This window comes from Conexibacter sp. CPCC 206217 (assembly GCF_030646165.1).
GTDB lineage: Bacteria > Actinomycetota > Thermoleophilia > Solirubrobacterales > Solirubrobacteraceae > Conexibacter.
Window position 1 is genome coordinate 1 of the sequence record NZ_JAUTDO010000013.1, and the last position, 56821, is coordinate 56821.

General features: G+C 72.5%; 48 protein-coding genes and 1 pseudogene (1 of these 49 cut by a window edge). 15 read left to right on the plus strand and 34 right to left on the minus strand.

Features of this window, described 5'->3' with window-relative positions; translation table 11 throughout:
- A pseudogene (locus Q7L65_RS24940) lies at positions 1-1030 on the plus strand (metallophosphoesterase); the annotation flags it as partial.
- A gap of 57 nt (positions 1031-1087) precedes the next feature.
- Here Q7L65_RS24940 and Q7L65_RS24945 read toward each other — a convergent pair.
- The 4 genes from Q7L65_RS24945 to Q7L65_RS24960 all read right to left on the minus strand — a co-directional run bounded on the left by Q7L65_RS24945 (position 1088) and on the right by Q7L65_RS24960 (position 4135).
- Positions 1088-2113, minus strand: coding sequence for a glycosyltransferase (locus Q7L65_RS24945; RefSeq protein ID WP_304725646.1), 1026 nt, complete (start codon positions 2111-2113; stop codon positions 1088-1090).
- Positions 2110-2643 carry a hypothetical protein gene (locus Q7L65_RS24950; RefSeq protein WP_304725649.1) on the minus strand — a complete coding sequence of 178 codons (534 nt, stop codon included), beginning with the start codon at positions 2641-2643 and terminating at the stop codon, positions 2110-2112. Before Q7L65_RS24950 ends, Q7L65_RS24945 begins: the two co-directional genes overlap by 4 nt.
- A 19-nt stretch (positions 2644-2662) precedes the next feature.
- Entirely contained in the window at positions 2663-3505 is an 843-nt protein-coding gene (gene otsB, locus Q7L65_RS24955) for a trehalose-phosphatase (RefSeq protein WP_304725651.1), read from the minus strand.
- A gap of 147 nt (positions 3506-3652) precedes the next feature.
- The gene (locus Q7L65_RS24960; protein WP_304725653.1) at positions 3653-4135 is read right to left on the minus strand and encodes a helix-turn-helix domain-containing protein; all 483 of its coding nucleotides are present in this window, start codon (positions 4133-4135) and stop codon (positions 3653-3655) included.
- Between the two features lie 100 nt (positions 4136-4235).
- Here Q7L65_RS24960 and Q7L65_RS24965 point away from each other — a divergent pair, with 100 nt between their 5' ends.
- Positions 4236-5669, plus strand: a complete 1434-nt coding sequence (locus Q7L65_RS24965) for a DHA2 family efflux MFS transporter permease subunit (protein WP_304725656.1) — start codon at positions 4236-4238, stop codon at positions 5667-5669.
- A 76-nt stretch (positions 5670-5745) separates the two neighbouring features.
- Here Q7L65_RS24965 and Q7L65_RS24970 read toward each other — a convergent pair whose 3' ends face one another.
- The gene (locus tag Q7L65_RS24970; protein ID WP_304725658.1) at positions 5746-7530 is read right to left on the minus strand and encodes a potassium/proton antiporter; all 1785 of its coding nucleotides are present in this window, start codon (positions 7528-7530) and stop codon (positions 5746-5748) included.
- A gap of 51 nt (positions 7531-7581) precedes the next feature.
- Between Q7L65_RS24970 and Q7L65_RS24975 the strand changes: the two genes are divergently transcribed.
- The gene (locus tag Q7L65_RS24975; RefSeq protein ID WP_304725660.1) at positions 7582-8136 is read left to right on the plus strand and encodes a pentapeptide repeat-containing protein; all 555 of its coding nucleotides are present in this window, start codon (positions 7582-7584) and stop codon (positions 8134-8136) included.
- On the opposite strand, the gene Q7L65_RS24980 is transcribed toward Q7L65_RS24975, so the two are convergent.
- Positions 8124-9020, minus strand: a complete 897-nt coding sequence (locus Q7L65_RS24980; protein WP_304725663.1) for a 3'-5' exoribonuclease YhaM family protein — start codon at positions 9018-9020, stop codon at positions 8124-8126. The two genes, Q7L65_RS24975 and Q7L65_RS24980, sit on opposite strands and share 13 nt — an antisense overlap.
- A 27-nt stretch (positions 9021-9047) precedes the next feature.
- On the opposite strand from Q7L65_RS24980, the gene Q7L65_RS24985 reads away from it, so the two are divergent.
- Both Q7L65_RS24985 and Q7L65_RS24990 read left to right on the plus strand, forming a co-directional pair.
- Complete coding sequence (locus Q7L65_RS24985) at positions 9048-9935, plus strand: PAC2 family protein (RefSeq protein WP_304725664.1); 888 nt, start codon at positions 9048-9050, stop codon at positions 9933-9935.
- Positions 9936-10064: 129 nt separating this feature from the next.
- Positions 10065-13325, plus strand: coding sequence for a hypothetical protein (locus tag Q7L65_RS24990; protein WP_304725667.1), 3261 nt, complete (start codon positions 10065-10067; stop codon positions 13323-13325).
- An 89-nt stretch (positions 13326-13414) separates the two neighbouring features.
- Here the strand turns inward: Q7L65_RS24990 and Q7L65_RS24995 are convergent, their stop codons facing one another.
- Entirely contained in the window at positions 13415-14437 is a 1023-nt protein-coding gene (locus Q7L65_RS24995; protein WP_304725669.1) for a hypothetical protein, read from the minus strand.
- A 90-nt stretch (positions 14438-14527) separates the two neighbouring features.
- Positions 14528-17758, minus strand: coding sequence for an ATP-dependent DNA helicase (locus Q7L65_RS25000; protein WP_304725671.1), 3231 nt, complete (start codon positions 17756-17758; stop codon positions 14528-14530).
- Positions 17759-17776: 18 nt separating this feature from the next.
- Here Q7L65_RS25000 and Q7L65_RS25005 point away from each other — a divergent pair, with 18 nt between their 5' ends.
- Both Q7L65_RS25005 and Q7L65_RS25010 read left to right on the plus strand, forming a co-directional pair.
- A complete protein-coding gene (locus Q7L65_RS25005; RefSeq protein WP_304725674.1) occupies positions 17777-18625 on the plus strand; it encodes an inositol monophosphatase family protein in 849 nt (282 codons plus the stop codon).
- Positions 18626-18735: 110 nt separating this feature from the next.
- Positions 18736-19791: a zinc-dependent metalloprotease gene (locus Q7L65_RS25010; protein ID WP_304725676.1), complete on the plus strand. Its 1056-nt coding sequence runs from the start codon at positions 18736-18738 to the stop codon at positions 19789-19791.
- A 79-nt stretch (positions 19792-19870) separates the two neighbouring features.
- On the opposite strand, the gene Q7L65_RS25015 is transcribed toward Q7L65_RS25010, so the two are convergent.
- Positions 19871-20158, minus strand: coding sequence for a hypothetical protein (locus Q7L65_RS25015; RefSeq protein ID WP_304725677.1), 288 nt, complete (start codon positions 20156-20158; stop codon positions 19871-19873).
- Here Q7L65_RS25015 and Q7L65_RS25020 point away from each other — a divergent pair.
- Both Q7L65_RS25020 and Q7L65_RS25025 read left to right on the plus strand, forming a co-directional pair.
- Positions 20151-20690, plus strand: coding sequence for a hypothetical protein (locus Q7L65_RS25020; RefSeq protein ID WP_304725678.1), 540 nt, complete (start codon positions 20151-20153; stop codon positions 20688-20690). The two genes, Q7L65_RS25015 and Q7L65_RS25020, sit on opposite strands and share 8 nt — an antisense overlap.
- A 208-nt stretch (positions 20691-20898) precedes the next feature.
- On the plus strand, positions 20899-22059 hold the full coding sequence (locus tag Q7L65_RS25025) for an Mrp/NBP35 family ATP-binding protein (protein WP_304725680.1): 1161 nt from the start codon (positions 20899-20901) through the stop codon (positions 22057-22059).
- 54 nt (positions 22060-22113) lie between these two features.
- Here Q7L65_RS25025 and Q7L65_RS25030 read toward each other — a convergent pair whose 3' ends face one another.
- From Q7L65_RS25030 to Q7L65_RS25045, 4 genes are all read right to left on the minus strand, one after another.
- Complete coding sequence (locus tag Q7L65_RS25030) at positions 22114-22377, minus strand: ferredoxin family protein (RefSeq protein WP_304725682.1); 264 nt, start codon at positions 22375-22377, stop codon at positions 22114-22116.
- Positions 22378-22506: 129 nt separating this feature from the next.
- Positions 22507-23304: an SHOCT domain-containing protein gene (locus tag Q7L65_RS25035; RefSeq protein ID WP_304725684.1), complete on the minus strand. Its 798-nt coding sequence runs from the start codon at positions 23302-23304 to the stop codon at positions 22507-22509.
- On the minus strand, positions 23301-24314 hold the full coding sequence (locus tag Q7L65_RS25040; protein WP_304725687.1) for a hypothetical protein: 1014 nt from the start codon (positions 24312-24314) through the stop codon (positions 23301-23303). The genes Q7L65_RS25035 and Q7L65_RS25040 overlap by 4 nt, the downstream gene beginning before the upstream one ends.
- 52 nt (positions 24315-24366) lie before the next feature.
- Complete coding sequence (locus tag Q7L65_RS25045) at positions 24367-25797, minus strand: amidase (RefSeq protein ID WP_304725689.1); 1431 nt, start codon at positions 25795-25797, stop codon at positions 24367-24369.
- Positions 25798-25923: 126 nt separating this feature from the next.
- Between Q7L65_RS25045 and Q7L65_RS25050 the strand changes: the two genes are divergently transcribed.
- The gene (locus Q7L65_RS25050) at positions 25924-27012 is read left to right on the plus strand and encodes a citrate synthase 2 (protein ID WP_304725691.1); all 1089 of its coding nucleotides are present in this window, start codon (positions 25924-25926) and stop codon (positions 27010-27012) included.
- A gap of 7 nt (positions 27013-27019) precedes the next feature.
- Here the strand turns inward: Q7L65_RS25050 and Q7L65_RS25055 are convergent, their stop codons facing one another.
- The 20 genes from Q7L65_RS25055 to Q7L65_RS25150 all read right to left on the minus strand — a co-directional run bounded on the left by Q7L65_RS25055 (position 27020) and on the right by Q7L65_RS25150 (position 51831).
- On the minus strand, positions 27020-28714 hold the full coding sequence (locus tag Q7L65_RS25055; RefSeq protein ID WP_304725693.1) for an RNA-binding domain-containing protein: 1695 nt from the start codon (positions 28712-28714) through the stop codon (positions 27020-27022).
- A 194-nt stretch (positions 28715-28908) separates the two neighbouring features.
- The gene (gene groL / locus Q7L65_RS25060; RefSeq protein ID WP_304725696.1) at positions 28909-30549 is read right to left on the minus strand and encodes a chaperonin GroEL; all 1641 of its coding nucleotides are present in this window, start codon (positions 30547-30549) and stop codon (positions 28909-28911) included.
- A 37-nt stretch (positions 30550-30586) separates the two neighbouring features.
- Positions 30587-30883: a co-chaperone GroES gene (groES, locus tag Q7L65_RS25065; RefSeq protein WP_304725699.1), complete on the minus strand. Its 297-nt coding sequence runs from the start codon at positions 30881-30883 to the stop codon at positions 30587-30589.
- Between the two features lie 179 nt (positions 30884-31062).
- Positions 31063-31461 carry an ASCH domain-containing protein gene (locus tag Q7L65_RS25070; RefSeq protein WP_304725701.1) on the minus strand — a complete coding sequence of 133 codons (399 nt, stop codon included), beginning with the start codon at positions 31459-31461 and terminating at the stop codon, positions 31063-31065.
- 12 nt (positions 31462-31473) lie between these two features.
- Complete coding sequence (locus Q7L65_RS25075; protein ID WP_304725703.1) at positions 31474-31905, minus strand: NUDIX hydrolase; 432 nt, start codon at positions 31903-31905, stop codon at positions 31474-31476.
- Positions 31895-32590, minus strand: a complete 696-nt coding sequence (locus tag Q7L65_RS25080; RefSeq protein ID WP_304725705.1) for a Crp/Fnr family transcriptional regulator — start codon at positions 32588-32590, stop codon at positions 31895-31897. Before Q7L65_RS25080 ends, Q7L65_RS25075 begins: the two co-directional genes overlap by 11 nt.
- Before the next feature lie 139 nt (positions 32591-32729).
- Positions 32730-33941 carry a DUF4349 domain-containing protein gene (locus Q7L65_RS25085; protein WP_304725707.1) on the minus strand — a complete coding sequence of 404 codons (1212 nt, stop codon included), beginning with the start codon at positions 33939-33941 and terminating at the stop codon, positions 32730-32732.
- Positions 33928-34461 (minus strand): RNA polymerase sigma factor, encoded by a 534-nt coding sequence (locus Q7L65_RS25090; protein ID WP_304725712.1) that lies wholly within the window; start codon positions 34459-34461, stop codon positions 33928-33930. Before Q7L65_RS25090 ends, Q7L65_RS25085 begins: the two co-directional genes overlap by 14 nt.
- Positions 34462-34491: 30 nt before the next feature.
- Positions 34492-35217: a glycerophosphodiester phosphodiesterase gene (locus Q7L65_RS25095; protein ID WP_304725716.1), complete on the minus strand. Its 726-nt coding sequence runs from the start codon at positions 35215-35217 to the stop codon at positions 34492-34494.
- Positions 35214-35993 (minus strand): Fpg/Nei family DNA glycosylase, encoded by a 780-nt coding sequence (locus tag Q7L65_RS25100; RefSeq protein ID WP_304725718.1) that lies wholly within the window; start codon positions 35991-35993, stop codon positions 35214-35216. The genes Q7L65_RS25095 and Q7L65_RS25100 overlap by 4 nt, the downstream gene beginning before the upstream one ends.
- 57 nt (positions 35994-36050) lie before the next feature.
- A complete protein-coding gene (locus Q7L65_RS25105; RefSeq protein ID WP_304725720.1) occupies positions 36051-40616 on the minus strand; it encodes a DEAD/DEAH box helicase in 4566 nt (1521 codons plus the stop codon).
- A gap of 94 nt (positions 40617-40710) precedes the next feature.
- The gene (locus Q7L65_RS25110; RefSeq protein ID WP_304725723.1) at positions 40711-41412 is read right to left on the minus strand and encodes a uracil-DNA glycosylase; all 702 of its coding nucleotides are present in this window, start codon (positions 41410-41412) and stop codon (positions 40711-40713) included.
- 73 nt (positions 41413-41485) lie between these two features.
- A complete protein-coding gene (locus Q7L65_RS25115; protein ID WP_304725725.1) occupies positions 41486-42136 on the minus strand; it encodes a TetR/AcrR family transcriptional regulator in 651 nt (216 codons plus the stop codon).
- A 154-nt stretch (positions 42137-42290) separates the two neighbouring features.
- Positions 42291-43283, minus strand: a complete 993-nt coding sequence (gene rfbB, locus Q7L65_RS25120) for a dTDP-glucose 4,6-dehydratase (protein ID WP_304725727.1) — start codon at positions 43281-43283, stop codon at positions 42291-42293.
- Complete coding sequence (gene rfbD, locus Q7L65_RS25125; RefSeq protein WP_304725729.1) at positions 43280-44197, minus strand: dTDP-4-dehydrorhamnose reductase; 918 nt, start codon at positions 44195-44197, stop codon at positions 43280-43282. The genes rfbB and rfbD overlap by 4 nt, the downstream gene beginning before the upstream one ends.
- Before the next feature lie 76 nt (positions 44198-44273).
- Positions 44274-45350 carry a glucose-1-phosphate thymidylyltransferase gene (locus tag Q7L65_RS25130; RefSeq protein WP_304725732.1) on the minus strand — a complete coding sequence of 359 codons (1077 nt, stop codon included), beginning with the start codon at positions 45348-45350 and terminating at the stop codon, positions 44274-44276.
- A gap of 76 nt (positions 45351-45426) precedes the next feature.
- Positions 45427-45894: a pyridoxamine 5'-phosphate oxidase family protein gene (locus Q7L65_RS25135; protein WP_304725734.1), complete on the minus strand. Its 468-nt coding sequence runs from the start codon at positions 45892-45894 to the stop codon at positions 45427-45429.
- A 127-nt stretch (positions 45895-46021) separates the two neighbouring features.
- Positions 46022-48085 carry a YafY family protein gene (locus Q7L65_RS25140; RefSeq protein ID WP_304725738.1) on the minus strand — a complete coding sequence of 688 codons (2064 nt, stop codon included), beginning with the start codon at positions 48083-48085 and terminating at the stop codon, positions 46022-46024.
- A 95-nt stretch (positions 48086-48180) separates the two neighbouring features.
- Positions 48181-48879: an HD domain-containing protein gene (locus Q7L65_RS25145; RefSeq protein WP_304725740.1), complete on the minus strand. Its 699-nt coding sequence runs from the start codon at positions 48877-48879 to the stop codon at positions 48181-48183.
- A 42-nt stretch (positions 48880-48921) separates the two neighbouring features.
- Positions 48922-51831 carry an AAA family ATPase gene (locus tag Q7L65_RS25150; RefSeq protein WP_304725741.1) on the minus strand — a complete coding sequence of 970 codons (2910 nt, stop codon included), beginning with the start codon at positions 51829-51831 and terminating at the stop codon, positions 48922-48924.
- Between the two features lie 369 nt (positions 51832-52200).
- On the opposite strand from Q7L65_RS25150, the gene Q7L65_RS25155 reads away from it, so the two are divergent.
- Positions 52201-53187 (plus strand): alpha/beta fold hydrolase, encoded by a 987-nt coding sequence (locus Q7L65_RS25155; protein ID WP_304725744.1) that lies wholly within the window; start codon positions 52201-52203, stop codon positions 53185-53187.
- Positions 53188-53217: 30 nt separating this feature from the next.
- A complete protein-coding gene (locus tag Q7L65_RS25160) occupies positions 53218-54339 on the plus strand; it encodes an alpha/beta fold hydrolase (RefSeq protein ID WP_370552632.1) in 1122 nt (373 codons plus the stop codon).
- Between the two features lie 58 nt (positions 54340-54397).
- Here the strand turns inward: Q7L65_RS25160 and Q7L65_RS25165 are convergent, their stop codons facing one another.
- Positions 54398-55141 (minus strand): hypothetical protein, encoded by a 744-nt coding sequence (locus tag Q7L65_RS25165; RefSeq protein WP_304725750.1) that lies wholly within the window; start codon positions 55139-55141, stop codon positions 54398-54400.
- Between the two features lie 122 nt (positions 55142-55263).
- Between Q7L65_RS25165 and Q7L65_RS25170 the strand changes: the two genes are divergently transcribed.
- From Q7L65_RS25170 to Q7L65_RS25180, 3 genes are all read left to right on the plus strand, one after another.
- On the plus strand, positions 55264-55881 hold the full coding sequence (locus Q7L65_RS25170) for a hypothetical protein (RefSeq protein WP_304725751.1): 618 nt from the start codon (positions 55264-55266) through the stop codon (positions 55879-55881).
- A gap of 73 nt (positions 55882-55954) precedes the next feature.
- Positions 55955-56704, plus strand: a complete 750-nt coding sequence (locus Q7L65_RS25175; protein WP_304725753.1) for a hypothetical protein — start codon at positions 55955-55957, stop codon at positions 56702-56704.
- Positions 56701-56821, plus strand: the 5' portion of a protein-coding gene (locus Q7L65_RS25180; protein WP_304725756.1) for a copper resistance protein CopC. 1631 nt of this gene lie beyond the right edge of the window; the window shows 121 of its 1752 coding nt (coding positions 1-121); it begins with the start codon at positions 56701-56703; its stop codon lies beyond the right edge, outside the window. Before Q7L65_RS25175 ends, Q7L65_RS25180 begins: the two co-directional genes overlap by 4 nt.

The following is a 56821-nucleotide window of genomic DNA, read 5'->3' on the forward strand; positions in this document are numbered from 1 at the left end:
TCAGCTGACCGCGCTGAAGACGGGCTCGGTCGACGTCACCGTCGCGGCCGACTCGATGAGAGAGGGCGACGACATGTCGCCGATCACTACGACGAAGACGATCGAGGTCGTGGCCCCGACGGGTCCCGGCGCGAAGGCGTCGCTGTCGGCTCCGGTCTTCCCGGATCAGGCGGCGACGACGATCGGCGAGGGTCAGCCGGTCCTCGTCTCCAACATCGGTGACGAGCCGCTCGAGCTGAGGCTCGACAAGATTGTCGCGGTCGACGGTCCGGCCGGCGACTTCGTCGTCGCGGACGACGCCTGCTCGAACGTCACGGTCGCTCCGGGCGATTCGTGCGCGGTGCCGGTGCGTTTCGCGCCGTCGCGTCCGAACGCGACGTCGAGCGCGAAGCTCGTGTTCAGCGCGAACACGGCGGAGCGTCGTCACACGGTGACGATCACGGCGAACTCGACGGGCCTGCCGAAGGGCGACAAGGGCGATGACGGCATCCCCGGCATTCCCGGTGAGGACGGCCCGGCCGGCATCCCCGGCCAGGACGGCAGAGACGGCGCCAACGGCGCGGACGGCGTCGATGGCAGAGACGGCGCCGCTGGGGCCGACGGCGCGCAGGGCCCGCGGGGCGACGCCGGTCCGCAGGGTCCGGTCGGCGCGACCGGACCGACCGGCGCCGCCGGCGCAGGCGGTGCGCAGGGCCCGGCCGGTGCGGCCGGCGTCAAGGGCGACAAGGGCGACGCCGGTGCCAGAGGCGACAAGGGCGACAAGGGCGCGCCCGGTCGCGACGCGATCGTCACCTGCACGATCAGAAGCAGCAGAGTCACGTGCAAGGTCACGTACTCCAGCAGAAGCGCCAGCAGCCGCTCAGCCGTCAAGCCGTCGAGCAAGGCGACGCTGGTGCGCAACGGCCGCACGTACGCGCACGGCAGCGTGCGCAGCCTGCGCGCGACGCGCGCCGTCAAGCGCGGCAAGTACACGCTGCGCGTCGGCAGCGGCCGCAGCGCAGCGCAGTTCGCGGTGACGATCCGCCGTTAGGACGCACCGCACCGTCGCGCGTGGCTCCCGCCGCGCGCGACGAGCGAGGCCGGCGACTCAGCCGAGCAGCAGCGGCAGGACCTGCTCACGTACCGCCGCGTCGAAGCTGGCGCGGCGGTACGGGGTCAGCAGGACGGCGGCGCGGGCGGTGTAGTCGTCGTCGTCGGCATCGAGCGCGCTGCGCAGCGCCGTCGCGAGGTCGTCGCTGACGAGGCGCGAATCGAGCTGCCGCGCGATCTCGCGCGCTGGATATGCCCCCGGCGACGGCGTCGTCACCAAGCGGCAGCCGTCGGCGAGCGCCTCCAGTTGGGCGATCCCGTGGTCTTCGCGCAGCGGCGCGGCGACGAACACGCGAGCGCGCCGCAACAGCGCCCGATACTCGTCCGCAGCGAGCAGCCCAGCTCCCTCGGCGCCTTCGCCGAGCGGCCCGTTCCGGCCGGCGACGAGCAGCCGCTCGCCCGGTCGGCGCACCTCGCGCCAAGCGGCGAGGATCCGGTCGAGGCCCTTCTTGACGGGATCGGCTGCGTAGGCGACGGCGGCGATGTCGCGCTCGGCGGCGGCCGCGTCCGCTGCGGGCGGCTCGCCGGGCGCGGCGGAGCCCGCTCCCGCGCCCGACGGCTCGACCGGCACCGGCAGCACGACCGCCGGCGTCGCGTCGCGGACGCTCGCGGGCAGCGGGGCGAGGCTGCCGTCGCTCATCGGCAGCAGCAGTTGGGCGGCCGCCATCCGACGCCGCTCGACGGGACGCTGCCAGAAGCCGTCGTGGCCGCGGCGGTTGTCGGCCGCGGGCGAGTCGAACCAGATCGCGCCTGGGCGCGGCGCCAGCAGGGATGCCGTCGAGGAGCTGTAGATCACGCCGCGCGGGGCGTGCTCGCGGATCCCGCGCAGGGCGGCGGCGCGGCAGGCGCGGGCTTGCACGAGGTCGGTCAGCGCGAACGTGCGCACGCGCGGGACCGGTCCCGCGGACGCCACCTCCACGCGCGCGCCCGCGCGCGCGATCGCGGCGGCGAGCTGCTCGTCGGCGCCGCGCCAGCCGGCGGTCGTCCCGAGCGCGACGATCAGGACGTCGGCGCCACCGCTCAACGCGCCGTCGTCTCCTCCATGTCCCACACCTCGTTGGAGCGGAAGCCGGGGGTGCGGATCAGCTTGATCGCCTTCAACGGCGAGGTCCGCTCGACGTAGTAGCGCACGCCGTCACGTCCCTCGATCGCGGTCACGGCCGCGTCCTGGCGGCGCCACGAGAGCGCCCAGATGATCCCGAAGCCGGTCGCGATCGCCGCCACCTGCGGGAAGAGGAACGCCAGCCCACCCGCGACGACGGTGCACGCCAGCAGCGGCCAGAGACGGTTCACGAGCACGCGCGCCGGGCTCACCTCCGGCAGCGACTGCGACGATCTCGCGTCCGCCAGCAGCCGCGCGATCGGCGGCGAGGTCTCCGCGCGTCTGCCGAGCACGACGCCGATGCCGGCGGCGATGATCCACCAGCCGGCGGCGAACGGGACCAGCAGCGGGTCGTCGGCGCGACTGGCGGCGAAGGCGGTCAGCGCGGCGAGCACCGTCGCCGCCGCGGCGCTCGTCAACACGGTCGCCTTGAGGAAGTCCGTGAAGCGCATCGCAGCCCGCCCGGCCGGCTCAGGTGCCGGAGTCGTCCGCGAGCAGCAGGTCGAGCAGGTGGCGCACGCCGTCGGTCCCGTCGACGACGAGGTCGGCCTCCTCGGCCAGCTCGCTCGGACCCTCCTCGGACGCGACGCAGACGCGCAGCGCGTGCCGCAGTCGCCCCTCGGCGAGCAGTTCGCCGAGCGCGCGGAAGGCGTCGAGGTCGGTCACGTCGTCGCCGACGTAGATCGCGGCGTCCAACTCGGCGCCGTCGAGGAAGCTGAGGATCCCGGCGCCCTTGTCCATCCGCACCGGCGGGCGGACCTCGAGCACCTTGCGGCCCCAGTGCGTGCGCAGTCCGCTCTGCTCGGCGCGACCGGCGATCGTGTCGATCGCCGCGCGCGCGGCCTCCTCGTCTGGCGCGCCGCGCCAGTGGAACGCGACGATCGAGCCCTTGTCCTCGATCCGCACCCGCAGCCGTCGCAGCTCGGCGTTGTCCGCCTCGCGCCCGAACGCCTGGATCCGCCTGCTCCAGTCGCGCACGGCGGGATCCTGCACGGTCTCGGTCGAGCCCGCGCGCAGCAACTCGGTGCCGTGGCTGCCGATGTAGGAGATCGTCCCGATCGAGACGATCCGGCGCGCGTCGGAGGCGCGCCGTCCGCTGACGCAGGCGACGACCCCGAAACGGCGCGCGATCTCGATCAGCAGCGAGCGCGTCGCCTCCGGGATGTGGGCGTCGTCGGCGTAGCGCACGATCGGCGCGAGCGTGCCGTCGATGTCGAGCAGGACGGCCGTGCCTCTGGGGTCAGCCCGCAGGGGACCGAGCGCCGCGGCGAGCTGCGCGTCGGATGCTTCCGCCGTCGGTCTGGCGGGGGTCACCCGACCTAGTATGGCGACCGCGCCTCGCGGCCGTCCCTGGCCGGTCCGGCTGCAACGGCGCTGTCAGGCGCGAAGGTCGGCCGCAACGGCGGTGAGCGGCTCCGCGCCGCAGTGCCGGGGGCGCCGGGCGCTGGCCTGCTCGCGCCGCTACCGTCGCGCCGCGAGCCGGCGCTCGTACTGCTCGCGCTGCTGCTCGTTCGCGCCCGGTCCCGGCTGCATGCGCAGCTCGCGCGGGCCGATCGGCTCGCCGCAGTGGCTGCAGTGCAGGCGCGGCGCGGCGACGTGGCCGCAGACGGTGTGGACGTGCTCGACCGGCGGCCCGGCCTCGCCCGCGGTGTACTTGTCGCCCCACTGCACGAGTGCGAGCAGGACCGGCCGCAGGTCGCGGCCCTTGTCGGTCAGGCGGTACTCGGGCGGGTCGCCGTCGCGCTCCAGCACGCCGTGCTCGACGAGCGTCGCGAGGCGGTCGCTGAGGATGTTGCTGGCGACGCCGAGGCTGCGTCTGATCTCCTCGAAGCGGCGGTTGCCGAGCGACACGTCGCGCAGCACCAGCAGCGTCCAGCGCTCGCCGACGATCGCGAGCGTGCGGGCGATCGAGCAGTTCTGGTCGTCGAAGGCGCGGTAGGGCATCTCGACCACCCATTCTACCGGTTCGCCCTTGCAAATTGCAACGAGTGCGCCTACGGTGCTTCGAGTCCGTAGTTGCAAAATGCAAGCTGGAGGCAGGCCCATGCCCGTCGCGCAGCGCCCCGGGCGCGTGCTCGCAATCGTCTCGATCGCCGTCTTCATGGCGAGTCTCGACCTCTTCATCGTCAACATCGCGATGCCCGAGCTGGCGCGCGACTTTCCCGGCAGCGGGCTCAACAGCCTCTCCTGGATCCTCAACGCCTACGCGATCGTGTTCGCCGCGCTGCTGGTCCCGGCCGGTCGTATCGCCGACCGCATCGGCCGCCGCAGAGCGTTCGTCGGCGGGCTCGCGCTCTTCACGCTCGCCTCCGCGCTGTGCGGGATCGCGCCGTCGGTCGAGCTGCTCGTCGCCGCGCGCGTCGTGCAGGCGGTCGGCGCCGCGTTCCTGATGCCGACCTCGCTGGCGCTGCTGCTGCCGGCCTTCGCGCCCGAGAAGCGGCCCGTCGCGATCGGCGTGTGGGCGGCCGTCGGCGGAGTCGCCGCCGCCGCGGGCCCGCCGCTCGGCGGACTGCTGGTGGAGATCGACTGGCGGCTCGTCTTCCTCGTCAACGTGCCGGTCGGGATCGCCGCCGTCGTGCTCGCCGCGCGCAACCTGCAGGAGGCGCGCGACCCCGAAGCGAGACATCCCGACCTGCTCGGCACGGTCCTGCTGATCGCCGGGATCGGGCTGCTGTCGCTCGGCCTCGTGCAGGCGCCTGAGTGGGGCTGGGGCGACCCGCGCACGCTCGCCGTGCTGGCCGCGGCGGTCGTCGGGATCGTCAGCTTCGTCGTCCACTGCGCCGTCGGCGCCGCGCCCGTCGTCGAGCTGTCGATGATCCGCGTACGGTCGTACGCACTCGCGAATCTGGCGATCCTGCTGTTCATGACCGCGTTCGCCGCGACGCTGCTCGCGAACGTGCTGTTCCTGACCGAGGTGTGGCAGTGGTCGGTGCTGCGCGCCGGTGTCGCGCTCACGCCCGGGCCGATCTTCGCCGCGCTGTTCGCGGTGCCGGGCGGCAGACTCGCCGTCAGATACGGCCAGCGCAACGTCGCCGCGATCGGCGCGCTGCTGTTCGCCGCCAGCGCCGCCTCGACGGCGCTGCGGATGCAGGCCGAGCCGGTCTACGCGTCGGTCCTGCTGCCGGCCTGGTGCATCGGCGGCATCGGCGTCGGGCTGACGCTCTCGACGCTGTCGAGCGCCGCCGCCTCCTCGCTGCCGCCGGCCCGCTTCGCGACCGGCTCCGCGGTCTTCACGATGTCGCGCCAGGTCGGCGCGGTGCTGGGCGTCGCGATCCTCGTCGCGCTGCTCGGCAACGACTCCCGCACCGCCTCTGCGGCCGCCGCGCTGCACACGTTCAGAGAGGGCTGGTGGTTCATCGCCGCCGTCGCGGCGCTCGCCTCGGTCGCCGCCCACTCGATCGGACGGATCACGTTGCCCAAGCCGGTCGCCGCGGCGGTGCCGACGCCGGAGTCGCGTGCGTCCGCGGCCGTCGTGTAGCCGACACGCGGGAGTTCCCACGGCGGCGCCGCCCTGCCGCGCGCTGTCGTGGAACTCCCAATGGATGCGTCAGCATTCACAGGGCCAGCGCGCCGAGCACTTCCTCCCACCAGGAGCGCTCGGCGTCGGTCGGCGCCGCGCGCGCCTTGCGGCGGACCCACTCGCTCAGCAGCTGCTCGCGGCCGAGCGCGAGCACCGGACCGGTGACGGCGTAGTAGCCGTCGTCGAGCACGACGAGCGAGCCCGGCATGTCGCGGCGGGTGCGCAGTCTGTCGACGACGTCGCGACCCGCGACGTGCGTGACCGTGACCGGATCGCCGTCGCGCTCCTGCACCCACGGCCGCACGTGGAAGACCGGTGCGTGGCCCTCGGGGATCCGCTTCGGCCGCGGTCTCGGGCCGATCGGGCCGGTGCGCCAGCGGTCGGTCAGCTCGCGCATCCCCGGCAGCGCCTCGCGCCGGATCAGCACGTGCAGCGTGTCGCCGACGTGGACTCTGGTGGAGCCGCGCGGGGGAACGGCCTGCTCCTCGCGGACGATCAGGTTGACGACCGCCTGGCGCGGCAGCTCCAGGTCGCGGATCCGCATGTCGACGATCGCGTCGCCGGGCAGCACCGCGTACTCGACCGAGTCGGCGCCGAGCTGGCGGATCGTGCCGGTCTCCGACAGCGCGCTCGTCGTCAGCGTCGGTGCGTCGGCGGTCGCGCCGAGGCGCTTGGCGAGCGCCTCGAACGTCGAGCCCTGCAGCACCGTCGACAGCAGCACGGCGAAGAAGACGATGTCGAAGAAGTCGGAGCTGTTGTGCACGCCCGCGAGCACCGGGAAGGTCGCCAGCACGACGGGCACGGCGCCGCGCAGGCCGGCCCAGCCGAGCACGGTGCGGTCCTTGGCGTCGAAGCCGCGCCCGGCCGCGACGAACGCGGCGATCGGGCGCGCGACGAACGCCAGCACCAGCGCGAGCACGGTCCCCTCGATCCAGATGTCGCCGAACTGGCTCGGGAAGACGAGCAGGCCGAGCACGAGGAACATCGTCAGCTGCGCGACCCACGCGAGCCCCTGGTGAAACGACGTGATCGTGTGCTTGGCGGGGATGTGCGCGCTGCCGAGCGCGAGCCCGGCGAGGTAGACGGCGAGGAAGCCGGAGCCGTGCAGCGCGTCGGCGGCGCCGAACGCGAGCGCCGCGGAGGCGATCGAGGCGACGGGGTAGAGGCCGGGCGTCGCGAGCTGGAAGCGCTGGAACAGCTGAACCGCCCCGAGCCCGACGATCGCGCCGATCGCGACGCCGATCCCGACCTCGGTCACGAACAGCCACAGCATGTCGACGATCCCGTAGTCCGGCTTCTGGATCCAGTCGATGAAGCCGACCACGAGCAGCACCGCGATCGGGTCGTTCATGCCGGCCTCGCCCTCCAGCGTGCGGCCGAGCTTTCTCTTCAGCGCCGAGCCGCGCAGCAGCGCGAAGATCGCCGCGCCGTCGGTCGAGGAGACGATCGCGCCCAGCAGCAGCCCCTCCAGCAGCGTGAAGTCGAACAGCCACGTCGCCGCCAGGCCGCAGATCGCGGCCGTGATCAGCGTGCCGAACAGCGCGAGGCTGACGACGTTGCGCAGGACCGGACGGATCTCGCCGAAGCCGGCGGTCAGGCCGCCCTCGAAGAGGATCAGCGCGAGCGCGGCGATCCCGATCTCGCGCGCCAGCTCGTAGTCGTTGAAGGCGACCCAGCCGAGTCCGTCGGAGCCGACGGCCATGCCGACGCCGAGAAACAGCACCAGGGAGGGCAGCCGCAGCCGGCCCGCGAGCAGCGAGGCTGCGATGCCGGCGAACAGCAGCGCACCGAAGATCAGGATGAGGTGGCCGTCCGCCATGCGACGAACCCTTTCAAGCTCGGCCGCGTTTTGCCTTTAGCCTTCGGGCGAATGGCCTCCTCCCCGCGTCCTCCCAGAGCACCGCGCAAGCCGCACGCCGAGATCGACCTCGACGCGCTCGACGACAAGGAGCTCGAGGCGGAGGGCCTGCGCGACGTCGTGCTCGACAACGCGAATCTCGCCAATCGCCGCGGTGTGCGGGTGCTGGTCGAGCGCGCGCGGCTGCACGGCTGTCGCATGACCGGGATCCAGCTGGCCGAGTCGACGTTGCGCGACGTCGTGATCGAGGACAGCCGCGTCGACCTCGCCGCCTTCCGCGTGTCGAGATTCGAACGCGTCGTCTTCCGCCGCTGCCAGCTGCAGGAGCTGGATCTCGTCGAGGCCGAGCTGAGCTCGGTCGTGTTCGACGACTGCGACCTCAGCGGCGCGGACTTCTCGCACGCGAGGTTCCGCCTCAGCGAGATGCGCGGCTGCACGCTCGACGCGATCGTCGGCGCCGAGCGCCTGCGCGGCGTCGCGATGCCGTGGACCGATGTCGTCGGCCTCGCCGGCACGCTGGCCGCGGCGATCGGGATCGGCGTGCTCGAGAACGATCAGGAGGACTGAGAGAACGGGTTCAGCCCGTGCTCCAGCGCGCCCTTGACGCTCGCGTCGAGCGCGTTGACGCGAGCGAGCGCGAGCGCCTCCGCTGACGCGAAGCGGCGGCCCGGCGCCGTGTCCGGGCCGTGGTGCGACAGCACGCAGTGCAGCAGCGCCAGCAGCCGCTCGTCGCTCAGCTGCGGGGTCTGCGCCGCGCGCTGCTCCAGCATCCGCGCGCCGATCTGCACGTGGCCCAGCAGCCGGCCCTCGTCGCTGACGCCGAACTCGGCGCCGTAGGTGAACTCGCGCGTCTTGCCGATGTCGTGCACGAGCGCCGCCGTCACGAGCAGGTCGGAGTCCAGCCGCACGTGCAGCAGGCAGGTCTCCTGCGCGAGCGTCGCGACCGCGACGGTGTGCTCCAGCAGCCCGCCGAGGTAGGCGTGGTGGCCGTTGCGCGTGCACGGCGCGCGCCGCCACGCGGCACGCAGCTCGCCGTCGCCGAGCAACTGCGCCAGCAGCGCCTTGTAGCCGGGGTCGTAGACCTCGCGTGCAAGGTGTTCGAGGAAGCCGTCCAGCTCTTCCATGTCGCGGTAGGCGCTCGGCAGGAACGCGGCCGGGTCGGCCTCGCTCGCGTCCGCTCTGGCGATCGCGCGCAGCTCGATCTGCAGCTCGTCGCGGAAGCGCTCGACGAGCCCGGAGACGCGCACGAGGTCGCCGCGCTCGAAGCGGCCGGCGAGCAGGTCGGCGTCTCTGAAGGCGCGTGCCTGGACGGTGCCGGTGCGGTCGCGCAGCTCGACTGCGAGGTACGGCGTGCCGGCGCGGCTGAGCAGGCGATCCTTGCGCGTGCAGGCGAAGACGCCGTCGATCTGCTGACCGGGACGCAGTGCACTGACGCTGACGGAGGCTGCCACCCGCCCATCATGTACTACTTTGGGTCGATGCAGCCATTGCAATGGGAACGCCGACCGGACGGGCTCCGCGCCCCCGCCCTCGTCTGCGCGTTCAAGGGCTGGAACGACGCGGGCGACGCAGCCACGACCGCGCTCCAGTTCGTCGGGACCGCACTCGGCGCCACGCGCTTCGCGACGATCGACCCCGAGGAGTTCTTCGACTTCCAGGCCACGCGCCCGCAGGTCAAGCTCGTCGACGGCATCACGCGCGAGATCGAGTGGCCCGAGGTCGAGATCTACGAGGCGCGCGTGCCGCGCGCCCCGCGCGACCTGATCCTGCTGACCGGCAGCGAGCCGTCGATGCGCTGGCGCGGCTTCACCCAGCTGATCCTCGACCTCGCCGAGGTGCTCGGCGTGCAGATGGTCGTCTCGCTCGGCGCGCTGCTGGCCGACGTCGCCCACTCGCGCCCGATCGGCATCAGCGGCCTGTCGTCGGATCCGATCCTCGTCGAGCGGCTGCAGCTGACGCCGACGACCTACGAGGGCCCGACCGGGATCGTCGGCGTGCTGCAGGCCGCCTGCAGCAGAGCGGCGATCCCGTCCGCGAGCCTGTGGGCGTCGGTTCCGCACTACATCGCCTCGGCGCCGAACCCGAAGGCGGCGCTCGCGCTCGTGCGCAAGCTCGAGGGCCTCGTCGGCGTCTCCGTCGACGCGACCGAGCTGGAGTCGGCCTCCTCCGACTACGAGCGCCAGGTCAACCTCGCGGTCCAGAGCGATCCCGACGTGCAGGCCTTCGTCGAGCGGCTGGAGAGAGCCGCCGACGAGGAAGACGCGCCGATCGACCCGACCGAGCTGCCGTCCGGCGACCGCCTCGCCAGCGACTTCATGAAGTTCCTCAAGCAGCGCGGGTCCGAGGGCGGGCCAGGCCGCCAGTAGCCGCGCGCAGGATCTTCTCGGGTCGTTTCCAGCTCGGTAACGACTTCTCTCCAAGCGTTCACAACCTACCCGGCGGTGGGTGGGAAGGTGGCGCGGTTTGCCCATTGTGAGGCTAGGAGAGCAGCACCCGTGACTCATCCACTTTCCGCGCGCCGGCCCGCGCGTGGGCTGATCGCCGCCGGCGCCGCTGCGCTGGCGCTCGGCCTCGCCGGCGCGAGTGCCGCCGACGCCTCGACGCTGTACGCGGTCGGCGGCTTCGACACCACCGCCCAGGTGATGCCGGTCGACCTCGGCACCAACACGCTCGGCGACCCGATCCCGATTCCGGGCGTCAGATGGGCGACCCCCAACGCGGAGGCGCTCTCGCCGGACGGCAGAACGCTGCTCGTCGTCGGCGAGGCCGACACCCCCAACGGCTTCATGATCGCGATCGACACCGCGACGAGAACTGGCAGCGCGCCGATCGTCTCGACCGTGCTGAACAAGGCCCAGGCCGTCGCGTTCACGCCGGACGGCAGAACGGCGTACATCGCCGGCACGACCGGCGTCACGCCGTACGACGTCGCGACCGGAGCGCTCGGCACGACGATCGTGCCGGCCGGCATGGACGCCGGCGGCGCGTGGTCGGTCGCCGTCTCGCCCGACGGGTCACGCGTCTTCGCGGGCACGTACGGCAGAATGAACGTCATCGACGTCGCGACCAACACGGTCGTCGGCGGCCCGATCGTGAGCAGCGCCCTCGGCACCGACAGAAGATCGATCGCTGTCGGCAGCGGCCCGACCGTCTTCGTCGGCACCTCGGGCACGAACGTCGTCCGCTTCGACAACGCGACGAGCGCGTTTCTGACGCCGCTCACGCTCCCGACGCCGTTCGAGGACTTCGACCTGGCGCAGGACGGCAGCACGCTGTGGGCGCTCAGCGGCAACAGCCAGGCGACATGGCTCTCGCCGCTCGATCCCGCCACCGGCGCCGAGGGCACCCGCAGAGACCTGCTGCCGATCAAGAACGCGGGCAGGATCGCGATGTCGCCCGACGAGCGCACGGCGTACGTCACGTCGGTCTTCAGACTGGTCCCGGTCGACGTCGAGTCGGGGGCGCAGGCGGCCGCGATCACGCTGCCGCAGGCCCCGAAGGACCTGGTCGTCTCGGCCACGACCGAGGATCCAGACGCGTCGGCAGTGCCGACGATCTCGACCGACCTGCCGTCGCAGTCGAGCGTCGTCGGCGACCCGACCAACCCGACGCTGAAGCTGACCGTCGCGCAGCTGGACGAGAACGGCGACCCGGTGCCGTCCGACGAGCTGAGCGTCCGTGCCAGCGCCACGAGAGCGTTCATCCCGGCCAGCGGCATCGTCGTCACGGGCAGCGGCGCGACGCGCACGGTCTCCTTCAGCCCGCTGACGGCCGGCTACGCGCAGGTCTCGTTCACGGTCACCGGTCGCGGCGGCAAGAGCGCGACGACGCAGGTCAACTACGGCGCGTCGATCGCGACGACGCCGACGAGCCGTGTGCTGCAGGGCTACGGCGACGCGTCGACCGGCGTCAACGTCGGCGACGACTGGACGATCGTGGCCGACGACGAGAGAACGATCGGGCTCTTCGATCTCTCCGTCTCCGGCCCCGCGGTGAAGACGTGGGACAACTTCGGCATCGTGCGCGAGCCGGACTGGGAGTCCTCCGCGCGCGCCGGCGACATGTACTACGTGCTCGGCTCGCACGGCAACACGCAGGTCGGCCTCGCCGACCCGGACCGTCAGATCGTCGCCTCGGCGAGAATCAGCGGCAGCGGCGACGACACCGAGCTGACGCCGGCCGGCACCTTCACCGGCCTGTTGAGAGACATGATCGCCTGGGACCGCGCGAACGCGAACCGCCTCGGTCTCTGGAACGGCCCGATCGGGCCGACGGTCACGAGCGAGTCAGCCGTCAACATCGAGGGCGCCGAGTTCGCGCCGAACTCGTCCTCGACGCTCTATCTGGGTCTGCGCACTCCGGTGACGCCGCAGACGGGCAGCGGCAAGGCGATCATCGTGCCGTGGACGAACGTCGACCGCGCGCTCCGCGGCAAGGACGACAGAGCGGCCTTCGGCGACCCGATCCTGGTCGACCTCGACGGCCTCTCGATCCGTGAGATCCGCAAGAACGCCAGCGGTCAGTACGTGATCCTCGCCAACACCAACGCCAACACCGGCGGCGCGCTGTTCAGCTGGAGCGGCGACCGGGCCGACGCGCCGGTGCGGCTGACGACGGTCGTGCCGCAGAGCAACGAGCAGCACGCCGACGACCCCGGCGCGTGGGAGGGCATCGCGAAGCTGCCCGACGTGCTGACCCCCGGCGCCCCGATCAGACTGATCATGGACCAGGGCGAGGAGAAACTCTACCTGCCCGACATCGAGACGAAGAACAAGCAGAACTCCGACGTGCAGCTGAAGAAGTCGCGCACCGACGTCTTCACGCTCGCCGGCAACGTCGGCGCGGTTGCGCAGGCGACGGCGCCGACGTTCGCGACCCAGGCGGCCGGCACCGTCGGCGGCGGCCAGTGGGTCACGGTCACCAACACCGGCGCGCAGAAGCTGACCGTCGAGCGCGCGTTCGTGTTCGCCGACGAGGAGGCCTCCGCGGGCGACTTCATCGCCGGTCAGGACACCTGCGCCGGCACGACGGTCGGGCTCGGCGAGAGCTGCAGAGTGCTGGTCCGCTTCGCCCCCGCGCGTGAGGACGCGACCTCGACGGCGAGCCTGGTGCTGAAGGCGAACGTCGCCGGCGGCGAGGTGCGCGTGCCGCTGACCGGGACGAGCACGGAGCTGCCCGCGGGCAGAGACGGCGCGGACGGCAGAGACGGTGCGGATGGCGACACCGGCGCGCAGGGTCCGAAGGGCGACGCCGGGACGCAGGGTCCCAGGGGCGACGCCGGGACGCAGGGTCCCAGGGGCGACAACGGGACGCAGGGTCCGAAGGGTGACGCCGGCGCGCAGGGCTCGAAGGGCGACGACGGCGCGACGGGTCCGAGCGGCGCGACGGGCGCCAAGGGCGATAACGGCGCGCAGGGTCCCGGCGGCGCGGCCGGTCCGGCGGGTCCGGAGGGTGGCAGAGGCGCTCAGGGTGCGCAGGGTCCGAAGGGCGCCAAGGGCGATCCGGGCAGAGTGACGTGCTCGGTCAGAAGAGCCGGGGTCAGAGTGTCGATCTCGTGCAAGCAGAGAACGTCGGCCAGCAGAGCGGCGGGCAAGAAGGCGCGGCTGGTGCGCGCCGGCCGCACGTTCGCAAGCGGTCGCCTCGGCGCGCTGAAGCTGACGCGTTCGCTGAAGGCCGGTCGCTACACGCTGGTGATCGGCAGCGGCACGACGCAGCGCACGACGGTCGTCACCGTCGCGCGCGCGATCAAGCGCTGAGCGACGACACGCGTGGGGCGCCGCCGGCGTCCCACGCGCCGCTCACGCACGGCCGCGACGCAGCACCGCGTCGCGGCCGTCGCGGCGTCTCACCCGCTGACGATCGCCGTTCCGACCGTGAATCTCGACACGATCACGCCGGGCGTCACGAGGCCGTTGCCGCCACGGTAGGTGAAGCGCAGGCGGTAGTTGCCGGCCCTTCTGGCGGTGAACTTCGCCCCGAACGCGCCGTCGCCGTTGATCCGCGCGCGGCCGAGGCCGCGGAACGGGCCACCGGGCCCGGCGAGCGCGACGCTGACGATCCCCGTCGCTGCCCCGCCCTCGCGGATCTGGCAGAAGACCTGGAAGTCCGGCCCGCTTCTGTCGGTGTAGCGCACGACGCTGAGGTCGAACGGCGCGACGACGCGCACGTGCAGCGGCGCGCTCCACGGCGTCTGCACGCCGTCGGCGGCGTCGCGCGCGACGACGGTGTATCTGCCGGGGCCGGGGAACAGCAGGGAGGCGGTGCCGTTGGTCGCGTTGAATCGCGCGGTCGACGATCTGCCGCGCAGCGAGCCGTCGCGTCTGAGTCTCCCGTTCAGCGCGAAGCGGATCTCGCGCGCCTGCGAGCCCGGGTCGACCTGGACCGGCAGCGCCAGCGGCTTGCGCGCCGCGGAGCCGGGGTCGCGCAGTTCGAAGCGCCCGACTCTGCCGAGCACGACTCTGCCCGCGACGTTGAACGGGAACGTGACCGCGGGGCCGATCGGCGCCGCGCAGGCGGTGTCGGTCGCGGCGAATGTCGTCACAGCGACGCCGTAGGCGCCGTTGCCGCGGAAGAACGTCTGCAGCGTCGAGGGCTGGGCGGCGTCGGCGCACACGACCGGGTTCGCCGCCTGTCTGCCGCCGGGCCCGGTGATCGCGACCGCGTAGCGCGTGCCCGGGTCGGCCGTCACGCCGACCTGCGGGCGCAGGTTGCGCAGCGCCGGCGGCGAGGCCGGCGCGATCGCGACAGGTCTGCCGTCGTCGCCGCTGACGGTGACCGCGACGGCGCCGGCGGAGGCGGCCGTGGCGGCCAATCCGCCCCCGGCGACTGCGAGCGCGGCGAGCAGCTGGATCGGACGTGTCTGGCGCATCTCTGCTCCTCCGGAGGCGTGGTGTCAGGAGGTCTCCTGCCCGGCTCCGCCCCGGAGGATGCGCGGATCTGGCCGAATCGGCGAGTTCGGCTACCGCTCCGCCGCGGGGCAGACGAGGCGGTAGTCGCAGATCGCGCAGGCGCTGAACGACGGGGTCGGCTCGAAACCCTGCGAGAGGATCCCCTCGGCGACCTCGCGCGCGATCTCCTCGATCCAGTCGCGGTCGCCGGAGTCGCGCTCGACCGGCACCTTCGCGTCGTCGAGCACGTAGTAGTAGGCGCCGCGCGCGGCCTCGAACTGCCATGCCTCGCGCGCGGCGACCGCGTACAGCGACAGCTGCACGTCGCGGTCCAGCTGGTCGCGCGTCTTCGGCGGCCCGGTCTTGTAGTCGATCAGCTCGAAGCCGCCCTCGGGCAGCTTGTCGACGCGGTCGACGCGGCCGCGCAGCAGGTGCGGGCCGACTCTGAAGGAGAATGATCTCTCGAACGCGACCGGCTGCGACGGCTCCTCCTGGAAGCGCTCGAAGTAGCGCGTCAGCGCCGAGGTCGCCTTGCCGCGCAGCTGGATCTCCTGCTCGGAGCCGCCGAAGCCGCCGCGGCGCCAGCCGGCCTCCAGCAGGCCCATCATCGCCCCCAGCGTCGGCGGCTCGTCGTGGCCGGAGCCGTGGAAGCGCTCCAGCACCTGGTGCACGAGGATCCCGAAGCGCTGGTTCAGCGTCGGCTCCTGCGGGATCCGGAAGACGCGCGCGAACTTGTACTTCAGCGGGCAGGTGCGGTAGGTGTCGATGTCGGAGGCGCTCAGCATCACGCCGTCGCCGCGGCGCGGCAGGAACGGCTCCAGCGTCGGCTCCTCGCGCGCCGCGATCGCAGCCGCGCGCGTTCTGTCGTCGCGGTCGGCGTCGAGCAGCCACTCGTCCAGCGGCGAGGTGGCGAGGATGTCGCGCTGCTCGCTGGTGATCGCCGACGCCAGCCGCGCGTTGACCTCCGCCAGCGCGTCCGCGACGGTGTGGTCGTCGGAGCGCTCGATCAGCGCCGCCAGCTTGACGACCTCGAGGTAGCGCACGATCGCGTGCGAGACGTCGAGGTCGGTGTCGAAGCGCAGCTCGCCGATCCGGGTGCCGGTGCGCTTGATCGTCTCCAGCAGCTCGTCGCGCAGGATCCGGTAGGTCGAGTGCAGCGACTCGGCCGGGCCGAACAGCTCCTCCGCGCGCTCCTCCCAGCGCCCGGCGACGGCCGCGCGCGCCTCCTCCGCGAACGGCGACGGCGGCTGCGCGGCGCCGCGGTCGCTCGCCTGCGGGTGGACCAGCACGAGGCGGTCGCGCGTGCGCGTCATCGCGACGTGCAGCAGGCGCCGCATCTCCGCAACGTGCGCGTCGTGGTCGCCCTCCGGCAGCGTCTCCTTCATCAGCGCCGGCGCGATCGGCTCCAGCGTGCGCGTGTGCGCGCCCGGCATTCCGGCCGCGTGCAGCCCGAGCACGTAGACGTGGTCGAACTCGAGTCCCTGCGCCGACTGCATCGACATCACCTGCACGCCGCGCACGGTCGCGGGCGGCGGCTCCTCCTCCTCGCGCAGGCCGGCCTCCGCGGCGGCGGCGATCGAGCGTGCGAACTCGCGCGGCGTCGCCTGCGGCTGGCGCTGCGTGAAGGCGGTCGCCAGCTCGCCGAAGCGGGCCAGCCCGCGCAGCCGCTCGACGACCTCCGCCTGCGCGCTGAAGAGCTGCTGGCGGCGCAGCCCGAGCCGCTCGATCAGGCGGTGCACGAAGAGGTCCGGCCGCATCGTGTCGAGCGCGCCGACGGCCGAGCGGTAGAGCGTCAGGAACATCCGGATGCGGTCGCGCGCCTCGGGCGGGATCTGCGGCGACTCGAGCGCCGCGGCCAGCGCGCCGACCATGTCGAGCTTGCGCCGGCGGGCGATCTGCGTGCAGCGCGCGAGGTCGACGGAGCGCAGCTCGATCGGCGGCCGAGCAAGCGCTCGGACGACCGCGGGCGCGTCGGCCGGGTCGACCAGCAGGCGCAGCCACGCGAGCAGGTCGCGCACCTCCGAACGCTGGAAGAAGGCCGCCTCGCCGACGAGCCGGTGGCCGACCGCGCGCTCCTCGAGCGCAACCCCGACCGCTTGCCCCTCGCGCGCGATCGAGCGCACCAGCACCGCGATCCGCTCCGGCGGCACGCCCTCGCGGCCGATCAGCCGCTCGACGTCGGCCGCGACCGCCTGCGCCTGCGCGCGCTCGTTCGCCGCGCGCCAGAACGCGACCTCGCCGCCGAGCGGTCCGTCGAGGCGCTTCTCGATCCGGTCCTCCAGCGGCGCGACGACCGCGCAGGCGGCGTCCAGCACGCGCTGCGGGCAGCGGAACGAGTGCTCCAGCCGCACGACCGTCGCGTCGGGCAGTTCGGCCTGGAAGTCGCGCAGGTTCTTCGTCGCGGCGGCGCGCAGGCGCGTGATCGCCTGGTCGTCGTCGCCGGCCGCGGTGATGTTGCCGTGCTCGGCGGCGAGCAGCCGCAGCAGCAGCCCGTGCGCGAAGTTCGGCTCCTGCACGTCGTCGACGAGCAGGTGGCGGTAGCGCGCCGCCACACGTGCCCGCACGTGCGGGTGGTCGCGCAGCAGCCTCAGCGCGCCGATCACGAGGTCGCCGGAGTCGAGCGCGCCCTGCTCGGCGAGCATCCGGTCGTGCGCCAGGTAGATCGCCGCGAACTCGCGCTCGCGCGCCCCGCGCGAGCGCTCGGCGTCGGAGATCCGCGCGGCCGCGGCGCCGTCGCCCTGCGCCATGTAGTCGTCGCCGGTCGGGTGCAGCTCGTCATCGCCGCCGCCGCCGAGCGACTCGGCCCACGCGGCGTACTCCTCGGGGCCGATCAGCTCGTCCTTGAGGCGATCGATCCGGCGCACGAACGAGGCGACGAGCGCGGCCGGGTTGCCGCGGAAGTCGTGGCGGCGGATCGTCAGCTCGTCGATCCGCTCCAGCAGCATCGCGAGCCGGTCCGCGCGCCCGACGGCGACCGCGAACGGATCTATCCCGCCCTCCAGCGCCTCCTCGCGCAGCAGCCGCGCGCAGAAGGCGTGGATCGTCATCACCGCCAGCTCCTCGTACGGACCCTGGACGGCATCCTCGACGTGGCGGCGCAGCACGTCGGCCGAGCGCTCCGACAGCGCCAGCGCCAGCAGCGTCTCCGGCGCCTCGCCCTGCTCGACCAGCCAGGCGATCCGCGCGACGAGCGTGCGCGTCTTGCCGCTGCCGGCGCCGCCGACGATCAGCAGCGGTCCGCCACGGTGAGTGACGGCCGCTCGCTGAGCGGAAGAGAGACCGTCGTGCTTCGCACAGGACACCCTGCAAGTATGCCGTCGATGGAGACCTCCGGCACGGCGCTCGACGCCGACTGGCCCGGCGCCTGCCGCGCCGCGGCGACCGCGTTGCGCGGGATCCTGCGTGACGCCCCGCGCACGCGCGAGCGCGCCGTCGAGACCGGCCAGCGCGGCGAGGGCGGCGACCGCACGCTCGTGATCGACCGCTGCGCGGAGGACGCGGTCTTCGCCCAGCTCGACCTGCTGCACGCCGCGGGCCATCGCTTCACCGCCGTCTCGGAGGAGCGCGGCGAGGTCGGCTACGGCGGCGGGCCGGTGCGCGTCGTGATCGACCCGATCGACGGCTCGCTCAACGCGAAGCGGCTGATGTCGCCGGTCGCGCTCTCGATCGCGGTCGCCGACGGCCCGACGATGGCCGACGTCGCGTTCGGCTTCGTGCACGACTTCGGCACCGGCGAGGAGTGGACCGCGACGCGCGGCGGCGGCGCGTTCCTGGACGGCGTCGCGCTCGACCCGGCGCTGCCGGAGCGGCGCGGGCGCAGCGGCAAGCTGGAGCTGCTCGGCGTCGAGGTCGCCGACCCGCGCTGGATCGCCGCCTCGATCGACGCGCTGCAGCAGCAGACCGAGCGCGTGCGCGTGCTCGGCGCGATCTCGATCACGATCTGCCAGGTCGCCGCCGCGCGGCTGGACGCGATGGTCTCGCTGCGCCGCTGCCGCGCGGTCGACGCCGCCGCCGCGCAGCTGATCGTGCGCGAGGCCGGCGGCCACGTCGCGTTCCCGCTCTGCCCCGGCGGCCCGCTCAGCGCCCCGCTCGACGTCGAGCCGCACTCGCACATCGTCTGCGCGCGCTCGCCGGAGACGCTCGCCGCGCTGGCGGCGATCGGTACCTGAGGGGGGTCGGGTCGCGGACCTTGCTCACCGGGAGTTCCCGCCCGCGCGCCGCAGCGTCCGCACACCGGAGTGGAACTCTCAATGCGAAGCACTGCCATAGTTGGAGGCAGATGATCGATTGGCCGCTCGTACAGCGGCTGGCCAGCTTCGTCGCCGGTCAGCCCGACACCAAGCCGCTCGCCGCCGACCTCGGCGCGCTCTCGCGCGAGAGCGCGGAGGCGGTGATCGCCTACACCGGGCTGGCGCCGCACGCCGAGCTGCCGGTCGCCGAGGCCGTCGAGCGCAGCGAGTGGATCCGCGCGAACATCGCCTCGATGAGCGCGCTGCTGGACCCGGCGCTGAGATCGGTCGGCAGAACCGTCGCCAAGCCCGCGAGACCGTTCGTCCAGCTCGGCGCCGGTGTCGTGATGACGGCGGAGGTCGGCGTGATGCTCGGCTTCCTCGCCCAGCGCGTGCTCGGCCAGTACGAGATCGTGCTGCTCGACACGACGCCCGACGACAGGCCGCCGCGGCTGCTGTACGTTGCGCCGAACCTCGCCAACTCCGTCAGAACGTTCAGAGCCGACGAGCGTGAGTTCCTGCACTGGGTCGCGCTGCACGAGATCACGCACGCGGTCCAGTTCGCCGGCGTGCCGTGGCTGCAGAGACACATGGCCGGGATGGTCCGCGAGCTGCTCGACAGCGCGCAGTTGAAGATCGACACCAGACGCGCGCTGCGGCTGCCGCGCACCGACGACTTCAAGAAGCTCGTCGAGGTGGTCCGCTCGGGCGACATCGTCACCCTCGTGGCGAGCCCGAACGAGAAGAGAACGATCGACACGATGCAGGCGACGATGGCTGTGATCGAGGGCTACGCCGAGCACGTGATGGACGCCGTCGGGGAGCCGCTGCTGCCGGGCCTGCCGAGACTGCGCGCGTCGCTGGACTCGCGCCGCCGCTCGCAGTCGGCGCCGGCGCGGCTGATGATGAAGCTGCTCGGCATGGAGATGAAGATGCGCCAGTACCAGCAGGGGAAGGTCTTCTGCGACGCGGTCGTGAGAGCTGGCGGGATCGAGGCGCTCAACCGTGTCTGGCGCAGCCCCGCGTCGATGCCGACGCTCGCGGAGATCGAGGACCCGCTCGCCTGGCTGAGGCGAACGGATGTTCCGCCTGCGCTGACTGCCTGAACGGCTGTTCGCACACATCGCCGGTGTAACGCGCGCTATCGTGCGGGTTACAAACAGGTGTTCGTCCGCACAACCACGTTCAAGGAGCCTCTTCCTCGATGGCCAGCAACGACACGACCGCGAGACCGACCAGCGCCGCCGCGCCGACCGCTTCAACCGACAGACCGGCCGCCGCGAGCACGCCCAGAGCCGCGCCGAGCACGCCGAGCGCCGCTGCCGCGAGCACGCCGAGAGCCGCGGCTGCGAGAGCGCGCAGAACCGCGAGAGCGCGCAGAACTGCCAGAGCCCGTAGAGCGCCAAGAGCGCGCAGAAGCGCGAGCGGCGCGAGACGGTCGAGCACCGCGAAGCCGCGCACGACCGTGGGCACGACGCGCGAGCCGGTCGCGACGACGCCGATCGCGCAGGCGCAGCAGCTCGCCGAACGCGTCGTGCTGATCCCGCTCGGCGCCGCGCTCGAGGCGCGCGACCGCATCACCGGCGCCGTCGACGCGATCGTCACCAACTCGACCGAGGCGATCGAGGGCATCGTCGCCGTCACGAGATCGCGCAGAACGCTCGACAGACAGCTGAAGCACTACGAGCGCCGCGGCGGCAAGGCCCGCACGGAGCTCGAGCGCGAGGTCCGCAAGACGCGCTCGCGCCTGGAGCGCGAGGCGCGCCACTCGCGCGTGCGCGCCGAGAGACGCGCCAGAGAGGCCCGCCGCGGCTTCGAGCACCAGCGCACCGAGGCGCGCAGAGCGATCAGCTCCAACGTCGAGACGCTGCAGAGCCGTGTCGCCCCGCTGCGCGACCGCGTCGAGCCGGTTCGCAGCCGTTTCGAAAACGTGGTTCAAAATGGCGTGTCTGCGGGCAGAAAGCTCGTGGGGGACGCCCAGGACCGCATCTCGAAGGTCGCCTGAGCGTCAACTCGACCACTTCATCCGGCCGGTGCACGGGAGGCACCGGATCCGGCAGGGGTTCGCCGGTTCACCACGCCGGCGGATGACGCATCCTCTCCTCCCTCAACCGTCCGGGGCGCTCACGAGGCGCCCCGGCGGCTGTGCGGGCCGTGTCGGGCCGTGTCCGCCGGTTCCCGGACTGACCGCACAAGCCTGCCACAATGGGTCCATGCCGACCCAAGACCAGATCCGCGAGGCGCTGCGCGCCGTTATCGACCCAGAGCTGCGCAAGGACATCGTGGAGCTCGAAATGGTCCGCTCGATCGATGTCCACGACAACGGCGTCGTCGACGTGAAGGTGTCGCTGACGACGCCCGGCTGCCCGATTCGCAGCCACTTCCAGACGGGCGTCGCGACCGCCGTCAAGGCGTTGGACGGTGTCAATAGCGTCAACATCAGCTTCGACGTCCTGTCCGACGAGGAGAAGGGCAACCTGCAGCGCAAGCTCGGCCGCGGCGGCCCGCTGCCGTCCGGCGCGCTGGCGCAGGTCGCCAACGTCATCTGCGTCGGCTCCGGCAAGGGCGGCGTCGGCAAGTCGTCGGTCACCGCCAACCTCGCCGCCGCGCTCGCCGCGGAGGGCAAGTCGGTCGGCGTGCTCGACGCGGACGTGTGGGGCTACTCGCAGCCGCGCATGTTCGGCCTCGGCGCCACGCGTCCGAAGGTCAACGAGCAGCGCAAGATCATCCCGCCCGTCGCGCACGAGGGCATCAAGGTGATGTCGATCGGCTTCTTCATCGAGGAGGACGCCGCTGTCGTCTGGCGCGGCCCGATGCTGCACAAGGCGCTGCAGCAGTTCCTCGAGGACGTCGACTGGGGCGCGCTGGACTACCTGCTCGTCGACCTGCCGCCGGGCACCGGCGACGTCGGCATGACGCTCGCCCAGTTGCTGCCCGACGCGAGATTCCTGCTCGTCACGACGCCGCAGCCGGTCGCGCAGAAGGTCGCTCGACGGTCGGCCGAGATGGCCGGCAAGGTCAGACTCGAGATCGCCGGCGTCGTCGAGAACATGTCCGGCTTCGTCACGCCCGGCAACGAGCGCTTCGAGATCTTCGGCGCCGGCGGCGGTCAGCTGCTGGCCGACGAGCTCGGCGTCCCGCTGCTCGGCCAGATTCCGCTCACGATGCCGCTGCGCGAGCAGGCGGACGCGGGCACCCCGCTCGTCGTCGCCGATCCGGACGACCCGGCCGCCCAGGCGATCCGCCAGACGGCCCGTGGCCTGATCGCGCTGACGCCGATCGAGCTGCCGGTGATGCAGACGGTCACCCCCGCCGCCCCGAGCCTCGACGTGATCCCGCCGAGACCGATGGGCATGTCGCTCCCCATGGCGTAAGACGTTCGCTGCGGACGCGCCCGCGCGGGCGCGTCCGTCGCCAACCGGGAAGCGTTACTTCCCGGCGTAATATCTGGCGTTCAGCTCCGCGAAGTGGGACCACTCGGCGGGCAGCTGGTCCTCGGCGAAGCACGCGTCGACCGGGCATGCTTCGACGCAGGCGTCGCAGTCGATGCACTCCTCGGGGTCGATGTAGAGCATCTCGACGCTGTCGTAGTCGGGCTCGTCGGGCGTGGGGTGGATGCAGTCGACCGGACAGACCTCTACGCAGGAGTTGTCCTTCGCGCCGATGCAAGGCTCTGCGATCACGTAGGCCATGAGCGGTTTCCTCTTTGCAGCGTTGGTTGAAGCATGGAGCGCACGGATGATACGTCCGCGCGCGGAGGGGCGACGCTGTCTTGGCCTTGCTCCACCGATCTGCGCTCGCGGACATCGCTGGATCAAGGCTCAGAGCTTGTCGAGGATCTCGCGCCGCTTGCGCGCGTGCTCCTCGGGCGTCAGCAGCCCGGAGGCGCGCAGGTCGTCGAGCTGGCGCAGACTGGTCGCGATCGCGTCCCCGCCGGTCCGCTCTCTCGCCGCCGCGATCTGCGACAGCTGCGCCGCGAGCGCGCCGAGTTGGTTCGCGCCCGTGGTCGTGCCCGTGTCGGTGACCGTGCCAGAGCCCGCGGTCGCCGATCTGCCGGCGCCGCCGCCCGAGCCGGCCGACACGCCGGACCAGCCTGCGCTGACGCTCGTGCCGGCTCTGGCCGCCCGCATCGCCTCGAACGCCTTTCCGACGTCGCCGCCGTTGGCCGCGATCAAGGCCGCGCGCGTGGCGCGGGTCGCCTCGCCGCGCCTGCCGCTGACCGCGATCCCGGCGAGCAGGAAGAACGGGCCGATCGACAGCAGGCAGCCGGCGACGATCACGCTCGGGATCTCGGCGTCGGTACCCGCGCCGCTGCCGAGCGCGGACCACAGCGCCGCCCCGCCCGCGGCCGTCAGCGCAAGGCCGAGCGAGAGCAACCCGAGCGGCGTTCCGCGCGGGTTGCGTTGACGCAGGGTGAAGATCCACGAGGCGAGCGGGATCGCGACGAAGATCGCGACCGCGATCACGACGCCGGACTGCCCGTCGAGTCTGCACGCGAGCTGGGTGTCGGCGGGCGTGCAGAGGCTCACGCGCGTCCACGCGTAGGTGCACCACGCGACGACCGCGACCGCGGCGGCCGACAGCACGACGCCGAGCAGCGCCGGGAACCAGTACTTCACGGCAAGCACCGCTGGATGTCGCCGCCGTTGCCCTGCGCGTTGCGCACGCACGTCATGACGCGGCGCGCCTCGGCGCCGGTCAGCGTCTGCGTGCCGCTGTCGGTGCGGATCGTGACCGAGTCGTCGCGCGACGCGGACGTCTGGCCGGGCTGCTCGCCCGGGCGGTACACCGTCCGCCCGCCGAAGTTCGCCTTCCAGTGCGAGTTGCGCGCCGAGACGTCTCTGAAGAAGAGCGACCAGTCCGGCTGGTCGCCGGGCGAGAACGGGGACATCAGCACGAGGTAGTCGAGCTTGCGCGCCGGGAATCTGCCCTGCGCCGCCGCCTTGCGCACTGCCCGCGACGGCGCCTGCGGGTCGACCTGCGACAACCGCAGGCCGATCCGCTCGCCGGCGGAGCCCGCCTGCTGCACGCCGACGTTCAGCTCGTCGTCGACGTCGATCAGCCGCTGGTCGCCGTTGCGCAGTCTCGTGCTGGAGTTGATCCGATCGGGCGCGAGCCGCAGCAGCCAGACGCGCTCGCCCGGCTTCAGCTTCTTCTGGATCCCGTTGAGCGCCTGCTTGAACGTCGCCGGGCGCATCAGGTCGTAGCGGCGCGTCGGGCGCGGCGTGCCGTCGTCGCCCTGCTCGTCGGAGGAGCCCTGCCCGTCGCCCGACGGCGAGTCGCCGGCGTCGCTGCCGCTGCCGCTCTCGCTGAAGGATCCGCCGTCGTGGGCGCCCGTCGGGGTGTCGGCCTCCGAGAAGTACACGAGGGCGCCGGCACCGCCGAGCGCCAGCACGATCGTCAAGAAGACGAGCAACGCGTTGCTGCCGCGGCGCCCGCGCGGTGCGCCCGGGACGCCGTCGACCTGCGGGGCGCCGTGGTCGCCGCGATCCCCGCCGACGCTCGCCGACGCGCCGACGTTGCCGCTCGACGTGCTCGCCTTCGCACTGGCGATGGTCGGCGAGCCCCGCTCGGCCGCGTCCTTGAGGGCCGCGAACGGATCCTCCTCGTCCTGCTTGCGCCGGAACATGGCCGCGATTCAAGCACGCCCCGCGGCAGCCCACACGCCCGATCGCCGCCGGTTACGCCGCCGCGACCAGTTCCGGCCGTCGTCCGGTCCACGGGCGCGCGGCCTCCAGCTGCGCCGCCAGCGCCAGCAGCGGGCCCTCCTGCGCGGGGCGGCCGAAGAAGTGCACGCCGGTCGGCAGGCCGTCGTCGCCGTGGAACAGCGGGATCGAGATCGCCGGCTGGCCGGTCACGTTCGCGATCGGTGTGAAGGGGGTGAACTCGCCGCCGCCGCGGAAGGTCGCCGCCGGGTCCGAGGTCTCGCCGTTCAGGGTGCCCAGCTCGACCGGCCGCTGCGCCAGCGCCGGCGTCAGCACCGCGTCGTAGGCGGCGGTCGCCGTCACGAGCGTGCGCGAGAGCGCCTGCAGCTGGCCGATCGCCGCGAGGTAGTGGGCCGCGTCGAGACCCTGCGCCTGCTCCCACAGCCACCAGCTCAGCGGCTCGACGTCCTCTTCGCGCGGCGCGTGGCCGGCGATCGTGCTGGCGAACAGGATCGAGGAGGCGACCGCCGGGCCGAACGCCGCGCCGAACAGCTCCAGCAGACCGGGAAGCGCCCACGGCGGGTCGATCTCCTCGACCGTGTGCCCCAACTCGCCCAGCAGCGCGACGGTGTCGTGGACGGCCTGCGTCGCGAGCGGGTCGATCGCCGTCGTCTCCAGCGGCGGCGTCAGGCAGAAACCGATCCGCAGCGGCCCGGGCGCGCGCGCCGCCGTCTGCGCGAACGGCTCCGGCGGCGCCGGCGCCCACGAGGCGTCGCCCGGCGCCGGACCGGCGAGCACGTCGAGCAGCGCGGCGGTCTCACCGACCGTGCGCGTCAGTACGCCGTCGGTGACGAGGAACGACTCGCCCTCGGTCGGCGACAGCGTCACGCGGCCGCGCGACGGCTTGAGCCCGACGAGCCCGCAGCAGGCGGCGGGGATCCGCAGCGAGCCGCCGCCGTCGTTGCCGTGCGCGATCGGCACCATGCCGGCGGCGACGGCCGCGGCGGCGCCGCCGGACGAGCCGCCGGGCGTGCGCGTGAGGTCCCACGGGTTGCGCGTCGGGCCGTGGAGGGCCGACTCGGTCGTCGGCAGGATCCCGAACTCCGGCAGCGCCGTCTTGCCGACGATCACGAAGCCGGCACGGCGCAGGCGCTGCACGAGCACCGCGTCAAACGGCGGCGTGAGGCCGCCCAGCAGCCTGCTGCCGAGCGTGATCGGCATCCCCGCGACGGGCCGGTTGTCCTTGATCGCGATCGGGACGCCGGCGAACGGGCGGGGGTCGTCGGGGCCGATCGCCGCGGCGGTCGCCAGCGCGCCGTCGGCATCGACGTGCGTGAAGGCGTTCAGCTGCCCGTCGAGCGCGTCGATCCGCTCCAGCGACGCGCCGACCAGCTCACTGGCGCTGATCTCGCCGGCGCGCACGAGCGCGGCGAGCTCGTGGACGGGGCGGAAGAGGAGTTCGGACACGAGGCGGATCCTTTGTTGCGTCGTCGGGTCGGCGAGTGCTGTCTGGGCAGCCTAGGGACTCCGGAGCGGTAACGTGACGGACCCGTCACGCGCAAGCCCAGGCCCCCGATTCCGACTGGAGACGTGATGAGCGCCACCGACACCGACGTCAGATCCGGCCTCGAGGGCGTCGTCGCCTTCGCGACCGAGATCGCCGAGCCCGACAAGGAGGGCGGCGCGCTGCGCTACCGCGGCGTCGACATCGAGGAGCTCGTCGGAGCGGTCCCGTTCGAGCAGGTCTGGGGCCTGCTCGTCGACGGCAGGCTGAAGCCGGGCCTGCCGCCCGCGGAGCCGCATGCGCTGCTGGTCCGCTCTGGCGACCCGCGTGTCGACGTGCAGTCGGCGCTGGCGATGCTGGCGCCCGAGTGGGGCTTCGGCGCGCTGATCGACACCAGCGACGAGGAGGCGCGCACGCAGCTCGCGCGCGCATCCGTGATGGCGTTGTCGTTCGTCGCGCAGTCCGCGCGCGGGATCGGCCAGCCGCCGGTCCCGCAGGCCACGATCGACGAGGCGAGCACGATCCCGGAGCGATTCCTGACGCGCTGGCGCGGCGAGGCGAACCCGGATCACGCGAAGGCGATCGACGCCTACTGGATCTCCGCGGCCGAGCACGGCGTCAACGCCTCGACCTTCACCGCGCGCGTGATCACCTCGACCGGCGCGGACGCGGCGGCGGCGCTGTCGGGAGCCGTCGGCGCGCTGTCGGGACCGTTGCACGGCGGCGCGCCCTCGCGCGTGCTGCAGATGCTCGACGAGGTCGAGCAGCTCGGCGACGCCGACAAGTGGGTCAAGGACGCGCTCGATCGCGGTGAGCGGCTGATGGGCTTCGGCCACCGCGTCTACCGCGCCGAGGACCCGCGCGCCCGCGTCCTGCGGCGCACGGCGCTGGCGCTGGGCTCGCGGCGGGCCGAGGTCGCGGAGGCGCTCGAGCAGGCCGCGCTGGCGGAGCTGCAGGCGCGCAAGCCCGACCGCGTGCTGGCGACCAACGTCGAGTTCTGGTCCGCCGTCGTGCTCGACTACGCCGAGGTCCCGCCGGAGCTGTTCACCCCGCTGTTCACCTGCGCCCGCGTCGCCGGCTGGTCCGCCCACATCCTCGAGCAGAAGCGCGAAGCCCGCCTGATCCGTCCGACCGCAAAGTACGTCGGGCCCCCGCCGCGCAGACTCAGCGAGGTGTGAGCGCCGATCAGCGCTTCGGAAAGTTCGGACCCGGTCCGTATTGGATGCCGGGCCCGCGGCGCTGCGCGCCGAGCTTCTGCAGTAGCCCGGCGTTGACGAGGGTGCGAAGTCGATACGCCGCGCCGTTGACATCCATGTCGAAGAAGATCTGCAGCGTCTTGTTGTCGACGGTCTCGTTCTTGCGGACGAACTCGACGATCTTCCGATCGATCTCGTCGGCGCTGACGGTTCGGTAGCTCAGGGCTGGCCGAAGCTCGGCGAGCGCACGCGGGCTGAGCTGCCAGCGCGGCTGGTTGGTCCGATCGACGGGAGCGACCAATTCGACGTCGGGCTCGGCGAGCCGCTCGAGGACGGCTTCGGTCGCAGCCTGGCCGCGCTGCAGCATCGGCGCCAGCTCGCGAGCCGTCACGCTCTGTCGAGCGATCAGAGTGAAGAGCACCAACATCGTGTCGAGATCGTCCTGTGAACGCGACGGCAGCGTCGCGGCGAATCGTGCGACCGTCTGGTTGGGCGCGCCACCGGTCAGGTCCACGCGGACGCTGAATGGCGGATGGTCGGTGATCTCCGGTGGGCGCTTCCCCAACTTGATCATTTCGCGGTACATGCGATCGACGCCGCGGCTGAGCTCTTCGGCGAGGCCGAGCTTGTGCGTGACGCGTGCGAGCAGCGCGTTGCGCGGTTTGCTCGGAACGTGAAGGATGTTGGCAGGGGTGACCCCGACGACGAGCGGGCCAGGGGAGACGAACGACAGCACCTGCGGCGAATGGTCAACGAGTATCGGATCTGGCTGCCGGTAGTCGCGATGCAGCAGCGCGTTGCTGAGCGCCTCGCGCACGGCGACCAGCGGAAAGTCGTGCAGCTCGAGCTGCTGCCCATCACGCAGCACGATCGGCATCGGCGCGCTGCTGTCGACGATACGCCCAAGCACTTCGGTGTAAGCGGTCAGGCCTGGTTTCGCTTCGGCGTAACGGGTGCGGACCTCGCCTCCAGGCGTGTCTCGATAGACGTAGACGAAAGGTGGGTGCTCGTCGCGCGCGCAGAAGAGGACCTCACCTGCGCGGGTCAGGCTGCCTTCGCGGACCAGTCCGAGGTCGCCCATGAGGTCGGCCGTGGTGGCGTCCGCAAGCCGCCGCCGCTCGTCGGTGTTTCGGCGAAGGCGTTCACGTGCTGCGTCGACCGCCGCTCTGGAGATATCGACGATCGTCAGATCGCTCGGCTCTGCTGACCAGTCGAACCGGCGCCGGTCGTCGTTGAGCGTTGCGGCTTGGCTGATACCGAGCGGCAGACAGTCCGTACCGTGGCGACGAGAGGAGCGGCCTTTCTTGTCCGAGACCATCTCCATACCTTCTGTGACCTGGATGAGCAGCAGCCGCTTGCCCTCGTGCTCATGCTCGATCGCGCTGACCACGAGCGCGGGATGGGTCAGCTCGTAGATGCGTTGGCGGAGAAGGTCGACAGCGAGTCCGCAGCCGAGAAAGGCTTCAGGTCCGCCTCTGTCGTCGGCGACACCGAGCACGATCGTGCCGCCGCGCAGGTTGGCAAAGCAGATCGCTGCTTCGACCACCACGCGAATGGTCTCGCCGTCGCCGCTCGCCTCTTGTTTGAAGTCGAGCGTCTCCGATTCGAGATCCGCAGCTCGCGTCCCCGCGCTTATCTGCACGAGCGAATCGAGTGCGTCAGGAGAGAAGAGATGATCGGCCATGGTTTCTGAAAGAGTTTTGCACAGAAGCTGATCCAAAGGATTCAAAAACTCTGTCAAAACTGCCCGTCGTCCCTGACGTGTAGCGAACACGATGTCCCGAACGCACGAAGGGCCCGGCGAACGCCGGGCCCTTCGTGTGAATCAGGTGCTGAGCGGGTCCCGCCCGCCCAGCTCCAAGAGGGCGGAGGCCCTCCTCACATCATGCCGCCCATGCCGCCCATGTCGGGCATGCCGCCGCCCATGGCGCCACCGGCATCCTTGTCCGGGACCTCGGCGACGATCGCCTCGGTCGTGAGGATGTTCTTGGCGATCGACGCGGCGTTCTGCAGCGCGGAGCGCGTGACCATCGCCGGGTCGATGACGCCGGCCGCGACGAGGTCGACGATCTCGCCCGTGGCAGCGTTGAGGCCGAAGCCCTTCTTCGCCTTGCGGACGTCGTTGACGACGACCGAACCCTCGAGACCCGCGTTGTGCGAGATCTGACGGAGCGGCTCCTCGAGCGAGCGCAGGATGATGCGCGCGCCGGTCTTCTCGTCCTCGTCGACGATGCCGTCGATGTCGATCGCGTCGGCAGCCTGCAGCAGCGCGACGCCACCGCCGGGCACGATGCCCTCCTCGAGGGCGGCGCGCGTGGCCTGCAGCGCGTCCTCGACGCGGTGCTTCTTCTCCTTCATCTCCGTCTCGGTCGCAGCGCCGACCTTGACGACGGCGACGCCGCCGGAGAGCTTCGCGAGACGCTCCTGCAGCTTCTCACGGTCGAAATCGGAGTCGGTCGACTCGATCTCGGACTTGATCTGCTTGATGCGGCCCTTGATCGCGTCGCTGTCGCCAGCGCCGTCGATCACGGTCGTGTTGTCCTTCGCGACGACGACGCGACGCGCGCGGCCGAGCTGCGAGATCTGCGTGTTCTCGAGCTTGAGGCCGAGGTCCTCGGTGATGACCTCGCCGCCGGAGAGGATCGCGATGTCCTCGAGCATGCGCTTGCGGCGGTCGCCGAAGCCCGGCGCCTTGACCGCGACGCCCGTGAAGGTGCCGCGCAGCTTGTTGACGACGAGCGTCGCGAGCGCCTCGCCCTCGACGTCCTCGGCGATGATCAGGAGCGGCTTGCCGGACTGGATGACGGCCTCGAGGACCGGCAGGATGTCGCGGACGGAGCCGATCTTGGAGTTCGCGATGAGGATGTAGGGATCCTCGAGCACGGCCTCCATGCGGTCCTGGTCGGTGACCATGTAGGGCGAGATGTAGCCCTTGTCGAACTGCATGCCCTCGGTGAACTCGAGGTCCATGCCGAACGTCTGGCCCTCCTCGACGTTCACGACGCCGTCCTTGCCGACCTTCTCGATGGCGTCGGCGATGACCTCGCCGATCTCCTCGTCGCCGGCCGAGATCGTCGCGACGCGAGCGATCTGCTCCTTGCCGGAGATCTCCTTGGAGAGCTTGCCGATCGACGCGACGACCTGGTCGACGGCCGTCTCGATGCCGCGCTTGAGACCAAGCGGGTTGGCGCCGGCGGCAACGTTCTTCAGACCCGTGCGGACGATCGCCTGGGCGAGCACCGTGGCGGTGGTCGTACCATCGCCGGCGATGTCGTTGGTCGCCGTGGCGACCTCGCGGACGAGCTGCGCGCCTTGGTTCTGGAAGACGTCCTCGACCTCGATCTCACGCGCGATGGTGACACCGTCGTTCGTGATCGTCGGGGCGCCGAACTTCTTGTCGAGGACGACGTAGCGGCCCTTCGGGCCGAGCGTCACCTTGACGGCGTTGGCGACGGCGTCGACGCCGGCCTCGAGGGCCTGACGCGCGTCAGAGTTGTACTTGAGTTCCTTGTGAGCCATTAAGTTCTATCTCCTGTTGGATCCGCGGGACGGCGCGCTACGCCGTGACCTTGGCGAGGACGTCCGACTCGCGAAGAACCAGGAGGTCCTCGCCGTCGATCTTGATCTCAGTACCGCCGTACTTGCTGTAGAGGACCTCGTCGCCCTCGCTCACGTCGAGGGGAATGCGCTTCTCCCCGTCCTCGTCCCAGCGTCCCTCGCCGACGGCGACGACCTTGCCCTTCTGAGGCTTCTCCTTGGCCGTGTCGGGGAGAACGAGACCGCTGGCGGTGGTCTCCTCCTCTTCGACCGCCTTCACGATCAGACGATCGCCGAGGGGCTTGAGCTTCGACATGTGGTGCAACCTCCGGGTGGAAGGGGAGCGTGCTGTGGTGTGCTTGGCACTCGCAGCATGAGAGTGCCAACTGAGGCCCACTATAGCCACCCGCGGACGGAATGGAAAGGCGGATTTGGCACTCTCGATGAGAGAGTGCCAAAGAACGGCGCCGGGCCCGCTCGGAAAGCGGGCGGCAGCTAGTTCTGCGCGCCGCCGATGCCGTGCAGACGATCGCGGATCGTCGGCGGGCGATCGATGATCTGCGAGAAGCGCACGACGGTGACGGTGTCGTCCATGTCGACCGTGCGGTCGTAGATCTGCTCGAGGAAGTGGACCATCTCCTCGGTGCGGCGGAACTCGGGGTTGTCGTGCTCGATGTCGCGCGGGCTGAGGTCCTTCACGCGCTTGACCTCGACCTGGTCGATCACGGCGTTGAAGATCCGCTCGCGCGGCGAATGCTGATACCCGATCGTCACGAGCACGCACTCGTTCTTCTGGTACTTGTGCGATTTGTCGCCGAGCCGGATCGTCGCGGTCTTGCGACCGTTGCGAAGTTGGTCGGCGAAGACGGCCGAGTAGAAGTTCAAGACGCGCACTGCGACACCACCCTATCGTTCCTTCGAGATCGCGGACAGCGCGCGTTCGACCATCTCGCGCTCGCCTCTGTAGCTCAGCGTCCGCGCCGCCTCGGCGAGCGGCACCCAGCGTGCCTCCTCGACCTCGTCGTCGTGGTCGTCGAGGCTGCCGGAGCGGTAGTCGAACAGGAAGAAGCGCACCATCTTGAAGATTCGCTGGCCGTCGCGCTGGTAGAAGTAACGCACGTCGCCGAGCTTCTCGACCAGCTTCGCGTCGACGCCTGCCTCCTCGCGCACCTCGCGTCTGGCCGCCTGCTCGGCGTTCTCGCCCGGGTCGACGTGGCCCTTCGGCAGTCCCAGCACGCGCTGGCCCTGTGCGCCGCGTCGCGTCGGCACGATCACGATCACCTCGTCGCCGCGCACGACGACGCCGCCGGCGGACAGCTCGCGGTCGTCAGTAGACATAGCGCTCCAGGGCCGAGGGATCGTGGACGGTCAGCTTGCCGCGGCCCTGCTCGATCACGCCGGCGCGCTCCAGCACCGCGAGGAAGCGGCTGGCGGACTCGCGTGAGGAGCCGGCGAGCTTGGCGATGTCGGCCTGGGTCGCGCTCACGAGCACGTCGCGCTCGCCGGCGCCCTCGTCCTGCGCCTCGCTGACGAGCTGCATCACGACGGTCGCGACGCGGCTCTGCACGGTCTGGAAGGACTGGCTGGAGATGCGCTCGTTCGCGGCTCGCAGCCGGCGCCCGAGCGAGACGACGAGCTTGACCGCGATGTCCGGGTGCTCGCGCATCAGGCGGCGCATGTCGGAGCCGAGGATCGCGATCGCCTCGACGTCGTCCAGCGTCTCGATCGTGGCGGAGCGGCGCTCGTCCTCGAACATCGCCAGCTCGCCGAAGATGTCGCCGGGGCCGAAGTTCGCGAGCGTGATCGTGCGGCCGTCGGCATGCTCGCGGATCACGCGCACGTGTCCGTTCTTGAGCACGTAGCAGGTGTCGCTGGCGTCGCCCTCGCGGAAGATCACTCGGCCCGGCTCGTAACGCCGCGGCACGGCGACCTCCGCCACGCGCGACAGCTCCTCCGGGCCGAGCGCCTCGAACGTGGGCACCCGCGCAAGCAGCGCGACGGTGTCCTCGGTGCTCGTAGCCACGGAAGGTATGTATCAGACCTGTACCCCGGCGCGGAGAGGCGAACGTCGTATTCCCCGCACTTCGGGGGGATCTGCTGCACGCTGGAGCCGCCGCGGCGTCGCTGCAAGGGCGCTTGCGCGCCGGGCGGCTCCGGATCGCTCAGGCGCCGTCCAGCGTCCCTTCGCGCCGCCGCCGCTGCGCCGCGCGCGCCAGCGGCCAGAGGCACAGCGCGAGCAGCGCCAGCGGCACGAGCGCGGCCGCGGCGATCACGACGACGCCCGCCGTCACCGCCAGCACGCGCCCGGCGTCGTCGAGCGCGCTGCCGGGCGTGAAGCCGGCGCCGCCCCCGTCGTCGCCGCTCGCACCGCCGCTGTCGTCGGCACGCACGGTCAGCGCGACGCGGCTGTAGTCGACGCGACGGTCGAGCGCCCGCTGGCTGCGCTGCAGCCCCGCGATCCGCTCTTCGACGCCGTCCAGGCGCGCCTTCAGCCGGTCGGTCTCGTCCTCGCTGCTCGCGTCTCTGAGCGCGCGCAGCAGCCCCGCGCGCTCGGCCTCGGCGCCGTCGAGCCTGCGCTGCACGGAGACGTACGCCTGGTTCACGTCGAGCGTGTCGTCGGTGCGCGCGAGCACATGCGCGTCGGGCAGTCTCGACAGCTCCGCGAGCGTCGCCTGCAGTCTCGCGGCAGGGATCCGCAGCGCGAAGCGGGCCTCGCCGGCGCCGGCGCTGGTGGAGACCGACGACTCGTCGACGATCCCCTGCTGGCGCCCGACGACTCCGAGCACGTCCTGCGCGACGTCGTCGACCTTGTCCGCTCGCGCGCCCAGCTCGACGGTCGAGGACTGCTCGACCTTGCGCGCGGTCGCGCCGGCATGGGCGTCGACGGGCGGGTCGACGGCGCCGCCCTTCGCCGTGCTCTGCGGTGCTGCGGCAGCATTGGGCGCGGCTGCGCTGCCGGCGCTGTCCGCTGCGCTCGGCGGGTTCGCCGGCGCGATCTCGGCGGACGACCCGCTCGAAACAGCCATGTCGCGGTCCGATCCCGCTCCGCCAGGGTTCACGGCGATCACGACGGCGACCACCGCCACGGCTGCGAACGCTGCAAAAGCTGGAATGAGAGGACGGCGTCGGACGGTCTTCGCCGTCGTGCGGGGTCGGCGCTCCGCAAATCTCGTCTCCACCCGTGAGTCCATCGCCGCTCTGAACGCGCGCGAGACGGGCGGGCGCTCGGCGACCAGCAGCGTCGCGAGCTGGGCCAGCTCGGCGTCCTCGGGGGCGATCGGGGCATGCTCGCCCGCGCCGCCGCCCGCCAGCGCGGCGTCGATCGCGGCCAGCTCGCGCGCGACGACGGGGTCCAGCGACTCACGACGGCGCATGGCAGGCCTTCCTCAGCTTGGTCATGGTGCGATGCAGCAGCGTGCCGGCGTTCGACTCGCTGACGCCGATCAGCTTTGCGATCTCGGCGTTGGAGAGGCCAGCGTGGAACTTCAGCGCGACGAGCTCGCGCTCGCGCGCGTCGAGCGTCGCGAGCGCGGCGCGCACGGTCGTGCGAGCGAGCGCGGCGTCGGCGCCGTCCTCGACGCCGAGCGCGTCGGCGTCGACCGGATCGGCCGCCAGCGTCGCGTGGCGCTTGCGCCTGCGCAGTTCGTCGAGCGCGGCGTTGCGCGCGATCCCGAACAGCCAGGCGCGCTCGTCACCGCGCTTGCGGTCGAACGAGCGGCGACGGCGATACGCGCGCTCGAACGCGAGCGCCGTCACGTCTTCCGCGGCGGCCGCGTCGCGCAGCAGCGTCGCGACGTACGCGTACACGTCGTCGCGACTTGCGCGGTAGAGCGCCTCGAAGCGCTCCCAGCTGGTGTCCACGGCCGTCGGCGTGGCGGTCAGTGTGGCGTTCACACCGGCACTACGCGCCGGCGCGGCGATCCATCACAGACTTTGTGCAGGAAACAGGCGCGGGTCGTTCGTGATGATGCCGCTGACGTCAAGCCCGATCAGCGTGCGGATGCGCGTGGCGTCGTCGACGGTCCAGACGTACAGCTCGCCGCCGGCGGCCTTGACGGTCTGCACCAGGTGCGGCGTGACGAGCCGCCAGTGGACCATCAGCGCGTCGCAGTGTCCGGCGTTGAGCGCCCTCGCCGCGCGTGTCGGCAGCGCCCGTCGCATCACCTGCAGCACGCCGTACGCCGGCAGCTTGAAGACGATCGACGCGGTGTAGTCGCGGCTCGCGCGCGGGACCGACCAGCCGAGCCTCAGCCGCGGCTCGTACGCGCGGATGCAGGCGAGGCTCTCCGGATACGTCGTCGAGATCAGCGTCCGCTCGACGAGCCCGTGCGCGCGCAGCGCGTCGACGACGCGCAGCTCGTAGCCGGGGATCTTCAGGTCGACGTCCAGCTCGATCCCGTCGTACTGCGGACCCGCCAGGTGCGCGAGCCCGTCGCCGAGGCCGAGCACGGCGTCGCCGACCTCGCTGTAGTCGTGCGCCAGCAGCAGCCGCCCGCGGGCGACGTCCGGCCGGCCGTCGCTGCCGCGGTCGGGCAGCACGTCGAACTCGATCATGTCGACGCCCGCGGCGAGCGCGGCGTCGAAGCTGGCGAGCGTGTTGCCGGGCGCGATCAGGTCCGCGCCCTTGTGGCCGATCCGCTTGACGCTCATCGTTGACAATCTGGGCACCAGTAGGTCGTGCGGTTGTCGTCGCCCTGCCCGCGCGACCGGATACGCCCGCCACAGCGCGGGCACGGCATGCCGCTGCGTTTGTAGACGTGGCGGTCGTTGCTCTCTCTGCGCCAGCTGTCGGCGGCCGCGAGCATCCGCGGCCGCGCGTTCTCGACGATCGCGACGGCCTCCTCGTCGCTGACGTCGCGCACGCTGCGCCACGGGTCGATCATGGCGCCCCAGCAGCCCTCGGCCTTCCAGATGTTGCCGATCCCGGCGACGATCCGCTGATCCAACAGCGCGTCGCCGATCGCGCGCGTCGGATCGTCGGCGCGCAGCCGCCGCAGGAACCGCTGCGGGTCCCAGTCGTCGGCGAGCAGGTCGGGGCCGAGCGCCTGCAGCCGCAGGTCGAAGCGCGTGCGCGACTCCGTCATCAGCTCCAGCAGCGGGCCGTCGAACTCGACCACCTCGCTGCCGCGGGCGCGCAGCACCAGCCACGCGCGACGCGGCGCGCGGCGCCAGCGTGCGCCGCACGGATAGACGCCCCACGCGCCCGTCATGCGCAGGTGCGAGTGCAGCGTCAGGTCGCCCTCGAAGCGCAGGAAGAGGTGCTTGCCGTACGGGTCGACGCTCTTCACCGCGCGGCCGCTGAGACGCTCCGGCCAGCGGTCGGCGGCGTGGCGACGCTGCGGCGTGCGGATCTCCTCCGGGACCGCGCCCACGAGCACGGGACGGATGCGCCGGGCCGCTCGCAGGATCGTGTCGCCTTCGGGCATCCCATGAAGGGTACGGAGCCCGCCGCGTCAGGGGTGAACGATCTGCGAACGAGCCGGTCAGGCCGTGAGCGTGAGACGGCGGGGGCCGGCGCTGAAGCCGACCTCGGCGAGCATCGCCTCCCAGCGGGTGCCCATCACCGACTCGCCGTTGACCTTCTCCAGCGCGATCCTTCTGATGCGGCCCGCGCGCGTGTGGTCGGCGAGCGCCATCAGTGCGCTCATCACGCGGCCGTCGTCGTCGGCGACGAGCACCTGCAGCGCCTTGCCGCCGCGCTCCAGGTAGAGGACCGGCGCTGCGCCGGCGATCACGACGGTCGCGCCGGGGGCGCGTGCCGGCCGGCGCGTCTCGCCCTCGCGCTTGGGCCACGCAAGCGCCGCGCCGAACGGCTGCGCCGGGTCGGTCGCGGCCAGCACGACCGGCGGCGACTCCTCCGGCGCTCTCTGCGCCCGCAGTCGCTCGACCGCGCCGGGCAGCGCGAACTGCGCGCCGCCGAGCCCCTCGACGAAGTAGCCGCGCCGCGCGATCCCGAGCGTCTCCAGTTGCGACAGCTCCGTGTACAGCCCGGAGAAACCGCCGGGGATCCCCTCCGCCAGCACCTGCTCGCGCGTCAGCAGCCCGTAGCGCTCCAGCAGCAGCTCCGCGAGCGCGCGGCGACGGGCGCTGGGGTCGTGGGCGGGACGAGTCGCGCGCGGTGCGGCGTTCGCCTCGCCGCTGGTCGGCACGACCTCCTCGCCGAACAGCGGCGCTGTCAGCGACCAGCGCCCCTGCACCTCCGCGCGGGCGCCGCCGCGTCGCGACGAGAAGCGGCCGGCGCCGCGGCGGGTCGCGGCGCGTCTGACGGCGCGCGCGAGCGTCAGCCGCGGTGCTCGCAGGGGGGCGAAGGCGTCGTTGGTGACCTCGCCCGCCCAGGCGAGATCCCACAGCGCTTCCTGCAGCGCCTCGGGAGCGAGCGCGACGTCGACGAGCAGGTCGGTGAAGAAGCACGAACCCTGCGTCAGCCGCGCGCGCACGGCGTCGTGGTCGAGCGTGTCGAGCGTGGGCGCTCTCGCGGTGGCCGCCGGCGGGCCGATCAGGGCGGCGTCGTCGCGGAAGTAGAGCGCGACCTTGCCGTTCGTGCGCCCGAGCGCGCCGGCGCCGACCCAGACCAGCTCGCCGCTGGCGCAGAGCTGGTCCATCCACGTCGCCGAATACGCGCCGACGCGTCGCGGCAGCACCTCGGTCTCCCACGTCGACGGCGTCAGCGCGAGCCCCTGCAGCGGCACCAGCTGCTCGCGCAGGCGGTCGATCCCCGCGCCTCCGGGTGGATGCTTGTCGACCCCCTGCCAAGCCGGCAGGAAGGTCGCGAACGCGCGCTGGTCGGCCGGCTCGATCTCTCTGCGCAGGACCGCCAGCGACGCGCGCCGCAGTCGCCGCAGCACGTCGGTGTCGCACCACTCGCGCGTGCCGGAAGTCCCGCCGGGGCGCAGCTCGCCCTGCACCAGCTCGCCGTCGCGCTCCAGCGCTCTCAGCGCCGGGCCCGGATCGAGCCCGAAGCGCAGCCGCGGCTCCTCGGTCGTGAACGGCCCGTGCGTCTGCGCGTAGCGGCGCAGCAGCCGCACGAGCGCGTCGGGCACGTCGGCGAGGAACGCCTCCGGCAGCCCGCCCGGCGGCACGACGCCGAGCGCGTCGCGGTACAGCCCGGCGTCGGCGGCGTCGATCCAGCGCTGCTCCCCGCCGATCCGGACGCGCACGGCGCGTCGCTCGTGCGCGAGTCGGTCGAGCCAGGTGTCGGCATCGAGGTCGGGGACGACTCGCAGCGCCGCCTCCGCTGCCGTCAGGTCGCCGACGCGCCGCAGCACGTCGTGCAGCTCGTCCTTCGTCGTCGCGCGCGTGCGCTCGGAGCGGTGCTGGAGGTCGTCCTCGACCTGGTCGAGCGCGTCGGCGTCGATCAGGTCGCGCAGCTCCTCCTGGCCCAGCAGCTCGCGCAGCAGGTCGCGATCGAGCGACAGCGCGGCCGCGCGCCGTTCGGCGTTCGGCGTGTCGCCCTCGTACATGTACGTCGCGACGTAGTCGAACAGCAGCGAGGAGGCGAACGGCGAGGCCATCTGCGTCTCGACCTCGACGAGCGACAGCTCGCGCCGCTGCAGCTGCGTCAGCAGCTCGCGCAGGCCGGGCAGGTCGAGCACGTCGCGCAGGCACTCGCGGTAGGTCTCGAGGATGATCGGGAACTCGCCGTAGCGCTTGGCGACCTCCAGCAGGTTCTGCGACTTCAGCCGCTGCTGCCACAGCGGGGTGCGCTTGCCCGGATACGCGCGCGGGATCAGCAGCGCGCGGCCCGCGTTCTCGCGGAAGCGCGCGCCGAACAGCGCGCTCGCCGACAGCTCGCCGACGACCGCGTCCTCCAGCTCGTCCGGCTCGATCAGCGCGAACTCCGCCCCCGGCGGCTCGTCGGCGTCGGGCAGGTGGACGATGATCCCGTCGTCGGACCAGATCGCGTCGGCTTCGAGGCCCAGCTCGTCGCGGATCTTCGCGCTCAGTGCCAGCCCCCAGGCGGCGTGGATGCGGCCGCCGTAGGGCGACAGGATGCACAGCCGCCAGTCGCCGATCTCGTCGCGGAAGCGCTCGACGACGATCGTGCGGTCGCTCGGGATCACGCGCGTCGCGTCCTGCTGTTCGCGCAGGAAGTCGAGCAGGTTGCGCGCCGCTCTCGGATCGAGGTCGTATCTGTCGGCGAGCACGTCGGCCGACTGGTCGACGGCCCAGCGGCTGAACGCGCCGATCGCCGCGCCCAGCTCCTTCGGCCGCCCGACGCTGTCGCCGCGCCAGAACGGGACCGCGCCCGGCGCGCCCGGAGCCGGCGTCACGATCACGCGATCGCGCCCGATCTCCTCGATCCGCCAGCTCGACGCGCCGAGCAGGAAGACCTGGCCGGGGCGCGCCTCGTAGACCATCTCCTCGTCCAGCTCGCCGACGCGGCGGCCGTCCGGCAGCGTGACCATGAAGAGGCCGCGGTCGGGGATCGTGCCCGCGTTGGTGACCGCGAGCTGGCGGGCGCCTCTGCGCGGGCGGATGACGCCCGCGATGCGGTCCCAGACGATCCGCGGGCGCAGCTCGGCGAACTCGCTCGACGGGTAGCGGCCGTCGAGCATGTCGAGCACGTTCTCCAGTTGCGCGCGCGACAGCTCGGCGTAGGTGTACGTGCGCGTGACGCGCAGGAACAGCTCGTCGACGCTGAGGTCGTCCTCCGACGCCGCCATCGCGACGATCTGCTGCGCCAGCACGTCGAGCGGGTTGCGCGGCACGACCGTCGGCTCGATCGCCCCCTCGCGCATCCGCTGCGCGACGACCGCGCACTCCAGCAGGTCGGCGCGGAACTTCGGGAATATGCGGCCCTTGGAGGTGTCGCCGACGTTGTGGCCCGCGCGTCCGATCCGCTGCAGCCCGGCGGCGACCGACTTCGGCGACTCGACCTGCAGCACGAGGTCGACGGCGCCCATGTCGATCCCCAGCTCCAGCGACGAGGTCGCGACGATGCAGGGGATCTCGCCTGCCTTCAGCTGCTCCTCGACGACCATCCGCTCCTCGCGCGCGAGCGAGCCGTGGTGGGCGCGCGCGATCTCGACGGTCGTGGCGCCCGTGCGCCCGTCGGGCACCCAGCGCACGTCCGGGTTCTCCGCCGCCGCGGCTGCGTCGTCGCCGTCCGCGGGCGGCTCGTTCGCCAGTTCGTTCAGCCGCAGCGCGAGCCGTTCGGCGGAGCGTCGGTTGTTGACGAAGACGATCGTCGAGCGATGCTCGCGCACCAGTCTCAGCAGCTCCGGGTAGATCGCCGGCCAGATCGAGCGGCGCGTCGCCTCGCCGCCCGGGACGGGATCGAGCGGATCGACGTCCGTGCCCTGCTCGGGTTCCACCATCGAGTCGACCGGCACGTGGATCTCGAGGTCGAGCGGCTTGCGCACGCCGGTGTCGACGATGCGGCATCTGCGCCGCGGGCCGACCATGAAGCGGCCGACCTCCTCGAGCGGGTTCTGCGTTGCCGACAGCCCGATCCGCTGCACGCCCGCGCGGCCTTCGCGCTCGCCGACGAGCGCGTCGAGTCGCTCCAGCGTCAGCGCCATGTGCGCGCCGCGCTTGGTGCCGGCGACGGCGTGGATCTCGTCGAGGATCAGCCACTCGGCGCCGGTCAGGACCTCGCGCGCTCTGCTCGTCAGCATCAGGTAGAGCGACTCAGGCGTCGTGATCAGCACGTCCGGCGGCGTGCGCAGCATCTGCGCGCGCTCTCTCTGCGGCGTGTCGCCGGTGCGGATCGCGACCGAGATCCCGCCCTCCGGCGCGATCCCCTTCAGCGGCGCGCGCAGGTTGCGCTCGATGTCGTAGGAGAGCGCCTTCAGCGGCGACACGTAGATCAGCCGCGTCCGTCTCTCGCCCTCCGGCAGCGGCGTCGCCGCGAGCCGGTCGAGCGCCCACAGGAACGCCGCGAGCGTCTTGCCGGACCCGGTCGGCGCCGATATCAGCACGTGCTCGCCGGTCGCGATCGCCGGCCACGCCTGCGCCTGCGCCTCGGTCGGCGTCGCGAACGCGCGCGTGAACCAGTCACGCACGGTCGGGGTGAAGGAGCTGAGGGGGGAGGCGGCGGATCGCGACATGGGTGGAGTACGAGCCTAGCGTCTGCACCGACCGGAGGCGAACGCATGTTCGGCGATCGGGTCGATCGAATCGCTCTGCAGATAGCGGGCCTGACTACGGCGCGCCCAGGCCCGCCAGTTCGCGCGCCCGCAGCAGGACCGTGTCAGTCATCTCGACGGTCAGGCGGCCGGTGAAGGTGTTCTGCTGGCTCGGGTGGTAGCAGCCGATCAGCGCCCAGCGTTCGCCGATCAGCTCGGCGCCGTGGCCGAATCTCGGCTTCGGGCGCGGGGTCGGCTCGCCGAGCGCGGCGCGCAGGCGCAGCGCGGCCTCCCAGGCGAAGCCGCCGAGGCAGAGGATCGTGTCGACGTTGCGCAGCAGCCTCAGCTCGCGCGTCAGATACGGGAAGCAGGTGTCGCGCTCTGACGGCAGCGGCTTGTTGGCCGGCGGCGCGCAGCGCACCGCCGCGGTCACATAGGCGCCCCGCAGCTCGAGGCCGTCGTCCCGAGAGACGGAGGTCGGCTGGTTCGCCAGCCCGCAGCGGTGCATCGCGGCGAACAGCCAGTCGCCGGAGCGGTCGCCGGTGAAGATCCGGCCCGTGCGGTTGGCGCCGTGGGCGGCCGGCGCGAGGCCCAGCACCAGCAGCCGCGCGTCCGGATCGCCGAAGCCGGGCGCGGGCCGGCCCCAGTACTCCTGGTCGGCGAACGCCGCGCGCTTGACCGTCGCGACCTCCTCCCGCCACGACACCAGCCGTGGACATCTGCGGCAGTCGACGACCTCAGCGGTCAGCGCGCGCAGGCCGGCGACGTCGCCGCTCATCGGATGCGATGCCGTTGTCGCACGCAGCGGCAGAGCGCCGTCGTCCGGCACACGCCGCTCGTCACTCCGGCAGCTACTGCTGCCCGAGCAGGCCGGTCGCGAAGCGTTCGATCACCGGCTCGAGGTCGAGCGGGTGCGGCGGCTGGCCGAGCCGGACCTGGCGCGAGGCCAGTTCGACGATCGCGCCGACGATCGCGAACGAGTCGTCGGGCGAGGCGAAGCGGGGGAAGCCGGGGTTTCTCGCCATCCGCTCGTTCTCGCGGTCGACGACGCGCGCGAAGCGCTCGAGGATCTCGTCGCGTCTCTGCGCCGCCGCGGGTCCCGCGCCGATGATCTCGACGAGCAGCGTCTGCGCCTCGTTGGGGTACTCGACGAGCGCCATCAGGAACGCTCTCATGCCCATCCGCTGACGCGCCAGCGGATCCTCGCCGGCCGCCGTCGCGGCCTTCACGATGCGCTTCAGCAGCACCTCGAAGGCGTAGTCGAAGAGCGCCATGATGCACTCTTCCTTGTTGGCGAAGTGCTCGTAGAACGTCGCCTTCGACATCCCAGCGGCGCGGCTGATCGACTCGGCGCTGGCGTCGGCGTAGCCGGTCTCGGCGAAGACCGCCGCCGCCGCCTCGAACAGCCGCTCGCGCTGGAGGCCCAGCCGGATCTCGAGCGGAGGTGCGTGCCGGCCGCGCGGAATGGCGCTGCGCGGCGTGGTGCGGTCGGAGCTGGCCATCGAGTTGATCGACACAAGTCTAACTCCGTAAGGCCTTCGTGCGCATGCGCGCTAGCGACAGGGCGCCGGGACGGTCAGCGCACGCGCGGGCCGGGCTCTCGCGACGCCGCCCCCGCGACGCCGCCCCTGGTCGGCTCGTTCGCCGCCGCGCCGATCAGCCGAGCGCGCGGCCGTACTGGCGCTCGTAGTACTCGCGGTAGTCGCCGGAACGGACCGGCTCCCACCACCACGGGTTCTCGCGGTACCAGTCGACGGTCTGCTGCAGGCCCTCGGCGAAGTGCACGCGCGCCTCCCAGCCGAGCGCGCGCAGCTTCTCCGACGCGAGCGAGTAGCGGCGGTCGTGGCCGGGACGGTCGGTGACGTACTCGATCAGCGACTCGTCGTTGCCGGTCGCGCTGACGATCCGCTTGACGACCTCGATGTTGGGACACTCGTCGGGCCCGCCGACGTTGTAGACCTCGCCGGCTCTGCCCTGCTCCAGCGCATGGCCGATGCCGCGGCCGAAGTCGGTCACGTAGAGCCAGTTGCGCACCTGCATCCCGTCGCCGTAGACCGGCAGCTTGTCGCCATGCAGCGCGTTCAGCACCATCAGCGGGATCAGCTTCTCGGGGTACTGGTACGGGCCGTAGTTGTTGGAGCCGCGCGCGATCAGCGTCTCGAGGCCGTACGTGTGGAAGTAGCTCAGCACGAGCAGGTCGGCACCGGTCTTCGTCGCGCTGTACGGCGAGGACGGCTGCAGCGGCGACTGCTCCGTGAACGAGCCCTCTTCGATCGAGCCGTAGACCTCGTCGGTCGAGACCTGCAGGTAGCGCACGCCCGCCTTGCGCGCGGCCTCCAGCAGCACGTAGGTGCCGTGGCCGTTGGTCGTGACGAAGGCGTCCGGCTCGGCGATCGAGCGGTCGACGTGCGTCTCGGCGGCGAAGTTGACGACCGCGTCGACCCCGGCGATCGCGTCGGCGACGGCGACCGGGTCCTCGATTGCGCCGTGCACGAAGCGGATGTCGTCGATCACGTCGTGCAGGTTCTCCCTGCGGCCGGCGTACGTCAGCTTGTCGAGCACGACGACCTCGTCGCCGTTCTCCTTGACGCGGATCCGGACGAAGTTGGAGCCGATGAAGCCGGCTCCGCCGCAGACGAGCAGCTTCATGCGTGCACCTTTCGTGCCTCGAGGAAGTCGGACAGGCCGTCCTGCCACGGCGGCAGCACGGGGGTCTCGGGACGTGCGCTGGCGAGCGCGCTGAAGGCGGGGCGCGGCGCCGGCCGCGGCATCTCGGCCGTCGTGCACGGCAGCACGCGGCAGGCGGCGCCGGCCTGGCGGAAGATCTCCGCAGCGAACGCGTTCCATGAGACGGGCGGACCGCTGCCGGCGACGTGGAAGACCCCCTGCGCGGCGCGGACACCGGCCCCGGCGCCCGCACTGCCGTCGGCGGCGCCATCGCCGTCGCCCGCCCCGAACGCCAGCGTCAGCAGCGCCCGCGCCAGGTCGGCCGTCGCGGTCGGGCAGCCGATCTGGTCGGTCACGACGCTGATCTCGTCGCGCTCTGCGGCGAGCCGCAGCATCGTCGCGGCGAAGTTCGGGCCGCCGACGCCGAACAACCACGAGGAGCGCACGATCGCGTGCGAGCCGCCGGCCGCAGCGACCGCCTGCTCGCCGGCGAGCTTGGTACGGCCGTACACGCTCTGCGGGTTGGTCGGGTCGCTCTCGACGTAGGGCGCGGCGTCCGCGGCCCGCGCGCCGTCGAAGACGTAGTCGGTCGAGACGTGCACCAGCCGCGCGCCGGCCGCTGCGGCCGCTCGCGCGACGTTGCCGGCGGCGGTCGCGTTGACCGCCGCTGCGCCGTCTGGGTCGCTCTCGGCGCCGTCGACGTTCGTCCACGCCGCGCAGTTGACGACCGCGTCCGGCGCGGCGGCGGAGATCGCGGCGCTGACGGCGGCCGCATCGGTCACGTCCAGCTCCGCACGGGCGAGCGCGACGACGTCGTGGCCGTCCGCGCGCGCGATCCGGACGACGTCGCGGCCGAGCATGCCGTGCGCCCCGGTGACGAGCAGGCGGGGACTCATGTGGTCACCTCACGCGGGAAGGTGAGCCGCAAGGCGAGCGTTCCCAGTGGAAGCCGAGGCCGCAGGCCGAGCGCTTTCACAGGATCCCGATCTCCGAGTTGTCGCCGACCATGAAGCGGAAGGCGCGCGGCTGGCTGTGGTCGCGGCGGATCCTCACGTTGCGGCCCAGCAACGACGACTCCATCCGCCCGTCGAGGTTGCGCACCGACGAGCCGGCGAGCAGGATCGAGTGCTCGACCTCCGCGTTCTGCAGTTCGCAGTCGACGCCGATCGCCGTGTACGGGCCGACGTAGCAGTCGGTCAGCCTCGCCCCGGCGGCGATCACGGCCGGCCCGCGCACGGTCGCGCGGATCAGCGTCGCGCCGCCTTCGACGATCACGCGCCCGTCGACGACGGAGTCGATCAGCTCGCCGTCGATCTGCGGCTCGATCGCGTCGAGGATCAGGCGGTTGGCCTCGAGCATGTCGTCGAGCCGGCCGGTGTCCTTCCACCAGCCTCTGACGATGTGCGGCTCGACCCGCCTGCCGCTGTTGACGAGGTGCTGGATCGCGTCGGTGATCTCCAGCTCGCCGCGTCTGGACGGCTCGATCGCGCGCGCGGCGTCGTGGATGCCGGCGGTGAACATGTAGACGCCCACGAGCGCGAGGTCGGTCGCGGGCTCCTTCGGCTTCTCGACCAGCCGCGTGACGGAGCCGTCGCCGTTGAGCTCGGCGACGCCGTAGTTCTCCGGGTCCTCGACCTGCGTCAGCAGGATCAGCGCGTCCGGCGTGCCGGCGCGAAACGCCGCGACGAGCTCCTCGATGCCGCCCTGCAGCAGGTTGTCGCCGAGGTACATCACGAACGGCGAGTCGTTCAGGAATGGCTCTGCCGTCAGCACCGCGTGCGCGAGCCCGAGCGGCGCGGACTGCGGGATGTAGGTGATCTCGACGCCGAAGCGCGAGCCGTCGCCGGTGACCTCGCGGATCTCGTCGCCCGTCTCCGGCGCGATGATGATCCCGATCTCGCGGATGCCGGCGGCGGCCATCGCCTCGATGCCGTAGAACAGCACGGGCTTGTTGGCGACCGGCACGAGCTGCTTGGCGCTCGTGTGCGTGATCGGTCGCAGCCGGGTGCCTTTGCCACCGGACAGGATGAGACCCCTCAAGTCCTTCATGTGCTCGTCAGCGTAACGGCCGGCCAGCGGCGACGTTGCGCCGAACGCGGGCGCGACAGGCCGTCGCGCCGCCCGTTCAGTACGTTCCGCCGAGCTTGCGGTGATCCCAGCTGACCGGCGGCTGCGCGGCGACGAACTGCAACGCGACACGTTTGGGCGCCTGCGCGCGCACCATCGCCTCGACTTCCGGCGCCGGTTGGCCGCCGTCGCCGTAGCGGGCGAACAGCTCCAGGCCGAACGCGGTCACGACGTCGATGTCGCGGTGCAGCCGCGCATTCGCCTTGACCATTACGCCGCGCAGCTGGTCGTACGTCGTCCCGTCCTCGACCTGCAGCGTGACGCGGTCGTCGCGCTCGAGGTTCTTGACCTTCTGCGATCTGGCGTACGTCCACGCCCACAGCTCGCCGTCGCGGACCGTGTACCAGAGCGGCATCAGGTGCGGCCAGCCGTCGTGCCCGGCGGTCGCGACGACGACGGTCCGCTGCTCGTCGAGGAAGCCGGCCAGCTCCGGCTCGGTCATGCGGATCAGATCACGTCGGCTCATGGCGCGCGAGCGTAGCCGACCGACCTTGCGAAGGACGCTGCTTGCGCAGCTCACTGACCCGACGAGCCGCTCATGCAGCGACGCATCGTGCGTTGCCGCATGAGCCGTCAGGCGGGCCGCGGCCTGCTCAGACCCGCACCAGCCGGCTGGCGGCGGCGCGGACGGCGTCGCGCGCGTCCTGCGGCTCCAGCACGGCGGCGTCGCCGGCTTCCTTCAGCACCTCGCGCACGAGCCAGTCGACGCCGGCGAAGCTCAGCTCGACGATCAGCGCGCCGTCGGCCAGCTCCTCGACGACGGAGCGCTCCTCGCGCGCCCAGCGGGCGCGCTCGGGCGAGATCCACACCCGCGCTCGCCTCGACGCCTCGACCTCGCCGGTGCGCGGCCAGCCCTCGACGTCGCGCGCGGGGTCGACCTCGGCGCGCGGCGTGTATCTCTCGGCCTCGACCGTCGCGTGCTTGACGCGGTCCAGGCGGAAGTGGCGCACGCCGCCTCTGTCGGGGTCGTAGGCGGCGACGTACCAGCCCTCGCGGCCGTTGATCAGCGCGTACGGCTCGACCGTCCGCTTGGAGAAGAGGTCCTCGTTCTCCTTGTAGTACTCGATCGTCAGCAGCCGGTTCTGGTGCACCGCGGTCGAGACGGCGCGCGCGATGTCGGCGTCGCCGCCGCCGACTCTGGCGACCTGCAGGCCCTCTCTGATCGGGTCCTCGCCGAGCGCCGCGACGATTCTTCTGCGCACCGACGTGAGCGAGCCCTCGGGGATGTGCTCGCCGATCAGGTCGATGGCGGCGACGAGCGCCTTCGCCTCGACCGGCAGCAGCCGCGCCGGGCGCGCGAACGAGTCGCCGTAGGCCTCCGGGTCGGACTCGATCGTGCCGTCCTCCAGCACCTCGGCGTAGAGCACGTAGGAGCCGGCGCCGAAGTTGACGACGTTGAGCACGCCGATGTCCTCGTTCAGCTCCTGCTCGCTGATCTGCAGCCGCTCGCAGACGACGGCGGCGGGGATCCGCCGGCCGGCGCGTCCCTCGGTGATCAGGATCGACGCGAGCGTCACCAGCCGCGCGAACCGCTCGGGGCGGATCGCGGCCGCCTCGCGCCGCCCGTTGCCGTTGCCGTTGGTCTCCGCGGCGCGCTCGGGCGGCGCGACGGCCGGCGCCAGCTCGGGCGCCTCGGCGTGGCGCTCGATCAGCAGCGTCAGGCGCGACTCGAGCTCGTCGATCAGCTCCGGCGGCGCGAGCACGCGCGCGTTCTCGCCGAGGCCGAGCACCCACGCGACGAGCTGGCGCGCGTTGGCGTAGTCGGTCACGAAGATGCGGTCGGCGCTGTCGCCCTCGTGCGGCTCGGCCGCGCGGAAGCTGCCGTGGCGGCCGAAGTGGCGCTCGATCTGCCACGCGATCCGCCCGGCGATCCAGACCTCGGCGGTCCCGATCGTCTCGCCGAACTGCCACGGCACGCGGTTGGCGTACGAGCGCGGGTCGAAGTCGTCGGGGCGCTGGAAGTCGTGCTCGGCCTTCGACGCGTAAGCGACCTTGCCGCGGATCCGCGAGAGGCGGAAGACGCGCATCGCCTCGCGCTCGTGCGCGCGGCCGAGCAGGTAGAACTGCCCGCCCTCGAACAGCAGCTGGTACGGGTCGACCTTGCGCGTGCCGAGCTCGTCGCGCTGCATCGTGTAGTAGTCGAACACGATCGTCTTGCGACGGAAGATCGCGGTCTCGATCTTCGCCAGCCGCTGCGACAGCTCATGGCCGCCGGCGGACGCCGTGATGCCGAGCGCGATCGTGCTCTGCTCGGCGGTCGCGAGCGGGCTCGGCCGGCCCCACGAGATCTGCTGCAGCGCGAGCCGCAGCGGCTCGGCGTAGGCGAATTCGCCGTCGAGCAGGCTCAGCGCGGTGTGCAGGCCGGCCAGCTCCTCGTCGGTGAACTCGATCGCCGGCAGGTGGAAGTTCTCCGGCGGCAGCGAGTAGTTCTCCTGCTCGGCGAGGCCCTCGACCGGCTTGTCGACCGACAGCTGGATGCCGAGCGCCTCCAGCTCGGAACGGTCCGCGTAGAAGCGCCGCGCGAACGCGTCCTCGTTCATCGCGCTGTAGCCCTCGACGTCGCGACGGATCTCTGGGGCTGTGACGGGCCGCCGCTCCGCCATCAGGTAGCTGATGAGGGAGAGCTGGCGGATCAGCTTCTCGGTGTCCTTCGCCATGTGGTCGCGACACTGTAGTCAGCGGGGCTTTGCCGGCTTTCAGTGTGCGGGTGCGTCGCCCGCTATTTGCGGCTTTTTGTCGGCATGGGAGGCGTCTAGCCGGCGGTCGCCGGACCGAACCACGCGCTGCCGCCGAGCGTCCGGTCCCAGCGCGACCACGACGCGCCGTCCTCCAGCTCGCGCTCGAGCCGGTCGAAGCTGCCGAGCCGCCCGCCGAGGTTGTCGACCATGTGCACGAGCGTCGCCTCGCGCGTGGCCGGCGCGACCGGGCTGCCGTGCGCGAGCGAGCCGTGGTGGCTGAGGATCACGTGCAGCAGCGCCTGCGCCCGCTGCGGCGGGAAGTCCGGCAGCTGCTGGATCAGGCCGCGCACGCGCTCGTGGCCGAGCACGATCTCGCCGCGCAGCCGCCCCTCGTCGCTCATCTCGACCGCGTCGTCCTCGACGTCGTAGGCGTCGAGCTTGCCGATGTCGTGCAGCAGCGCGCCGCTGACGGCGAGGTCGCGGTCGACCGCATCGAAGATCGCGGCGAGCGCGCCGACGCCCTGCGCGACCGTCAGCGTGTGCTCCAGCAGCCCGTGGCGGTAGGCGTGGTGGTTGCGCTTCGCGGCGGGTGCGTCGCGGAACTGCGCCCAGGTCGCCGTCTGCGCGCCGAAGACCGCGTCCAGCAGCGCGCGCAGCTGCGGGTCGCCGACGCTCTGAAGCAGCTCGCGCAGCTCGCGTTCGAGCTGCTGCGGCGGGCGCGCCGGGCCGGGCGGCGGCTGCGCTTCGTCGGCGGTCGTGGGCGGCTGGTCCATCGCCGCGAAGATAGCCCCGGCCGCGGACGGCCGGCCCGTCTCTCAGGTCGGCTCGGCCTCGTCGCGCAGCGCCGGCTTCAGCTCGCGGCGGGAGCGGATCCCCAGCTTCAGGTAGGCGTTGCGGAGGTGGAACTCGACGGTCTTGGTGGAGATGAACAGCGCCTGCGCGATCTCGCGATTGGTCAGCCCGCCGGAGGCCAGCTCGCTGACGCGCCGCTCGCTCGGCGTCAGCGCCTGGACGCCCTGCAGCGCCGGCCGCCGCGGTCGCGCGCCGGCCGCGATCAGCTCGGCGCGCGCGAGCGTCGCGAGCCCGTCGGCACCGCAGCGGTAGGCCGCGTCGAGGCCGACGCGCAGCGTCTCGCGCGCGGCCGTCTGCTGGCGCGCGCGCCGCTGCGCGGCGCCGAGGTCGATCAGCACACGTGCGCGCTCCAGCTGCGCGGGCGAGCGGTCGAGCACCTCGACCGCCTCCTCCAGCAGCGCGATCCCGGGCGTGCCGCCGGCCACGAGCCCGGCCGCGCGCAGCGCGCCGCCGAGCACGCGCGGGGCGCCGAAGGCGCGTGCCAGACGCAGCTCCTCGTGCGCCAGCTCGTGCGCCTCCTGCGTCCGCTCGAGCTTCAACGCGGCGATCGCCGCCTCCGAGCGCCACGGCAGCACGCCGGGGCTCGGCGCCGGGATCGCCTCCAGCCGCCGGCCGCACTCGGTCAGGTCCTCGTGCGCGCCGGCCGGGTCGCCGGCGTGCAGCGCGAGGCGGCCGCGCGCGAACAGCATCCAGTTGTGTGTGAAGGGATTCGTCAGCTGCTCGTCGGGCGCGTGCGAGAGCAACTGCGTCGCGCGCTCCGGCTCGCCGCGATCCAGCAGCGCGAGCGCCGTGTAGGCATGCGCGAACGGCCGCACGACCATCATCACCGGCAGTCTTTCGAGCCCGCCCTCGAGGTCGGCGAGCGCGCCGACGAGGTCGCCGCGCAGGTAGCGGGCCGAGCCGCGCAGCGTCGACATCGCGGCGAAGCCGACGACCGAGCCGCGCGTGCGCGCGTCGATCAGGCCGGCGGTCGCGGTCTCGTCGACCTGCTCCAGCCAGTCGGAGAAGAACAGCCCCGCGACGGCCGCGACGTAGGCGGTCCCATCGGCCGTCGCCTCGCTCAACATGCGGTCGCCGTCGAGCGCTCGGCGCATCAGCGCGAGCACCTCTCCGTGCGAGACGTCGCCGAGCATCGCGTGCTCGCAGGCGCGCTGGGCCAGCAGCGCCCGCTGCGCCGGCGTCTTCGCTTCGCCGGAGCCCGACAGCAGATCTCTGAAGCGCGTCAGCGCGACCTCGCGATCGCGGTACTCCAGCCGCGCGGCGCTGAGGTAGCCGGCGATCAGCTCCTCCTCCAGCAGCGGATCGGCGCCGCCGAGTACCGTCAGCCCCTCGTCGAACGCCTGCGACGCGCCGTCGTTGTCGCCCGCCGCGTAGAGCGCCTCGCCGAGCTGCGCCAGCGCGCGGGCGCGCGCCTGCGGCTGGTCCAGCAGCGCGACCGCCTCGCGCAGGCGCAGCGGCGCGCTCGGCCGGCCCGCGAGCGCGTCCGCGCGGCCGAGGTCGATCAGCAGCTGGGCGCGCTCCTCGCGCGCCGGCGCCTCGTCGAGCGCGCGCATGAAGAAGCGCGCGGCGACCTCCGGCGAGCCACCCCCGAGCGCGCGCCGGCCGGCGCTCTGCAGGCATGCGACGACCCACTGCTCGCCCGTCGGGAGCGTCTGCAGCAGGTGCGGCGCGGCCCGTTCGACGCCGCTCTCGCCACCGCTGTCGCGCAGCAGGCGCGCGGCCTCGTGGTGCAGCTGCGCCCGTTCCGCCGCCGGTATCGCGAGGTACACCGCCTGGCAGACGATCGGGTGGACGAAGCCCAGCTCCGCGGCCGGTCTGAGCACGTCGGCGCCCGCCAGCTCGTCGGCGGCGTGGCGCGCCTGCGGCGGGCTGAGGCCGGCGAGCGCGGCGGCCTGCGCGAGCGGGGCGTCGTCGCCGAGCACGGCGACGGCGCGTGCGAGCGGTGACGCGCCGGGTGCGAGGCGCTCCAGCCGGCTCGCGGTCGCGCGCTGGATCGTTGGCGGCCCGAGGCCTCTGACCTGACCGGCGTTGGCGGCCGTCGGCGCGAGCGCGGCGACCTCCAGCTCCGCGATCAGCTCGCGCGTGAAGAACGGGTTGCCGCAGGTGACCTCCCAGCAGGCGGCGCAGAAGGCGTCATCGGCCAGCGGCAGCGACGCGCGCACGATCGCCGTCGTCGCCTGCCGCGTCAGCGGGACGAGCTGGTGGCGCCGCGCGAGCGGGTGGGTCGCGAGCGCGGCGAGCGCGTCCCCGCCGCCGAGCGCGGGCCGCGGGCGCGTCGTCACGACGATCAGCAGCGGCAGGTCCTCGCTGCGCTGCGCGGTGTAGAGCAGCGCGCGCATCGAGGCGTCGTCGGCCGCGTGGGCGTCGTCGACGGCGAGCAGCAGCGGACGCTGCTCGGCGATGTTCGCGGCGACCCAGTGGAGGCCGTGCAGCAGCGGGAACTCCGGCGGGCCGGTCGGGTCCTGGATCCGCACGCGCCCGGACAGCGCGGGCTCGGCATGGGCCGCGGCGCCGGCCAGCACGCGTCTGCGCTCGCGCGGGCTCGCGCTCGACAGGTACGGCTCGAACAGCTGCAGCGCGACGCCGAACGGGTACTGCCGCTCCAGTTCGCCGCCGCGGGCCCGCAGCACGACCATGCCGCGCTCCTGCGCATGGCGCGTGGCGAGCGTCAGCAGGTGCGTCTTGCCGAGTCCGGCGGCGCCTTCCAGCAGGAGGATCCTGCCCTCGCTCGCGGAGGCCGCGGCGATCGCGTCGCGCAGCGCGCCGATCTCCAGCTCGCGTTCGAGCGGGTCGCGATCGAGTGCATGGGCGCCGTACCGGCGCCGTGGAGCCTGGGTCAGGTCCTCTTCCCCCCGGGGGACCTCGGTAGACACGACATCACCCTATACGGATTGCAGGTGCGTTGGAGCGTCCGCCGGTCAACATGGTGCCCGCTCCCAAGGGTCGGCTGCACCAAAGTCTAGGGGGATGCGCCTGGTGCGTGCGACGGTCGGCCGGCGCTACGGTCTCGCAAGCAGAGGACGAGGCAGGGGAGAAGCTCTCCCGGGCTTGTCTTTCGTGCGCGTCTGACACGGCGACACCCCCTCGAACCGTGTCAGGCAGGAATAGGAGGCCCACCAGCTCGCTCCCGACCCGGGCGGGCGGTGGGCCTTCCCTTCGCAGTGGCCGACCGCCGCGCATGGCCGTGACGTTTGTCACAATCTGCCGAGGAGAGATCGCCCACGGCGGGTAGAGGAGTCGTCATGGAGCCGTTGTTCGAGCACCGCATGCAGTTCGCCGGCGTCGACACGCGCGTGCTCGAGCTGGAGGGTCACGGCGACCCGCTCGTGCTGTTCCACGGCTGGTCCGACAGCGCCGACACGTGGCGTCACGTGCTCGCGCAGCTGGCCCGCAACGACCGCCGCGCGATCGCGGTCGACCTGCCCGGCTTCGGCACCGCGGGCGCCGCCGGCGACGGCCCACTGCTGCCGCAGCTCGACGCGTTCGGCGGCGAGGTGCTCGCCTACGCCACCGCGGAGATCCGCCCGGCACGCGGACGCACGCGAGCCAGACGCGGTGCCGCCGCCGCGGCCGCACGCGGCGCTGCCGGCACCGCCGGCAGACGCAGCCGGGCGCGCGGACGGTCCGCTCGTTCGGGCAAGCGCGCGATCGTCGCCGGCAACTCGCTCGGCGGCTGTCTCGCGCTGCGGCTCGCGCAGCAGGGGACGGTCAACGGGGTCGAGGTCGCGCGCGTCGTCGCGCTCGCGCCGGCTGGGCTCGACATGGCCGGCTGGTTTCGCCTCGTCGAGCACGATCCGGTCCTGCGCACGCTGCTGGCGCTGCCGGTGCCGCTGCCCGGCCGCGCCATACAGGCGGTCGTCGGACGCGTCTACGGCGCGCTCGCGTTCGCGCACCCGCAGGGGATCGAGCCCGGCGTCGTGCGCGCCTTCGCGCGCCACCACCCGGACCGCGCCGCGGTCGCGCGGCTGCTGGCGTCGGGACGGCGGCTGCTGCCGGAGTTGAAGGACTGCTTCGAGCTGTCGCAGATCGACTGCCCCGTCCAGCTGATCTGGGGCGACCGCGACCGCATGGTCTACGCGCGCGGTGCCGAGCGCGTGCTGGCCGAGGTCGCCGACGCGCACCTGGAGCTGCTGGAGGAGTGCGGTCACTGTCCGCAGATCGAGCGGCCCGAGCGAGTCGTGGAGCTGCTGCTGGGCGACGAAGCGCGGGCTGCTGCTGCCGCTGCTTGAGTCCACCTGCCAGACTTTCAGGCGATGGATCTGATCCCGACGCCGGACCAGCTCGGCGCAGCGACGGCGAACGTGATCGACCGGGTTCTGCGCGGCCACCTCGCCGACCTGCGCCCGCAGCCGTCGGCGATCGTCCACGAAGGCCCCCAGCGGACGGTCCGCCGCTACCTGCGTCCCGGCGAGGAGCGCGGCCACAGGGGCGGCGCCGCCGCGAAGCCGCCGGTGCTGCTGGTGCCGCCGCTGGCCGCGCCCGCGACCTGCTTCGACCTGCGGCGCGGCTGCAGCGTCGCCGAGCACCTGCTCGCCGCCGGCCATCCGACGTACCTCGTCGACTATGGCCCGATCGCCTTCTGCGACCGCAACCTCGGCATCGAGCACTGGATCGACGACGTGATCCCGAGCGCGATCGACGCCGTCCGGCGAGACGCGGAGGCGGAGTCGGTGCAGCTGGTCGGCTGGTGCCTCGGCGGGATCATGGCGCTGCTGGTCGCCGCCGAATCGCCCGCGCGGGTGCGCTCGGTCGCGCTGGTCGCGAGTCCGTTCGACACCAGCGAGGTGCCGCTCGTGGCGCCGCTGCGACCGCTCGTCAATCTCGCCGGCGGCTCCGTCGGCACCGCCGCCTACAAGCTGCTCGGCGGCGCACCCGCGCCGCTCGTCAAGCGCGTCTACCAGCTCGCCGGCTTCGACAAGTACGTGATGAAGCCGTTCACGCTCGCGACGAACCTCGACGATCGCGAGTTCCTCGCGCAGGTCGAGGCGGTCGACCGCTTCATGGGCGGCATGCTCGCCTACCCGGGCCGCACGTTCGGCCAGATCTACCACCGCATGCTGCGCCGCAACGACCTCGCCGAGGGCCGCATCGTGCTGGGTGATCGCACGATCGAGCTGGCGCAGGTGAGAGCGCCGGTGCTGTCGATCGCCGGCGACGGCGACGGGATCGCCCCGCGCAAGGCGGTCCACCGGATCGCGCAACTGCTGCCCAACGCCGCCGAGGTGAAGATCGCGACCGCGCCGGGCGGCCATCTCGGCGTCCTCACCGGTCGCGCCGCGCGGCGCACGACCTGGCCGCTGATCGACGACTTCCTCGACGTGACCGCGAGCGCCGACGGCAGCGACAGGGCGCCGCGCAGGCACCTGCGCGCCGTCGCGTAGACGCCGCGGCAGTCAGCCGCCGGTCAAGGGTGAGGTAGCAGCGCCGCGCGCCGCTCGCCTACAGCCCGACGGGGTGACGGACGGTGAAACCGTCGCCGCCGCGCGGCTCCGCCTGCCAGCGCGAGCCGGTCACGCGCAGGCCGCTGGTGTCGAAGCGCAGGCCGGCGACGTACATGTAGACGTGGCCGCCGTTGGCGTAGATCGTGATCCATCTGCCCGGTCCCGCCTCGCCCCACTGCGCGAGGTCGCCCGAGACCAGCGGCCGGTCCAGCAGCCCGGCGGCGGCGAACGCAAAGCTGATCGACGCCGAGCAGTCGTAGGCGGTGTCGGTCCAGGTCGCGTGACCGCCGCCGTAGCGGTACGGCAGGCGCGCGATCTGGTTGCCGGCCGAGATCACCGTCTTGACGACGTCCGGCGCGCCCAGCGGGGCGACCGCGAGCCCGTCGGCGGTGACGGCGGCCTGGCCGCCGCTCGGGATCCCGCTCGCCTCGAGCTCTCTGCGGATCTGCGCGTCGGTCAGCGGCTGCTGCAGCTTCGCGGGGTCGGTCGTGTTGGCGCCCGCGTTCGGATCGAAGTTCGTGCGCACGCCCGCGTCGGGGTCGACCGCGGTCGGGTTGCCCTGCAGCTTGTCGACCGCCTGCTCCTCGTACTGCGGCTGCGGAGCGGGCGAGGCCGCGGTCTGCGGAGGCGTCTGCGCGCCGGTTGCGGTGCCGTCGCTCGCGGCGCCGCAGCCGCCGAGCGCGACGGCGACCGGCACGGCGAGCGCCAGCAGTCCGGCGATGACGGGTCTCCGGCGGCTCATGTCATCGAGTATTGCAAGCGCGCCGTCTCGGCCTGCCGGCTCGCACGAATGGCGCCGCCGCGCGGACCGTTCGCGCCGCCGCCGGCTGCGTTGCCCGCACGTTGCCGGTAATGTCGCGCGCCGTGCCGGGCTCCCTCCATCGCTATCGGGGCATGGCGCTGCTGCCGCTCGCCGCGCTCGCGGTGCACCAGCTGCGCTACATGCTGGCGTTCGGCGCGCAGGCGCCGGAGCGGCTGTCGGAGCAGGGGCACGCCTACCTCGGCTCGGTCGAGGCGATCGCCGTGATGCTGTGCGCGGTCGCGCTCGGCTCGTTCCTGACGCGCCTCGCGGGCGCGTGGTGCGGTGGCGCCACGACGTCCGCGCCGTCGTCGTCGCGCCATGGCCTGCTGAAGCTGTGGGCGGCGGGAGCGCTCGTGCTGGCGGGGATCTACAGCGGCCAGGAGCTGCTGGAGGGCATCCTCGCGGCTGGGCATCCGCCCGGCGTCGAGGGCGTGCTGGGCAGCGGCGGCTGGCTGATGCTGCCGCTGTCGGTCGCGATCGGCGGCCTGCTCGCGCTGCTGCTGCGCGGTGCGCGGGCGGTGCTCGAGCTGGTCCGCCGCGTCCGCGCCGCGCGCCCGGCCGCGCCTGTCGCGCAGCCGCCGCGGCTGCGCCCGCTGCCGGTCGTCGTCCCGCGCCGCAACGCGCTCGCGGGATCTGCCGCCGGCCGCGCGCCGCCGCTGCGCGCGCTGCAGACCGCGTAGCCGCAGCGTCGCGCCCGGATCGGGTCGTCGCGCCTACGCGCACCGACGACCAGACCTTCCATGGAGGTATCGCATGTCCCGCTTCGCCGGGGCGCTCGCGACGACGCTGGCGATCCTCGCCGCGTTCGCCGCGACCGCCGCCGCGCACCAGGGCGACGCGCGCTACCGCTCCGTCCTCCGGGGTGTCGACCCGGCGGCGAGCGGGCTGCGTGTCGAGGTGCTCAACTACGACGACCGCTTCGAGCTCGACAACCGCACGGGCAAGACGGTGACGATCTACGGCTACGAGAGAGAGCCGTACGCGCGCATCGGCGCCGACGGCACCGTCGCCGTCAACAGAAACTCGACCGCTTACTACCTCAACGACGAGCGCTACGCGAACGTGCCGGTGCCGGCCGCCGTGCGCGAGCACCCGCGCGCGGCGCCGGCGTGGGTCGTGCAGGACAGAACCGGCCGTTTCGAGTGGCACGACCACCGCATGCACTACATGGTCAGAGGCGTCGCGCCGCAGGTCAGAGACCAGTCGCTCAGAACGAAGATCTTCGACTACGCCGTCCCGATCGCGGTCGGCGACGACAGAGCGGCGATCACCGGCACGCTGTGGTGGGTCGGCCCGCAGGACGACTCCTCGTTCCCGATCGCCGCAGTCGTCGCGCTGATCGCGCTCGTGCTGCTGCTCGGCGGCGCCGTCGTCGTCGTGCGGCGGCGGCGGCGGGAGGGCGGCGGCGATGTCGGCTCAGGCGATCCAGCCGCCGGCGGTTCGGGAAGCAGCAGCGGCGATCCCGCGGCGGCCGCCGGATCGTCGCGGCGGGAAGCGTGGTGAGGCAGCTCGTGCGCGCCGCGCTCGCCCCGCTCACCGCGCTGCTCCTGCTCGCGCTGCTGGCGCCCGCCCAGGCGCTCGCGCACGCGCAGCTGCAGAGCACGACGCCGCAGCGCGGCG

What these genes read in the sequence shown, in the direction of transcription:
- Q7L65_RS24960 (WP_304725653.1), bottom strand. Translation starts at nt 4,135, where the DNA reads ATGCCCTACCGCGCCTTCGACGACCAGAACTGCTCGATCGCCCGCACG.
- Q7L65_RS24950 (WP_304725649.1), bottom strand. Translation starts at nt 2,643, where the DNA reads ATGCGCTTCACGGACTTCCTCAAGGCGACCGTGTTGACGAGCGCCGCG.
- Q7L65_RS25145 (WP_304725740.1), bottom strand. Translation starts at nt 48,879, where the DNA reads ATGGACCAGCCGCCCACGACCGCCGACGAAGCGCAGCCGCCGCCCGGC.
- Q7L65_RS25175 (WP_304725753.1), top strand. Translation starts at nt 55,955, where the DNA reads ATGTCCCGCTTCGCCGGGGCGCTCGCGACGACGCTGGCGATCCTCGCC.
- Q7L65_RS25030 (WP_304725682.1), bottom strand. Translation starts at nt 22,377, where the DNA reads ATGGCCTACGTGATCGCAGAGCCTTGCATCGGCGCGAAGGACAACTCC.
- rfbD (WP_304725729.1), bottom strand. Translation starts at nt 44,197, where the DNA reads ATGAGTCCCCGCCTGCTCGTCACCGGGGCGCACGGCATGCTCGGCCGC.
- Q7L65_RS25155 (WP_304725744.1), top strand. Translation starts at nt 52,201, where the DNA reads ATGGAGCCGTTGTTCGAGCACCGCATGCAGTTCGCCGGCGTCGACACG.
- Q7L65_RS24975 (WP_304725660.1), top strand. Translation starts at nt 7,582, where the DNA reads ATGGCCTCCTCCCCGCGTCCTCCCAGAGCACCGCGCAAGCCGCACGCC.
- Q7L65_RS25075 (WP_304725703.1), bottom strand. Translation starts at nt 31,905, where the DNA reads ATGTCTACTGACGACCGCGAGCTGTCCGCCGGCGGCGTCGTCGTGCGC.
- Q7L65_RS25135 (WP_304725734.1), bottom strand. Translation starts at nt 45,894, where the DNA reads ATGAGCCGACGTGATCTGATCCGCATGACCGAGCCGGAGCTGGCCGGC.
- rfbB (WP_304725727.1), bottom strand. Translation starts at nt 43,283, where the DNA reads ATGAAGCTGCTCGTCTGCGGCGGAGCCGGCTTCATCGGCTCCAACTTC.
- Q7L65_RS24995 (WP_304725669.1), bottom strand. Translation starts at nt 14,437, where the DNA reads ATGCGCCAGACACGTCCGATCCAGCTGCTCGCCGCGCTCGCAGTCGCC.
- Q7L65_RS25040 (WP_304725687.1), bottom strand. Translation starts at nt 24,314, where the DNA reads ATGTTCCGGCGCAAGCAGGACGAGGAGGATCCGTTCGCGGCCCTCAAG.
- Q7L65_RS25115 (WP_304725725.1), bottom strand. Translation starts at nt 42,136, where the DNA reads ATGGCCAGCTCCGACCGCACCACGCCGCGCAGCGCCATTCCGCGCGGC.
- Q7L65_RS25105 (WP_304725720.1), bottom strand. Translation starts at nt 40,616, where the DNA reads ATGTCGCGATCCGCCGCCTCCCCCCTCAGCTCCTTCACCCCGACCGTG.
- Q7L65_RS25005 (WP_304725674.1), top strand. Translation starts at nt 17,777, where the DNA reads ATGGAGACCTCCGGCACGGCGCTCGACGCCGACTGGCCCGGCGCCTGC.
- Q7L65_RS25140 (WP_304725738.1), bottom strand. Translation starts at nt 48,085, where the DNA reads ATGGCGAAGGACACCGAGAAGCTGATCCGCCAGCTCTCCCTCATCAGC.
- Q7L65_RS25165 (WP_304725750.1), bottom strand. Translation starts at nt 55,141, where the DNA reads ATGAGCCGCCGGAGACCCGTCATCGCCGGACTGCTGGCGCTCGCCGTG.
- Q7L65_RS25025 (WP_304725680.1), top strand. Translation starts at nt 20,899, where the DNA reads ATGCCGACCCAAGACCAGATCCGCGAGGCGCTGCGCGCCGTTATCGAC.
- Q7L65_RS25085 (WP_304725707.1), bottom strand. Translation starts at nt 33,941, where the DNA reads ATGCGCCGTCGTGAGTCGCTGGACCCCGTCGTCGCGCGCGAGCTGGCC.
- Q7L65_RS25010 (WP_304725676.1), top strand. Translation starts at nt 18,736, where the DNA reads ATGATCGATTGGCCGCTCGTACAGCGGCTGGCCAGCTTCGTCGCCGGT.
- groES (WP_304725699.1), bottom strand. Translation starts at nt 30,883, where the DNA reads ATGTCGAAGCTCAAGCCCCTCGGCGATCGTCTGATCGTGAAGGCGGTC.
- Q7L65_RS24970 (WP_304725658.1), bottom strand. Translation starts at nt 7,530, where the DNA reads ATGGCGGACGGCCACCTCATCCTGATCTTCGGTGCGCTGCTGTTCGCC.
- Q7L65_RS24985 (WP_304725664.1), top strand. Translation starts at nt 9,048, where the DNA reads ATGCAGCCATTGCAATGGGAACGCCGACCGGACGGGCTCCGCGCCCCC.
- Q7L65_RS24965 (WP_304725656.1), top strand. Translation starts at nt 4,236, where the DNA reads ATGCCCGTCGCGCAGCGCCCCGGGCGCGTGCTCGCAATCGTCTCGATC.
- Q7L65_RS25110 (WP_304725723.1), bottom strand. Translation starts at nt 41,412, where the DNA reads ATGAGCGGCGACGTCGCCGGCCTGCGCGCGCTGACCGCTGAGGTCGTC.
- Q7L65_RS25050 (WP_304725691.1), top strand. Translation starts at nt 25,924, where the DNA reads ATGAGCGCCACCGACACCGACGTCAGATCCGGCCTCGAGGGCGTCGTC.
- Q7L65_RS25130 (WP_304725732.1), bottom strand. Translation starts at nt 45,350, where the DNA reads ATGAAGGACTTGAGGGGTCTCATCCTGTCCGGTGGCAAAGGCACCCGG.
- groL (WP_304725696.1), bottom strand. Translation starts at nt 30,549, where the DNA reads ATGGCTCACAAGGAACTCAAGTACAACTCTGACGCGCGTCAGGCCCTC.
- Q7L65_RS25100 (WP_304725718.1), bottom strand. Translation starts at nt 35,993, where the DNA reads ATGCCCGAAGGCGACACGATCCTGCGAGCGGCCCGGCGCATCCGTCCC.
- Q7L65_RS25095 (WP_304725716.1), bottom strand. Translation starts at nt 35,217, where the DNA reads ATGAGCGTCAAGCGGATCGGCCACAAGGGCGCGGACCTGATCGCGCCC.
- Q7L65_RS25055 (WP_304725693.1), bottom strand. Translation starts at nt 28,714, where the DNA reads ATGGCCGATCATCTCTTCTCTCCTGACGCACTCGATTCGCTCGTGCAG.